General features: G+C 59.1%; 51 protein-coding genes, 4 tRNA genes and 1 pseudogene (1 of these 56 running past the window's edge). 25 read left to right on the plus strand and 31 right to left on the minus strand.

The annotated features are described in order from the left end of the window. The first annotated feature begins 489 nt into the window (after positions 1-489). The 4 genes and pseudogenes from ALQ04_RS14325 (at position 490) to ALQ04_RS14340 (ending at position 5,837) form a co-directional block, all read left to right on the plus strand. Positions 490-1,919: pseudogene (locus ALQ04_RS14325) on the plus strand (MBL fold metallo-hydrolase RNA specificity domain-containing protein). Positions 1,920-2,195: 276 nt separating this feature from the next. After that, positions 2,196-3,212 (plus strand): glycosyltransferase family 4 protein, encoded by a 1,017-nt coding sequence (locus ALQ04_RS14330; protein WP_122316414.1) that lies wholly within the window; start codon positions 2,196-2,198, stop codon positions 3,210-3,212. A 105-nt stretch (positions 3,213-3,317) separates the two neighbouring features. After that, complete coding sequence (locus ALQ04_RS14335; RefSeq protein ID WP_122316415.1) at positions 3,318-5,321, plus strand: nucleoside-diphosphate sugar epimerase/dehydratase; 2,004 nt, start codon at positions 3,318-3,320, stop codon at positions 5,319-5,321. A 177-nt stretch (positions 5,322-5,498) separates the two neighbouring features. Next, a complete protein-coding gene (locus ALQ04_RS14340) occupies positions 5,499-5,837 on the plus strand; it encodes a helix-hairpin-helix domain-containing protein (RefSeq protein ID WP_122316416.1) in 339 nt (112 codons plus the stop codon). Between the two features lie 96 nt (positions 5,838-5,933). Here the strand turns inward: ALQ04_RS14340 and ALQ04_RS14345 are convergent, their stop codons facing one another. Together ALQ04_RS14345 and ALQ04_RS14350 are read right to left on the minus strand one after the other, a co-directional pair. Continuing rightward, the gene (locus ALQ04_RS14345) at positions 5,934-6,500 is read right to left on the minus strand and encodes a TetR/AcrR family transcriptional regulator (RefSeq protein WP_122316417.1); all 567 of its coding nucleotides are present in this window, start codon (positions 6,498-6,500) and stop codon (positions 5,934-5,936) included. A 259-nt stretch (positions 6,501-6,759) separates the two neighbouring features. After that, complete coding sequence (locus ALQ04_RS14350) at positions 6,760-7,131, minus strand: sigma factor-like helix-turn-helix DNA-binding protein (RefSeq protein WP_122316418.1); 372 nt, start codon at positions 7,129-7,131, stop codon at positions 6,760-6,762. Positions 7,132-7,386: 255 nt separating this feature from the next. Between ALQ04_RS14350 and ALQ04_RS14355 the strand changes: the two genes are divergently transcribed. Together ALQ04_RS14355 and ALQ04_RS14360 are read left to right on the plus strand one after the other, a co-directional pair. Then, positions 7,387-8,877, plus strand: a complete 1,491-nt coding sequence (locus ALQ04_RS14355; protein ID WP_122316419.1) for a DASS family sodium-coupled anion symporter — start codon at positions 7,387-7,389, stop codon at positions 8,875-8,877. 244 nt (positions 8,878-9,121) lie between these two features. Next, on the plus strand, positions 9,122-10,399 hold the full coding sequence (locus ALQ04_RS14360; protein ID WP_122316420.1) for an aromatic amino acid transport family protein: 1,278 nt from the start codon (positions 9,122-9,124) through the stop codon (positions 10,397-10,399). 77 nt (positions 10,400-10,476) lie between these two features. Here ALQ04_RS14360 and ALQ04_RS14365 read toward each other — a convergent pair whose 3' ends face one another. The 4 genes from ALQ04_RS14365 to ALQ04_RS14380 form a co-directional block, all read right to left on the minus strand. Continuing rightward, on the minus strand, positions 10,477-11,022 hold the full coding sequence (locus ALQ04_RS14365; RefSeq protein WP_122316421.1) for a PaaI family thioesterase: 546 nt from the start codon (positions 11,020-11,022) through the stop codon (positions 10,477-10,479). A gap of 269 nt (positions 11,023-11,291) precedes the next feature. Further along, complete coding sequence (locus tag ALQ04_RS14370) at positions 11,292-11,498, minus strand: hypothetical protein (protein WP_122316422.1); 207 nt, start codon at positions 11,496-11,498, stop codon at positions 11,292-11,294. Between the two features lie 110 nt (positions 11,499-11,608). After that, a complete protein-coding gene (locus ALQ04_RS14375; protein WP_122316423.1) occupies positions 11,609-12,091 on the minus strand; it encodes a GreA/GreB family elongation factor in 483 nt (160 codons plus the stop codon). Between the two features lie 3 nt (positions 12,092-12,094). After that, positions 12,095-12,481, minus strand: coding sequence for a hypothetical protein (locus tag ALQ04_RS14380; protein ID WP_122316424.1), 387 nt, complete (start codon positions 12,479-12,481; stop codon positions 12,095-12,097). A gap of 115 nt (positions 12,482-12,596) precedes the next feature. Between ALQ04_RS14380 and earP the strand changes: the two genes are divergently transcribed. Continuing rightward, on the plus strand, positions 12,597-13,730 hold the full coding sequence (earP, locus tag ALQ04_RS14385) for an elongation factor P maturation arginine rhamnosyltransferase EarP (RefSeq protein WP_122316425.1): 1,134 nt from the start codon (positions 12,597-12,599) through the stop codon (positions 13,728-13,730). A 99-nt stretch (positions 13,731-13,829) separates the two neighbouring features. After that, complete coding sequence (locus tag ALQ04_RS14390) at positions 13,830-14,399, plus strand: elongation factor P (RefSeq protein ID WP_117164043.1); 570 nt, start codon at positions 13,830-13,832, stop codon at positions 14,397-14,399. Positions 14,400-14,460: 61 nt separating this feature from the next. Here the strand turns inward: ALQ04_RS14390 and ALQ04_RS14395 are convergent, their stop codons facing one another. The 3 genes from ALQ04_RS14395 to ALQ04_RS14405 form a co-directional block, all read right to left on the minus strand. After that, positions 14,461-15,480 carry an alpha/beta hydrolase gene (locus ALQ04_RS14395; RefSeq protein WP_122316426.1) on the minus strand — a complete coding sequence of 340 codons (1,020 nt, stop codon included), beginning with the start codon at positions 15,478-15,480 and terminating at the stop codon, positions 14,461-14,463. A 25-nt stretch (positions 15,481-15,505) separates the two neighbouring features. Next, positions 15,506-15,925 (minus strand): organic hydroperoxide resistance protein, encoded by a 420-nt coding sequence (locus ALQ04_RS14400; RefSeq protein ID WP_025261270.1) that lies wholly within the window; start codon positions 15,923-15,925, stop codon positions 15,506-15,508. Between the two features lie 245 nt (positions 15,926-16,170). Continuing rightward, on the minus strand, positions 16,171-16,644 hold the full coding sequence (locus ALQ04_RS14405) for a MarR family winged helix-turn-helix transcriptional regulator (protein WP_122316427.1): 474 nt from the start codon (positions 16,642-16,644) through the stop codon (positions 16,171-16,173). 201 nt (positions 16,645-16,845) lie between these two features. Here ALQ04_RS14405 and ALQ04_RS14410 point away from each other — a divergent pair, with 201 nt between their 5' ends. Together ALQ04_RS14410 and ALQ04_RS14415 are read left to right on the plus strand one after the other, a co-directional pair. After that, positions 16,846-17,592, plus strand: coding sequence for a sulfite exporter TauE/SafE family protein (locus tag ALQ04_RS14410; protein ID WP_183142176.1), 747 nt, complete (start codon positions 16,846-16,848; stop codon positions 17,590-17,592). A 64-nt stretch (positions 17,593-17,656) separates the two neighbouring features. Beyond that, positions 17,657-18,865, plus strand: coding sequence for a winged helix-turn-helix domain-containing protein (locus tag ALQ04_RS14415; RefSeq protein WP_122316429.1), 1,209 nt, complete (start codon positions 17,657-17,659; stop codon positions 18,863-18,865). Positions 18,866-18,912: 47 nt separating this feature from the next. Here the strand turns inward: ALQ04_RS14415 and ALQ04_RS14420 are convergent, their stop codons facing one another. After that, the gene (locus tag ALQ04_RS14420; protein ID WP_122316430.1) at positions 18,913-20,259 is read right to left on the minus strand and encodes a class II 3-deoxy-7-phosphoheptulonate synthase; all 1,347 of its coding nucleotides are present in this window, start codon (positions 20,257-20,259) and stop codon (positions 18,913-18,915) included. 172 nt (positions 20,260-20,431) lie between these two features. On the opposite strand from ALQ04_RS14420, the gene ALQ04_RS14425 reads away from it, so the two are divergent. Both ALQ04_RS14425 and ALQ04_RS14435 read left to right on the plus strand, forming a co-directional pair. Continuing rightward, positions 20,432-21,193: a spermidine synthase gene (locus ALQ04_RS14425; RefSeq protein ID WP_122316431.1), complete on the plus strand. Its 762-nt coding sequence runs from the start codon at positions 20,432-20,434 to the stop codon at positions 21,191-21,193. A 401-nt stretch (positions 21,194-21,594) separates the two neighbouring features. Beyond that, positions 21,595-23,298 (plus strand): DEAD/DEAH box helicase, encoded by a 1,704-nt coding sequence (locus ALQ04_RS14435; RefSeq protein WP_183142177.1) that lies wholly within the window; start codon positions 21,595-21,597, stop codon positions 23,296-23,298. A gap of 67 nt (positions 23,299-23,365) precedes the next feature. On the opposite strand, the gene ALQ04_RS14440 is transcribed toward ALQ04_RS14435, so the two are convergent. The 3 genes from ALQ04_RS14440 to ALQ04_RS14450 all read right to left on the minus strand — a co-directional run bounded on the left by ALQ04_RS14440 (position 23,366) and on the right by ALQ04_RS14450 (position 26,694). After that, on the minus strand, positions 23,366-24,133 hold the full coding sequence (locus ALQ04_RS14440) for a class III extradiol ring-cleavage dioxygenase (RefSeq protein ID WP_122316433.1): 768 nt from the start codon (positions 24,131-24,133) through the stop codon (positions 23,366-23,368). Between the two features lie 210 nt (positions 24,134-24,343). Beyond that, positions 24,344-25,231 (minus strand): protease HtpX, encoded by an 888-nt coding sequence (htpX, locus tag ALQ04_RS14445; protein ID WP_122316434.1) that lies wholly within the window; start codon positions 25,229-25,231, stop codon positions 24,344-24,346. Between the two features lie 251 nt (positions 25,232-25,482). Beyond that, positions 25,483-26,694, minus strand: a complete 1,212-nt coding sequence (locus ALQ04_RS14450; protein WP_122316435.1) for a pyridoxal phosphate-dependent aminotransferase — start codon at positions 26,692-26,694, stop codon at positions 25,483-25,485. Positions 26,695-26,886: 192 nt separating this feature from the next. Between ALQ04_RS14450 and msrB the strand changes: the two genes are divergently transcribed. Further along, on the plus strand, positions 26,887-27,282 hold the full coding sequence (msrB, locus tag ALQ04_RS14455; RefSeq protein ID WP_122316436.1) for a peptide-methionine (R)-S-oxide reductase MsrB: 396 nt from the start codon (positions 26,887-26,889) through the stop codon (positions 27,280-27,282). 108 nt (positions 27,283-27,390) lie between these two features. Continuing rightward, the gene (locus tag ALQ04_RS14460) at positions 27,391-27,876 is read left to right on the plus strand and encodes a glutathione peroxidase (protein WP_122316437.1); all 486 of its coding nucleotides are present in this window, start codon (positions 27,391-27,393) and stop codon (positions 27,874-27,876) included. Here the strand turns inward: ALQ04_RS14460 and ALQ04_RS14465 are convergent. Then, entirely contained in the window at positions 27,869-30,229 is a 2,361-nt protein-coding gene (locus tag ALQ04_RS14465; protein ID WP_122316438.1) for a response regulator, read from the minus strand. The two genes, ALQ04_RS14460 and ALQ04_RS14465, sit on opposite strands and share 8 nt — an antisense overlap. Positions 30,230-30,315: 86 nt before the next feature. Here ALQ04_RS14465 and ALQ04_RS14470 point away from each other — a divergent pair, with 86 nt between their 5' ends. Together ALQ04_RS14470 and ALQ04_RS14475 are read left to right on the plus strand one after the other, a co-directional pair. Further along, a complete protein-coding gene (locus ALQ04_RS14470; protein WP_122316439.1) occupies positions 30,316-31,206 on the plus strand; it encodes an ATP-binding protein in 891 nt (296 codons plus the stop codon). After that, a complete protein-coding gene (locus ALQ04_RS14475) occupies positions 31,203-31,685 on the plus strand; it encodes a GAF domain-containing protein (RefSeq protein WP_122316440.1) in 483 nt (160 codons plus the stop codon). Before ALQ04_RS14470 ends, ALQ04_RS14475 begins: the two co-directional genes overlap by 4 nt. A gap of 51 nt (positions 31,686-31,736) precedes the next feature. Here the strand turns inward: ALQ04_RS14475 and ALQ04_RS14480 are convergent, their stop codons facing one another. Then, entirely contained in the window at positions 31,737-32,495 is a 759-nt protein-coding gene (locus ALQ04_RS14480) for a hypothetical protein (RefSeq protein WP_122316441.1), read from the minus strand. A 283-nt stretch (positions 32,496-32,778) separates the two neighbouring features. Here ALQ04_RS14480 and ALQ04_RS14485 point away from each other — a divergent pair. The 4 genes from ALQ04_RS14485 (at position 32,779) to ALQ04_RS14500 (ending at position 33,192) form a co-directional block, all read left to right on the plus strand. Next, positions 32,779-32,854, plus strand: a tRNA-Glu gene (locus tag ALQ04_RS14485). A gap of 4 nt (positions 32,855-32,858) precedes the next feature. After that, positions 32,859-32,934 (plus strand) — tRNA-Gly (locus ALQ04_RS14490). A gap of 104 nt (positions 32,935-33,038) precedes the next feature. Continuing rightward, positions 33,039-33,114: transfer RNA gene (locus ALQ04_RS14495), tRNA-Glu, on the plus strand. A 2-nt stretch (positions 33,115-33,116) separates the two neighbouring features. Beyond that, positions 33,117-33,192: transfer RNA gene (locus tag ALQ04_RS14500), tRNA-Gly, on the plus strand. A 115-nt stretch (positions 33,193-33,307) separates the two neighbouring features. Here the strand turns inward: ALQ04_RS14500 and ALQ04_RS14505 are convergent. Both ALQ04_RS14505 and ALQ04_RS14510 read right to left on the minus strand, forming a co-directional pair. Beyond that, positions 33,308-34,081: an NAD(P)-binding domain-containing protein gene (locus ALQ04_RS14505; RefSeq protein ID WP_122316442.1), complete on the minus strand. Its 774-nt coding sequence runs from the start codon at positions 34,079-34,081 to the stop codon at positions 33,308-33,310. 128 nt (positions 34,082-34,209) lie between these two features. Further along, on the minus strand, positions 34,210-34,932 hold the full coding sequence (locus ALQ04_RS14510) for a pirin family protein (protein ID WP_122316443.1): 723 nt from the start codon (positions 34,930-34,932) through the stop codon (positions 34,210-34,212). 198 nt (positions 34,933-35,130) lie between these two features. Between ALQ04_RS14510 and ALQ04_RS14515 the strand changes: the two genes are divergently transcribed. Together ALQ04_RS14515 and ALQ04_RS14520 are read left to right on the plus strand one after the other, a co-directional pair. Beyond that, positions 35,131-36,081, plus strand: coding sequence for a GlxA family transcriptional regulator (locus ALQ04_RS14515; protein ID WP_122316444.1), 951 nt, complete (start codon positions 35,131-35,133; stop codon positions 36,079-36,081). A 146-nt stretch (positions 36,082-36,227) separates the two neighbouring features. Continuing rightward, positions 36,228-37,709 carry a winged helix-turn-helix domain-containing protein gene (locus tag ALQ04_RS14520; protein WP_122316445.1) on the plus strand — a complete coding sequence of 494 codons (1,482 nt, stop codon included), beginning with the start codon at positions 36,228-36,230 and terminating at the stop codon, positions 37,707-37,709. Here the strand turns inward: ALQ04_RS14520 and ALQ04_RS14525 are convergent. The 4 genes from ALQ04_RS14525 to ALQ04_RS14540 all read right to left on the minus strand — a co-directional run bounded on the left by ALQ04_RS14525 (position 37,689) and on the right by ALQ04_RS14540 (position 43,712). After that, positions 37,689-40,463 (minus strand): winged helix-turn-helix domain-containing protein, encoded by a 2,775-nt coding sequence (locus ALQ04_RS14525; protein ID WP_122316446.1) that lies wholly within the window; start codon positions 40,461-40,463, stop codon positions 37,689-37,691. The two genes, ALQ04_RS14520 and ALQ04_RS14525, sit on opposite strands and share 21 nt — an antisense overlap. A 97-nt stretch (positions 40,464-40,560) precedes the next feature. Then, entirely contained in the window at positions 40,561-41,007 is a 447-nt protein-coding gene (locus ALQ04_RS14530; RefSeq protein ID WP_122316468.1) for a helix-turn-helix domain-containing protein, read from the minus strand. A gap of 191 nt (positions 41,008-41,198) precedes the next feature. After that, entirely contained in the window at positions 41,199-42,626 is a 1,428-nt protein-coding gene (locus ALQ04_RS14535; protein ID WP_122316447.1) for a mechanosensitive ion channel family protein, read from the minus strand. 63 nt (positions 42,627-42,689) lie between these two features. Continuing rightward, a complete protein-coding gene (locus tag ALQ04_RS14540) occupies positions 42,690-43,712 on the minus strand; it encodes an alpha/beta hydrolase (RefSeq protein ID WP_122316448.1) in 1,023 nt (340 codons plus the stop codon). Positions 43,713-43,860: 148 nt separating this feature from the next. Between ALQ04_RS14540 and ALQ04_RS14545 the strand changes: the two genes are divergently transcribed. The 3 genes from ALQ04_RS14545 (at position 43,861) to ALQ04_RS14555 (ending at position 48,253) form a co-directional block, all read left to right on the plus strand. Further along, positions 43,861-44,754, plus strand: a complete 894-nt coding sequence (locus ALQ04_RS14545) for a LysR family transcriptional regulator (protein WP_122316449.1) — start codon at positions 43,861-43,863, stop codon at positions 44,752-44,754. A gap of 107 nt (positions 44,755-44,861) precedes the next feature. Further along, complete coding sequence (locus ALQ04_RS14550; RefSeq protein WP_122316450.1) at positions 44,862-45,833, plus strand: ABC transporter substrate-binding protein; 972 nt, start codon at positions 44,862-44,864, stop codon at positions 45,831-45,833. Positions 45,834-45,982: 149 nt separating this feature from the next. Next, complete coding sequence (locus ALQ04_RS14555) at positions 45,983-48,253, plus strand: molybdopterin guanine dinucleotide-containing S/N-oxide reductase (protein ID WP_122316451.1); 2,271 nt, start codon at positions 45,983-45,985, stop codon at positions 48,251-48,253. Positions 48,254-48,259: 6 nt separating this feature from the next. Here ALQ04_RS14555 and ALQ04_RS14560 read toward each other — a convergent pair whose 3' ends face one another. The 10 genes from ALQ04_RS14560 to ALQ04_RS14605 all read right to left on the minus strand — a co-directional run. Next, complete coding sequence (locus ALQ04_RS14560) at positions 48,260-48,922, minus strand: response regulator transcription factor (protein ID WP_122316452.1); 663 nt, start codon at positions 48,920-48,922, stop codon at positions 48,260-48,262. A 168-nt stretch (positions 48,923-49,090) separates the two neighbouring features. Then, positions 49,091-50,143 (minus strand): chemotaxis response regulator protein-glutamate methylesterase, encoded by a 1,053-nt coding sequence (locus ALQ04_RS14565; protein ID WP_122316453.1) that lies wholly within the window; start codon positions 50,141-50,143, stop codon positions 49,091-49,093. Further along, entirely contained in the window at positions 50,140-50,670 is a 531-nt protein-coding gene (locus ALQ04_RS14570; protein WP_122316454.1) for a chemotaxis protein CheD, read from the minus strand. Before ALQ04_RS14570 ends, ALQ04_RS14565 begins: the two co-directional genes overlap by 4 nt. Beyond that, positions 50,661-51,473 (minus strand): protein-glutamate O-methyltransferase CheR, encoded by an 813-nt coding sequence (locus tag ALQ04_RS14575; protein WP_122316455.1) that lies wholly within the window; start codon positions 51,471-51,473, stop codon positions 50,661-50,663. Before ALQ04_RS14575 ends, ALQ04_RS14570 begins: the two co-directional genes overlap by 10 nt. 1 nt (position 51,474) lies before the next feature. Beyond that, on the minus strand, positions 51,475-51,993 hold the full coding sequence (locus tag ALQ04_RS14580; RefSeq protein ID WP_122316456.1) for a chemotaxis protein CheW: 519 nt from the start codon (positions 51,991-51,993) through the stop codon (positions 51,475-51,477). A 12-nt stretch (positions 51,994-52,005) separates the two neighbouring features. Then, positions 52,006-53,634 carry a methyl-accepting chemotaxis protein gene (locus tag ALQ04_RS14585; RefSeq protein ID WP_122316457.1) on the minus strand — a complete coding sequence of 543 codons (1,629 nt, stop codon included), beginning with the start codon at positions 53,632-53,634 and terminating at the stop codon, positions 52,006-52,008. 27 nt (positions 53,635-53,661) lie between these two features. Then, positions 53,662-55,734, minus strand: coding sequence for a chemotaxis protein CheA (locus tag ALQ04_RS14590; RefSeq protein ID WP_122316458.1), 2,073 nt, complete (start codon positions 55,732-55,734; stop codon positions 53,662-53,664). Between the two features lie 3 nt (positions 55,735-55,737). Next, complete coding sequence (locus ALQ04_RS14595; protein WP_122316459.1) at positions 55,738-56,055, minus strand: STAS domain-containing protein; 318 nt, start codon at positions 56,053-56,055, stop codon at positions 55,738-55,740. Between the two features lie 4 nt (positions 56,056-56,059). After that, entirely contained in the window at positions 56,060-56,425 is a 366-nt protein-coding gene (locus tag ALQ04_RS14600) for a response regulator (protein WP_122316460.1), read from the minus strand. Positions 56,426-56,457: 32 nt separating this feature from the next. Continuing rightward, positions 56,458-56,786, minus strand: partial view of a methyl-accepting chemotaxis protein gene (locus ALQ04_RS14605; protein ID WP_409077259.1) — the end only. It continues 775 nt past the right edge of the window; only the last 329 of its 1,104 coding nucleotides appear in the window; the start codon falls outside the window, past its right edge — the gene reads right to left on this strand; it ends in the stop codon at positions 56,458-56,460.

Raw genomic sequence — 56,786 nt, forward strand, 5'->3', positions numbered from 1 at the left:
GACCGTTCCTCGCCTGTTTTTGCCTTGCCTGACCTTCGCTCGCCGATTTTTCGTACAAAGCCTAAGGCAGATACCTTCGTCATCGGGTAAAGCAGAACGGGCCTGACTTTCCGTTCGGGGCTCGTTGGCGCGTGAGGGCTTTTCCGGGCTCTCTGCCGGGCTTCATCTAACTACTCTGATAAAACAGCTTCTTGCTTATAAGTTCTGTGTTGAATTTGTTTGTAGGAGTTTTCTTCTTATTTGTGTGGAAAGTTAGTTCCTGCTTATAGTCCTGTTGCGCTGTTTTTGAGCAGCGCCCGATATTCAGGCATGTTTATCATGTGATGTTGCATTTTATTGTTTTGTTCTTGATTTTTGGCGCATCTGTCAAGGCTTGAAGATAAGCCTTTCGACGCTGAATATGCCACCTCTTCAATCATTCGATGCCAGGCTCCGGCGCTCTTTAAGTGTGCTCGCCAGTCAGGCCTTGCTCGTAGAAAAGGTGGCTGTATGTTTTTCCCTGAAATCATTCATCACGGTGCAACGCAATATGTAACCGGCTCTTGTCATCAGTTATGTATGGATGCTGCCAATAGTCTGTTGATTGATTGTGGGGCGTTGCAAGCGAGTGAGCCTGGAGCGAAGGACGGAACGTTCGATTTCTCGCCGGCCGATATCAAGGCCCTGATCGTTACTCACGTACACTTTGACCATGTTGGACGAATTCCCCAATTGCTGGCTTCCGGCTATCGGGGGCCAATATTGTGCAGTGAGCCTTCTGCTCATCTGTTGCCGCTGGTCATGGAGGATCTTCTCAAGTTCGAGTTTCACCATGACCGCAAGCAGATTGAGCGCTATCTGGCGGCGATCGAAAAGCGCGTGATTGCCTTGCCCTTCGACCACTGGTTTGATCTGGTCAACACTGACACGCTGGTCTGCAAGGTTCGCCTGCAGCGCGCCGGACATATCCTGGGCTCTGCCTATGTCGAATGCGATCTTCGCTATCCGCTGGACGGGCGTACCCAGCGTGTGGTGTTTTCCGGCGATCTGGGTGCTGATCATGCACCGATGCTTCCCGCACCGAAATCGCCTGAGCGGGCAGACATCTGGTGCTTGAAAGCACCTATGGCGACCGTCTTCATGAGGACCGTGCCACGCGGCAGTCACGCCTTGAGCAGGTTATCGATCAGGCGCTGGAGGATCATGGCACGGTCTTGCTGCCCGCGTTCAGCATCGGGCGCACTCAGGAGTTGCTGTACGAACTGGAGGATATCCTGCGCCGCAAAAGCCTGTCGGGCAGGACTGTCGATACTGCCGATCAGTCTGCGTTAGCGATGGATTGGCCGCAGTTACCGATCATTCTCGATTCTCCTCTGGCCAGCCGCTTCACCAGGGTTTATCAGGAGTTCGAGGATTATTGGGATGAGGATGCGCAACAGCGCCTGAACAGCGGCAGACGACCGCTGGGGTTCTCTCAACTGATTACCATCGACAGTCATGCCCAGCATCTGCAGACGGTCAATTATCTGGCCAGTACTGCCCGGCCAGCCATCGTCATCGCTGGCAATGGCATGTGTGCGGGCGGACGAATCGTCAATTATCTGAAAGCCATGCTGGGTGATAAACGGCATAACGTGGTTTTCGTGGGTTATCAGGCCAAGGGCACGCCAGGTGCTGCGATCCAGAAGCATGGTCCGGTTGGCGGGTATGTCGAGCTTGATCGTGAGCGATTCGATATTCGTGCCGGTGTCTCTACCGTGGCCGGCTATTCCGCTCATGCGGATCAGCAAGGGCTGGTCGGATTTGTCACAGGCATGGCCGAGTGGCCGGGGCAGGTAAGGCTGGTGCACGGTGAGTCGAGTGCCAGGAAGGCGTTGGGTAATGTTTTAAATCGTAAGTATTCGCTGGCAAATCGACGTCTGGAGTTACTTGTGCCCTGAACCAGTTGCCCACTGCAGGAGGTGGGCAACTGGTCGCATATTTCGGTTGATAAGTGGACCGCTATACGTAATATTCGCGCGCCTTATCGGGTGGTCACATGCATGACATGACCGTTCGTATGGCTGTAATGGTCGGTAAAAGGGTTTTTCCCAAGGACTTCGTGATTCTTTGCAGGTCGATATTTTCAAAACCTGTACGATGCTCAAGTGGCCGCCATCGCTGAGGGTGGATGACACGATGAAATAAACAGGGCTGTATTTTCTGGAACGCAAAAAATGGTTGAGTGGTTGTCGGTAATCGCTGTAGCGCTTTTATCCCTGGTATTGACCGCAGTGCTTCGCAGGTATGCCCTGTCCCGAAGCCTGATGGATGTTCCCAATGCGCGTAGTTCCCACACTATTCCAACACCGCGTGGTGGTGGAGTTGCCATAGTCGTGGCGTTTCTGCTTTCCATACTGCTGTTGGCATGGGATGACCGGGTTCCGTCTGCAGCCCTGATTGCCATCGGTGGGGCGGGTGGTCTGGTGGCCTTGATTGGCTTCATGGACGATCACGGGCACATTGCTGCCCGCTGGCGTTTGCTCGGCCATTTCGCTGCGGCGGCCTGGGCGCTTGTGTGGCTGGGAGGATTGGCACCGCTCAATTTCTTTGGTTTCAGCGTCGATCTGGGAATCATCGGCCAGGTGCTTGCCGCTTTTTACCTGGTCTGGATGCTGAACCTCTATAACTTCATGGACGGCATCGATGGCATCGCCAGTGTCGAGGCCGTAACGGTCTGCGGCGGCATCAGCCTCATTTATGTGCTGGGTGGTTTCGGCGATCTGCTCTGGGGGCCTGCGCTGCTGGCCGCTGCGGTCATTGGCTTTCTCTACTGGAATTTCCCGCCAGCACGGATATTCATGGGCGATGCGGGCAGCGGGTTTCTGGGAATCGCGCTGGGTATGCTTTCTGTTCAGGCTGCATGGGCTTCATCTCAGCTATTCTGGGCATGGTTGATCCTGCTGGGGGTTTTCATCGTCGATGCCACCGTGACGCTTGCTCGCCGTTTGCTGCGTGGAGACAAGGTGTACGAGGCTCATCGCAGCCATGCCTATCAGTTTGCATCGCGCCGCTATGGCAAGCACCTTCCGGTGACCCTGGCCGTGGGTATTATCAATATCTGCTGGTTGCTGCCTGTGGCCTTGTGGGTGTCGGTATTGGGTGGCGATGGTGTGACGGGCGTGCTGATTGCCTATGTGCCGCTGGTCATCTTGGCTCTCAGGTTCGATGCGGGCCGCCTGGAATCCAATTAAGTTAAGTTTTCGCGGTTTTTCATATAAATTGATTCTTTGTATGTCTGCATTGGCTTCGGGTATTGAGTGTAACGCTCCATAGAGAACGAGGAGAGTGATGAGGGCATGAACAGATTGCGAATTTTTCTGCTGGCCTTGCCGCGGCGGAAAAAGCGAATGGTTCAAGTCGCTGCTGACCTCGTTCTGGTCTGGTTTGCACTGTGGATGGCATTTGTCGTTCGCCTTGGGATCGAAGATCTGGTCAACCCGCTGGAAAAGCACACCTGGCTTTTCGTCAGTGCTCCGCTCGTAGCCATCCCGCTGTTTATCCGCTTCGGCATGTACCGCGCCGTGATGCGTTACTTCGGCAATGATGCGCTGATCGCCATCATCAAGGCCGTCACGCTGTCTGCGATCATTCTGGGCGGCGTGGTCTATCTCTACAGCAATCACAAGCAGGTTGTGCCCCGTTCGATCATGTTCAACTACTGGTGGTTGAGCATGGTCATGATCGGTGGCCTGCGTCTGGCTATGCGGCAGTACTTTCTCGGCGACTGGTTTGTCGCTGCCCAGCACGTGCCTTTCGCCAATCGCGATGATGGTCTGCCAAAGGTCGCCATCTATGGCGCGGGTGCCGCCGGCAATCAGCTTGTGGCAGCCTTGCGAATGGGCAGGCATATGCGTCCGGTTGCCTTTATCGATGACGACGAATCAATTTCCAATCGAGTAATTTCCGGACTACAGGTCTACAAGCCCAAGCATATTCAACGCATGATCGAAGTCACCGGAGCCCAGGAAATCCTGTTGGCTATTCCGTCTTCGTCGCGCGGCCGTCGCCGGGAAATCCTCGGCTTTCTGGAAGGTTTCCCCCTGCACGTGCGCAGTGTTCCAGGTTTCATGGACCTGGCTTCGGGGCGGGTCAAGGTCGATGATCTGCAAGAGGTCGACATTGCCGACCTGCTGGGGCGCGACTCGGTTCCTGCCAGGGCCAATCTGCTTGAGCGCTGTATCAAGGGGCAAACGGTACTGGTAACGGGGGCCGGTGGCTCGATCGGCTCGGAGTTGTGCCGGCAGATCCTCGAGCTGGAACCGACCAAGCTGTTGCTGCTCGACCACAGCGAATTCAATCTTTACTCCATATTGTCCGAGCTTGAGCAGCGGGTCATGCGTGAATCCCTGCGGGTCAGGCTGCTGCCAATCCTGGGGTCTGTGCGTGACCATCCCAAGCTGCTGGATATCATGAAGACCTGGAAGGTCGATACGGTCTATCACGCCGCCGCCTACAAACATGTGCCGATGGTCGAGCACAATATTGCAGAAGGGGTTGCCAATAACGTCATCGGCACCCTCAACACTGCACAGGCTGCGTTGCAGGCCGGGGTTTCCAACTTCGTCCTGATCTCTACCGACAAGGCGGTCAGGCCGACCAACGTCATGGGCAGCACCAAGCGGCTGGCCGAGTTGATTCTGCAGGCGCTGAGCCAGGAAACCGCGCCGGTGATCTTTGGTGACGGGGCCAATGTCCATCAGGTCAACAAGACCCGTTTCGTCATGGTTCGCTTCGGCAATGTACTGGGCTCTTCAGGGTCGGTGATTCCGCTGTTCCACAAGCAGATCCAGTCCGGCGGGCCGCTGACGGTGACTCATCCGAAGATCACCCGCTACTTCATGACCATTCCCGAGGCGGCGCAACTGGTCATCCAGGCCGGCTCGATGGGGCAGGGCGGCGATGTCTTTGTCCTGGACATGGGCGAGCCCGTGAGGATTGTCGAGCTGGCCGAAAAGATGATTCATCTGTCAGGCCTGAGCATTCGTTCGCAGAAGAACCCTCAAGGCGATATTTCCATCGAGTTCACGGGTTTGCGCCCGGGTGAAAAGCTTTACGAAGAATTACTCATCGGTGAAAACGTCGTGGCTACCGAACACCCGATGATCATGAGCGCCAACGAAGATCATCTGCAGTGGGAAGTGCTCAAGGGGCGGTTGAAAACCTTGCTCGATGCCGTCGATAAAGATGACTACAACCGGGTTCGCCAGTTATTGCGTGAAACGGTCAGTGGTTATGCGCCCGAAGGGGAGATTGTTGACTGGATATATCAGGAGCGCCGCCGCGAGCCCGATTGCAAGTAAGGGAAGTTTCGCTAATATTTGGAATATATATTGGCTGAATTAAAGTGTTGCATGATTTTTAATCTTTGGCGGGACACAAGTCGATACTTTCTACTTCATTGACACTGATAACGATTGGTCTAGATTGCGAAGGCGACATTTGGAATGTTGCCTTTTAATCACTATGGAGCGTTATCTATGCGAACCGATCTTTTTTCCTCGTTACTCTTTGCCCTGCTGACCAGTGTCTCGGTTGCCGTCACTGCAGCACCTGCACCCGCTGGGCAAACGATGACTGAAACAATGGCCCCGCATGCTGTTGCGCCGGAGCAGAAAGTCGACACCGTCAATATCAACAAGGCCGATGCAGACACACTTCAGAAGGCTCTTGCAGGGATCGGCAAGAACAAGGCCAATGCGATAGTTGCTTATCGCGAGGCCAATGGCGAGTTTGCATCGGTCTACGAACTGATTGAGGTCAAAGGGATCGGCAAGGCCATTCTCGACAAGAATCGCGACAAGTTGTCGGTTGAATAACATTGCCATGAAAGTCTGACCCGCAGTCGGGCTTTCATTCAATGTTCAGTAACGCAACAGATGCTCTTGCAGGTCCAGCATTCCGGGCCTGCATGCTCAACTGACCTGTTTTATTTCCAGCTGGAGTCTTTGGCGCGCAGTACTGAGAATCTGCTCCGACAGCTCGGCGCTATGAGTGCTGCGCGACAGTACCAGCGCTCCAACCAGTGTCGAAAGCATGGAAAGGCTTCTTTCCTGGGTATTTTCTCCAGGTAGCGCTTTTGCAATCAACGCATGCAAATGCAGGATGATTTCATCGGTCGTCATGCTGGGCTGACCACGCTGGCCCAGTTCGGCGCACATGTTTGGCAATGGGCAGCCGGACTCGGGTGAGTCGCGATGGTCGGTTGAGAGATACGAGTCGATGAGGCCCGGCATCGATTCTTCCATGGAGAATATCTTGCCGGTGAGCTCTTTGACTTCGTCCAGAGTGCTCAGCAGGGCCTGCTCTACAAGGTCATCCTTGGATTTGAAGTGGGCGTAGAAACCGCCATGTGTCAGGCCCAGCGCTTTCATTAGCGGCTGCAGACCGGTTGCACCAATGCCATCACGACGAAAGCGCGCAGACGCTTCCTTGATGATGCGCTGATGGGTTTGGGCTTTATGATCCAGGGCATATCGCATGTGATGAGCCTCCCGACTATGGCCCGCAAAGTGTTACGGAGTATTTTCACATGAATAGATTAATCGATGCAGCGACGATTTCTTAAATCGCATTTGCAGCATACTGGCATTCGACACATCTAGTAATGCTATTTTCGTGATGGATCCATGCTACTTGATTTCGGTGGGCGGCTGACACTGCCAGTCGGCATATGCCAAGCGGCATATAAAGGAAGGGGCTTACAGCACAAGGCGGGTGGTCCTGCGCAGGAGGGGGAGATTACAGCGTGTGGCGCGAGACTTTACGGCAGTGGACCAACGCATCGCGAATCATGAAATTGACCACACTCGGCGATACACCAAGGTTACAGGCGATTTCTTTTTGTGACACGCCATGCAGGCGGTACATCTCGAAGGCATATCGAGTCTGGCTGGGCAATTGCGCCAGGGCTTCGCTGAGGTGCTCACGTGTTGCGAGGTTTACGGGTGAGGAATCGGTTGAGGAATCGGGTGATGCGTCCTGCACGACATCTTCTGCGCGAGGAGTACAACCGGCCAGACGGGCGCCAACCCTGGCGCGGATCGGCCGGTTTATGGCGAAGGCCTGCAGCAGAGAAGTGCCACAGCTTCGTAGGGTTAGTCGTTGCGGCATGCAAATCACCTGACAGTAGAGGTTTTCAGGGAGGCCCCGACATATCGCGCAACAAATTAAGTTGGATGATAATCATTGTCAATTGTAGGCGGTAACTAATTTCATGCATCAGTGGCTCGTTCTTTCTAGGCGGGCCATGTGATCCGTGCTTGACCGATATCAAGGGCCTGATATCGGCGCAGGTCCAGAATGGCCGGGACTGTAGCGCTAGCCTCTGCGAGCGTGGATTTCGATGGAATGGATACAGGAACCCGCATGAACGTGTCTGTAAATACGCCTGAAGTACCGCCGGGCAAGGTCAGGATTCCCGTTGGTCTGGTGATTGGTGTGCTGGTGATGGTCGGGGTGCTGTGCTTGCCCATGCCCGCCGACTTGCCGGTTGCGGGCCATCGAATGCTGGCGATCCTGGCCTTTGCCGTGGTGGTATGGATTACCGAGGCCGTTTCCTACGAAGCCAGCGCCATCATGATCACCTCGCTGATTGCGTTTCTGGTCGGCCTGGCTCCCACCTTGCAGGATCCATCGGTGCTTTACGGGTCGTCCGCAGCGATCACCATGGCACTGACTGGCTTTTCCAATCCGGCACTGGCGCTGGTCACCGGGGCGCTGTTCCTGGCGGCGGCCATGACCCATACCGGGCTGGATCGGCGCATTGCTCTGGTGACCCTGTCACGGGTCGGCACCAGTACTCGCAGAATCATGATCGGTGCCATTGTCGTAACCATCCTGCTCAGCCTGGTGGTGCCCAGTGCGACGGCGCGCAGTGCCTGTGTGGTACCGATCATGATGGGCGTGATTGCGGCATTCGGAGTCGACAAGCGCTCGAATATCGCCGTGGCGATCATGATCATCGTGGCCCAGGGCACCAGCGTCTGGAACATCGGCATCCAGACCGCAGCCGCGCAGAACCTGCTGACAGCAGGTTTCATGGACAAGATGCTCGGGCAGCGGGTTTCCTGGATCGACTGGCTGATCGCCGGAGCTCCCTGGGCTCTGATCATGTCGGGTGTGCTGATTCTGCTGGTCCTCAAGCTTCTGCCACCGGAAAGCGACAGTATTCCCGGCGGCAAGGAAGCGGTTGCGAAATCGTTGGCCGAGATCGGTCCGATGACCGGGGCCCAGAAGCGCCTGCTGAGCGTTTCGGTGCTGCTGCTGATGTTCTGGTCGACCGAGGGCAAGCTGCACAGTTTCGATACCACCTCCACCACCTATGCAGGTTTGGTGATCCTGCTTCTGCCGCGCTGGGGCGTGATGACCTGGAAGGATGTGCAGTCACGCATTCCCTGGGGAACCGTGATTGTGTTCGGCGTCGGCATCAGCCTGGGGACAGCTTTGCTGACGACCCAGGCCGGTCAATGGCTGGGCGGCCAGGTAGTGGCGAGAACCGGGCTCGATCAGTTGGGTTCGTTGGGGATCTTCGCTGTTCTGGGGGCATTCCTGATTCTGATTCACTTGGGTTTTGCCAGCGCAACAGCCTTGACCTCGGCGTTATTGCCGATCCTGATTGCCGTGCTGCAAACCCTGCCGGGAGATTTCAATCGGCTAGGCATGACCATGCTGCTCGGCTTTGTGGTCAGCTACGGTTTTATCCTGCCGATCAACGCGCCGCAGAATATGGTCTGCCTGGGAACGGAAACCTTCAATGCCCGCCAGTTCGCCAGTGTCGGCATTCCCATGACCCTCATTGGTTATGTGTTAATGCTGGTGTTCGGCATGACCTACTGGAAGTGGCGGGGCTGGATGTAGTCCGGCATCGCCGGGTAAGGACGTGCTGTTCTTGCCCGGCCTGTAGCAGATATCCGGGACAACGTTGGCCTGTTTCGCACATCTTTGTGCATTTGCTCGCCACTATCCGACGTTCGGTCCGATAACTCTTTGATTTCCCTCCGTGATCCCTGACAATCGCGCCCCCCTGTTTCGGGTGGGATCTTGACTGCCAAGTTCGTATCCCCCACCCGATTTGAATAACCGGCCACGGAGACCAGACCGGATGAATGATCAGGCCAATGGCGTCGTAGAACGCCTGGATGCAGAACCCGCGAACATAGCTGCGTGGAATCGTCACGATACAACCTGGATGCTCGGTCTGTTCGGTACCGCTATCGGTGCCGGCACTCTGTTCCTGCCGATCAACGCTGGCATAGGTGGTTTCTGGCCACTGCTGGCGTTGGCGTTGCTGGCTTTTCCCATGACGTTTTATGCACACCGTGGTCTGACTCGTTTCGTGCTTTCCGGGCGCGACGGGGCCGACATCACTGAAGTGGTCGAAGAGCATTTCGGCAAGAGCGCCGGGGCCATGATCACGCTGCTGTATTTCTTCGCGATCTTCCCGATCCTGCTGATCTACAGCGTGGCGTTGACCAACACCGTGACCAGCTTTCTTGAGCATCAACTGCATGTGCAGGCCCCGCCGCGAGCGCTGCTGGCCTTTGTGCTGATCCTTGGCTTGCTGGCCGTGGTGCGTTGTGGCGAGCGATTGATCGTCAAGGCCATGAGTCTGATGGTCTATCCGTTCATCGTCGCGCTGGTGTTCCTGTCGGTGTACCTGATCCCGCACTGGACCGGCGGCATCCTGAGCACCGCGACCACTCTGCCTGAGCCCTCGGCATTCCTGCCTGCGCTGTGGCTGGCGATTCCGGTAATGGTGTTCTCCTTCAACCATACGCCGATCATTTCTGCCTTCGCCGTGGATCAGAAGCGCCTGTACGGCAAGAATGCCGATGTGCGCAGCTCGCAGATTCTGGCCCGTGCCCACGGTTTGATGGTGGTGATGGTGCTGTTCTTCGTGTTCAGTTGCGTGCTGACCCTGTCGCCTGCCCAACTGGCTGAAGCCAAGGCGCAGAACATCTCGATCCTTTCGTATCTGGCCAACCATTTCAGCAATCCGACCATCGCCTTCGTCGCACCGCTGATTGCTTTCGTGGCCATCGCCAAATCCTTCCTGGGTCACTACATCGGTGCCAGCGAAGGCTTGAAAGGCCTGATCGTGAAAACCGGCCGCCGTCCTGCACCGCGTACTCTGGACCGGGTAACTGCCGGGTTCATGCTGGTGGTGTGCTGGCTGGTTGCAACCCTCAACCCAAGCATCCTGGGCATGATCGAAACCCTCGGTGGTCCGGTGATCTCGGCATTGCTGTTCCTGATGCCGATGTACGCGATCCACAAGGTTCCTGCCATGCGCCAATACGCTGGCAAGCTGTCCAACATCTTCGTGGTCACCGCGGGTATCGTGGCGATTACCGCGCTGGTCTACTCGTTGCTGCAATAAGCCATTGTGCTTCCACAGAGTTCGTTCGGGCTCTGTGGAAGGCTCAGGCAGATCCCGTCTCCGCCAATTCTTCTCAGTTATTCCCGGCGCTGCATGTCCAGAATCATGCAGGTCGTGCTGGCCGTCGCGTACAAACGATCATCCACGTCATATAGGCGGCCTTCGGCCAGCGCTGTCGAGCGTCCCAGATGAATGACCTTGCCCTCGGCCCTCACTGGCCCGACCTTGTCGCTCAACGCCCGTACATAACTGACCCGCAAATCGAGGGTGGTATAGCCCTGGCCTTTCTTGAGTTCGGTGTGGATCGCGCAGCCCATGCATGAGTCCAGCAATGTCGCGGCATACCCGCCATGCACACTGCCCAGCGGGTTGTAGTGACGACTGTCGGGTGTGCCCTGAAAGATGAACAGTCCGGGTTGCCATTGCAGCGGGATAAAGTCCATCAGATCGCCAATCGGCGGGCAGGGGAGTTCGCCTCGTCCAATGCCTTCCAGAAAATCGAAAGGCTCCAGTGCCGCCACTTCTGCAAGACTGGTGGTACCTGGCGGGGCCAGACGAGTGCGCATGTACCTCTCTTCCTCGATCCATAAAGCCAGTTTTTCATCACGCGAGAGGTTTTGCATGGCGCTGTACTCCTGGACGACATAGGGATCATAAAAATTATGGTCATAATATTTATGTGATTGTCGATGCAAAGTAAAGCGCGAAAAAAGCGCAGGCATGCCGCTGCTGGAAGCAGCAGGAGAGAGGTGCAAGTGCTGGGAAGAGGGTGGTTTTTATAAAGTACGGGTGCACAGGGTCAGCATTGGGGCTTCACAGGATATGAATGCCCCAAGTGGCGGCTTGCGTGGCGGCCTGTTCAGTCAGGCTGCGTTATGAATGAACAGATGGTTTAGTCCACCGGCTCCGGGTACAGAGGTTTTGACAGCTGCATGATGCTCGCATAGTCATAAACATACTGGCGTCCTGCATGGCTGGTCGAGCGCAATTGATCGATCAGCAGCCGCTCTTTCTTGTTCAAGTATCTCAACGCCGGTTCTTCGCTGGACTTCAGGCGATCACGTTCATGGGCGTCAGGAAAGGCGATGACGTTCGTCATGAAAAATCTCCTTGATTTAGTCCTTGCTTGCTGCGGTGTAGTCCCTGTTTAACAAGGGTTTACATTACCCACAAAAAGTCTGTGCGGGAACCCTGAAAATGAAAGACGTGTCACACGGCATGAGTAACTTCAAAGGATTGACGGTGGCCATTGATGGTTATTTCAACCCTATCGCCTTCAAATTTGCCCAGTAGATTCTGGCCCAGCGGTGCGCGAGCGGTGATGACAGTAATGGGTTGATTGTCTGAATTGACCTTCAAACCGGCCGCATCCGGGCCAATGAACAGGTATTGCGATTGCTCGCCCTGATCTTCAAGGGCAACCAGATCGCCGGTCTGGATGCCGCGCGAGTCATCGAACGGCTTGAGACTCCAACCCTGGTAAAGCGCCAGTGCCTGGCGGATCTCTTCTACCCTGCGAGCCTGACCGGCTGCCAGGTATGAAGCTTCCAGCCCCAGGGTGTCGTACTTGTTCTCGGCGACGTTTTCTTCGTGGGTGGCAGTCTCATACGCGGTCTGCGCGGCACGCACAGCGATATCCAGATCGATTTTCAACCTGTCGACAATCTGTAGCAGGACGTCTGCCTTGTTCATGGGTTATCCGCAGTATTCATTGATGCCCGCACGGCTTCTGTCGCTGGGGGCCGTGCGGTCCTGCTGCATCCAGAAGTCGCATTTTGGCCGGTTGAAGTTCTTCTGTTGTTGCTCCTGGGCCTGCTCGCGGGCCTGACGGGCTTCGCTTTCACGCAGGTTCTGCTCGTACTTCTGGAACATGGCGTTCTGCGGTTCTTCCTGAGGCGCAGCAGGTGCGCGCAACTGGGCGGCAGCCCTTTCCAGCGCCTGAGTCTGGGCGGGCGGCAGGTTCTTGTAGAACAGCATGCCCGTCAGCACCACCGCCATCGCACCCAGCCAGATACCCAGTGCTATACAGACGATCAGCTTCAGGGAAACATACAGTTCGCGGCGGTTCGAGTAGGACGGCATGGCGGAACTCCTGATGTGGGCAACAGTGGCAATTGTGCCATGCCTGACGCTGGTGGAAAGCTGTTGTTCTGGAGGACAATCAGCGTTTTTCTCAATCCAGCCTCAAGGAGCCCGGATGAAAGCCTCTTGGGACATTTTTTGCAGCGTCGTCGATAACTATGGCGATGTCGGCGTTACCTGGCGCCTGGCTCGCCAACTGGTGGCCGAGCATGAGCTGGACGTACGCTTGTGGATCGATGATCTGGCGGCGTTCGTTCGTCTGTATCCCCAGGCGAGCGCCGAGGCCGCGCAGCAGTGGCAGGAAGGCGTGAGCGTTTGCCACTGGCCCGAGACCTGGGTGGCTACGGACATCCCTGATGTAGTGGTCGAAGCCTTTGCCTGCCGCCTGCCGCCGGCCTACACCGAGGCGATGCTGCAACGTTCGCCAAGACCCGTGTGGCTCAATCTGGACTATCTGAGTGCCGAAGAGTGGGTTACCGGATGCCATGGCCTGCCTTCGCTGCAGTCGAGTGGCCTGAAAAAGTTCTTTTTCTTTCCAGGCTTCCGCGAGACGACCGGCGGGCTGTTACGCGAGAAGTCGCTCATCGAGCAGCGCCAGGCTTTTCAGCGCGACAAGGCAGCCCGGCAAGGCTTCCTGCAACAGCTGGGGATCGAGCCTTGCGGCGACGCTCGTCTGATTTCGCTGTTTGCCTACGAAAACCCCGGTATCGGCAGTTGGCTCGAACTGCTGGCCAATGCTCGGCGCCCGACTCATTTGCTGGTGCCCGAAGGTCGGGTGCTGGGCGATGTCCAGCGCTGGCTGGGAGTTGAGAGCCTGCCGGTCGGTGCCTTGCAGAAGCGTGGAGCCCTTGTGGTTCAGGTCTTGCCGTTCGTCCGGCAGCAGGATTATGACCGGCTGCTGTGGTGCTGTGATTTCAATGTCGTGCGCGGCGAAGACTCTTTTGTGCGGGCCCAGTGGGCCGGGCGGCCGATGCTGTGGCATATCTATCAGCAGGAGGGCGATGCCCATCTGCCCAAGCTCGATGCCTTTCTGGAGCTCTATCTGGCCGGGCTTTCGCCTGCGGCGGGGCAGGCGTTGAATGAGCTGTGGCAGGCCTGGAGTGCCGGTCTGGATCTGGCGGCAAGCTGGCAGGCACTTGACGCTTGTTGGCCCGAGATCGAAAAGCATGCCGAGCGCTGGTGTCTGCAACAGGCCTCGCAAACCGATCTTGCTGCGGCGCTGGTACAGTTTTACCGAAGTTCGCTATGATACGCGGCCTTGATATGAGGCTCTGTACGAGAAATGCCTGTGCAGGCTATTTCTCGTACAGAGCCTTTGGCTATTTCAATCCAAATTCGGATATATGCAATGAAAACTGGTAAAGAGCTGAAACCCGGTACCGTGATTCGTATCGACAACGATCCTTGGCTGGTCCAGAAGGCCGAGTTCACCAAGTCCGGTCGTAACAGCGCAATCATGAAGACCAAGCTGAAGAACCTGCTGACCGGTTACAAGACTGAAACCGTATACAGTGCAGACGACAAGCTGGACGACGTGATCCTGGATCGCAAGGAAGCTACCCTGTCTTTCATCAGCGGCGACTCCTACACGTTCATGGACACCACTGACTACACCATGTACGAACTGAACGCCGAAGACATCGAAGCCGTTCTGCCATTCGTTGAAGAAGGCATGACCGACGTCTGCGAAGCCGTGTTCTTTGAAGAGCGCCTGGTTTCCGTAGAGCTGCCGACCACTATCGTGCGTCAGGTCGACTACACCGAAGGTTCCGCTCGCGGCGACACTTCGGGCAAGGTCATGAAGCCTGCCAAACTGAAAAACGGCACCGAGCTGAGCGTTGCAGACTTCATCGAGATCGGCGACATGATCGAGATCGATACCCGTGACGGCGGTTCCTACAAAGGCCGTGCTAAATAAGCACAGTCTGCGTAATACAAAAAAACCCGCATTCATGCGGGTTTTTTTATGGCTAGCAGATTTACTTCAGATGCGTCTTGAGCTCCTGGGAAGCCTGCAGCATCGCTGAGCGTACCGCAGGCACCTGGCTGACCACGTTGAGCAAGCCGTAATCGTGGATCATGCCGTTGTAACGCACGGCGGTGACCGCCACGCCAGCCTGGTCCAGCTTGCGGGCATAGGCTTCACCTTCGTCGCGCAGCACATCGGCACTGGCGGTCTGCACCAGGGCAGGTGGCAAGCCCTGCAACTGCTCGATGGACGCACGCAGCGGCGAGGCATAGATCTCGTTGCGTTGTGCGGCATCCGTGGTGTAGTTGTCCCAGAACCACTTCATCATGTTGCGGGTCAGGAAATGCCCTTCGGCGTACTGCTCATAGGAAGCGGTATTGAAGTTGGCGTCCGTCACAGGCCACAGCAGCACCTGATACCGCAAGGCCGGAGTGCCCTTGTCCTTGGCCATCAGGGCGACTACTGCCGCCATGTTGCCGCCGACACTGTTGCCCGCCACGGCCAGCCGCTTGCCATCGACGTTGATTTCCTTGCCGTGCTCGGCAACCCATTTGGTCGCGGCATAGGCCTGGTTGATCGCTGTCGGGTAATGCGCTTCCGGTGATGGCGTGTAGTTGACGAACACTGCCACAGCCCCCGAGCCCTCTACCAGATCACGAACCAGACGTTCGTGAGTCGGGAAGTCCCCCAATACCCAGCCGCCACCGTGGAAGAACATGAATACCGGCAAGGCCCCCTTCACACCGGCAGGGCGCACGATGTTCAGGCTGATGGATTGACCGTCCACCTTGATGGTCTTCTCGCTGACCTCGGCCTTGGGCAGCGTCAACTTGACCCCGGCCTGGGCACCGACCAATACCGCGCGGGCATCCTTGGCCGACAACTGCTCGATGGGCTTTCCGGTGCCTGAGTTCAGTGCATCCAGAAAGGCCTGGGTGTTGTGTTCGATGTCCGCAGTGCCCGCGGCAAAGGCGCTGCCAACGGACAGGGCCAGAAGAGTACCGGTCAAGACTTTGCTGAAGGTTTTCATGTTCGATTCCTGTGCCTGGGCGGGTTTAGACGGTTACGTGCAGGCGTACATCGACATTGCCGCGGGTAGCGTTGGAGTACGGGCAAACCTGGTGAGCGGCATCGACCAGTTGTTGCGCGTCCGCCTGTTCAAGACCCGGCAGGCTGATGTGCAGGTCGATGTCCAGACCGAAACCGCCGGGAATCTGACCGATACCGACATGGGCAGTGATCGAGGCATCTGCCGGAATGCTGCGCTTGCTCTGGCCAGCGACGAATTTCAGGGCGCCGATGAAGCAGGCCGAGTAACCGGCAGCGAACAATTGCTCAGGGTTGGTGGCTTCGCCGCCGGCACCGCCGAGTTCTTTAGGGGTCGCCAGTTTGACGTCGAGGATCTTGTCGCTGGAAACAGCGCGACCATCACGGCCACCGGTAGCAGTTGCAACAGCGGTATAGAGAGTGTTCATGGCATTGCCTCGCAGGTTGGTTTGATTGTTCGCAATAATTTTGCGTGCTAACTAATTGGCTGTAAATTTATAGTGCTGATATTTAGTGCGCAAGTTAATTTTGCGAATCCAGGTTTCATTCCAGCGCCAGAAAGGCGATTTCTCTATCGGACTACAGATTTAAATCAATAAAAAACAAAGACTTGAATAGATTTTTACCGTTCGTCGGTACAGGGCTTGAGGGGGTGGAAAGGCTTGCGATCAGCTCAGAGGCTTTCATGCAGGTGGGTGCGCAGATCCAGTAACGCACTCTGCAGCACGCGCAATTTATCCAGCGTCAGGCCGCTGGAGGAGAGGATACAGCCGGGAACGTCTCTGGCTTTTTGCTGCAGGGCACGGCCTTGTTCCGTCAGATGCAGCAGGACTACGCGCTCGTCTTCCTTGCTGCGGTTGCGATTGATGAACCCTTCGGCTTCCAGGCGCTTGAGCAGCGGCGTCAGGGAACCGGGATCGGTCAGCAGACGGGTGCTGACCTCGCCGACAGTCAAGCCGTCCTTTTCCCATAGCACCATCATCGCCAGGTATTGCGGATAGGTCAGACCCAGCGCCTGGAGCAATGGCTTGTAGACCTTGGTCATCATCAGCGAGGTGGAATACAGGGCAAAGCACAGTTGGTTATCGAGCAGCAGCGAGTCGCAATCGGCAGAAGCATCGGAATCAAGACGGTCTTCGGCATTCATGGGCGGTCCTCGTAAGCTGTAAAAGGGTCTAATTTAGTGCTGTGACCTTTAATGTGCCAGATAAATCCGGTCGATCATGGGGCACAAACGAACTGCCAGCGGCACATGCACGCAATGATGAGCGATTATCCAGCGTTGAGCGTATGCCTGTGCCTCAAGACTGCGTAGCATTCACCGCCATGGGCTGACTGGGAGCGCAGTGTGATTGACGTTGTGATGTTCGTGTTGCTGGGTGGCGTAATGGGCACCCTTGGGGGATTGTTCGGAATCGGTGGCGGGCTGGTGGCGATTCCGGTGTTGGGCGTGCTGTTCGGCCTCGATCAGCAATTGGCGCAGGGCACTGCATTACTGATGGTGCTGCCCAATGTATTGCTGGCCTTGTGGCGCTATAACCAGCGCAACCGTGTGCTGTTGCGTAATGCGTTGATGCTCATCATTCCCGGTTTCTGTCTGGCCTGGCTGACTTCATTGCTGGCAGTCAGGGCCGATGCCGAACACATACGTATCGGATTTGTGGTTTTCCTGATTCTGATGACGGTCTTCAACCTCGCACAGATGTTCTGGCGCAAGCGACAGGCCAGTGCGCAGTTGAATCACGTCAACTGGCTGTGGCTGCTGGGCGTGGGTTCCGGTGTGACCGGAGGATTGTTCGGCGTGGGCGGCGGAATAGTCGCTACGCCGATTCTGACCAGCGTATTCGGCGCCACGCAGGTTGTTGCGCAGGGACTTGCCTTGACACTGGCGGTGCCGAGCACGGCGATTACCCTGTTCACCTATGCGCTGCATGATCACGTCAACTGGTCCATGGGTATTCCCCTGGCGATTGGTGGTCTGGCCAGCGTCAGTTGGGGAGTGAGGCTGGCGCATTCGATGCCAGAGCGGCTGTTGCGCTATCTGTTCTGCCTCTTCCTGTTGCTCTGCGCCGTGATCCTGATGTTCAAGGTCTGAGCCTTTAGGCACTGACAGACCCTGCATAATCGGCTAGCGTTGCGGGTCTGGCCGGGAGTCTCGAATGTCTGCAGAACTGTCCCTCAAACAAGCTCGTCGTCTGGCACTGGCTGCCCAGGGGTTCACTGGGCGCCAGCCGCCAGGCATCATCAAGGCCAGCCATGTCACGCAATTGATCCGTCGCCTGGGCGTGCTGCAGATCGATTCGGTCAACGCGCTGGTGCGTTCCCACTACCTGCCGCTGTATTCACGGCTCGGCAATTATTCGCCGACGTTGCTGGAACAGGCTGCCTGGAGCCAGGGGCGGCATCGCACGCTGTTTGAATACTGGGGGCACGAGGCTTCTCTGTTACCCCTCGAGCTTTATCCGCTGCTGCGCTGGCGGATGCGCCGGGCGGCTCAAGGCGAAGGAATCTATAAGCAACTGGCCCGCTTTGGCCTGGAACAGCAACCGGTGATCCAGAGAGTTCTGCAGGCGGTGCATGAGCGGGGCGCGTTGGGTGCTGGCAGTCTCGGCAGTCGGCAGGAGCGCGCAGGTCCCTGGTGGGACTGGAGTGCGGAGAAGCTTGCGCTGGAATGGTTGTTCGCGGCTGGCGAAGTCACGGTGGCGGGGCGTCGTGGTTTCGAGCGCTTGTATGATTTGCCGGAGCGCGTGCTGCCGGGGGCGGTGCTCGATCAGCCTGAAATCCATGAGGCCGAGGCGCAGCGTGGTCTGTTGTTGCATGCGGCCAGGGCGCTGGGCGTCGCTACCGAAAAGGACCTGCGCGATTATTTCCGGCAGGACCCGCTGCCCAGCCGTCTGGCCCTGGCCGAACTGGTCGAGGCCGGCGAATTGCAAACGCTTCGGGTCGCAGGCTGGAAACAGGCGGCGTTCTGCCCGGCGGACCTGCCGGCGCCACGCAAGGTGTCGGCCAGTGCCTTGTTGTCGCCGTTCGACTCCCTGATCTGGGAGCGGGCGCGCACCGAGCTTCTGTTCGATTTCCGCTATCGGCTGGAAATCTACACACCACAGCACAAGCGCGTATATGGCTATTACGTCTTGCCGTTCCTGCATAACGAACGCATTGCAGCGCGCGTCGACCTGCGCGCCGAGCGGGCGGCAGGTTGTCTGGCGGTGCATGCCGTGCATGAGGAGGCGCCCGGGCTGGACGAGGAGGGCATGCAGGCACTGGCCCGCAACCTGCGCCAGCTGGCTGACTGGCTGGGGTTGGCCGAGGTCAGGATTGATTGCCGGCGAGACAGTGCTGCACGCTTGCTGGCGCACAAACCGTAGGAGGCCCCGCAGTGTCAGGAACACTGCGGGGCCTCCTGCAGCGTGTTTCAGCGTTTCACTTGCTTCAAGGTTTCGGCAATCAGAAAGGCCAGTTCCAGCGACTGATCGGCATTCATTCGCGGGTCGCAATGGGTGTGGTAGCGGTCCGACAGGCCATCTTCGGTGATCGGGCGTGCGCCGCCGATGCATTCGGTGACGTTCTGGCCTGTCATTTCGATATGGATGCCGCCCGCATAAGTGCCTTCGGCCTGGTGAACCTGGAAGAACTGTTTCACTTCCCCAAGGATCTGCGCGAAGTCGCGGGTCTTGTAGCCGCTGCTGGCCTTGATGGTATTGCCATGCATCGGGTCGGAACTCCACAGCACCTTTCGGCCTTCGCGTTCCACGGTACGGATCAATTGCGGCAAGTGATCGCCTACCTTGCTGGCGCCCATCCGGGCGATCAGGTTCAGGCGACCCGGGTCATTGTCCGGGTTGAGCACGTCGATCAGACGAATCAGGTCGTCGGGATCCATGCACGGGCCGACCTTGACCCCGATCGGGTTGTGCACCCCGCGCAGGAATTCGACATGGGCGCCATCCAGTTGCCGGGTGCGGTCGCCGATCCACAGCATGTGCGCCGAGCAATCGTAGAAGTCGTTGGTCAGGCTGTCGCGGCGAACAAAGGCTTCTTCGTAGTTCAGCAGCAGGGCTTCGTGAGCCGTGAAGAAACTGGTTTCGCGCAATTGTGGCGAGCTGTCCATGCCGCAGGCGCGCATGAACGCGAGGGTTTCGTCGATGCGATCGGCCAGTTGGCTGTACTTCTGCGCCAGTGCCGAGTTGGCAATGAAGTCCAGATTCCATTGATGGACCTGATGCAGATCGGCAAAGCCGCCCTGGGCGAAAGCGCGCAGCAGGTTCAGGGTCGCGGTGGACTGGTGATACGCCTGCAGCAGGCGCTCGGGATCCGGTACCCGGCTCTTCTCGTCGAAGCCGATGGCGTTGACGATATCGCCACGATAGGCCGGCAGCGTCACGCCATCGATGGTTTCGTCGTTGGCCGAGCGAGGCTTGGCGAATTGTCCGGCCATGCGACCGACCTTGACCACCGGGCAGCCAGCGGCAAAGGTCATAACGACCGCCATCTGCAACAGCACTTTGAAGGTGTCGCGAATCTTTGCGGCGGAAAACTCCATGAAGCTCTCGGCGCAGTCTCCGCCTTGTAGCAGGAACGCACGGCCCTGGGAAACTTCGGCAAACTGGCGACGCAGGTCACGGGCTTCTCCGGCGAACACCAGCGGCGGGTAGCTGGCCAGGCGTTGTTCGACCTCGCAGAGGTGCGCAGCATCAGGGTATCGGGGTTGTTGCTGGATAGGTAATGCCCGCCAGCTGTCGGGGCTCCAGGGTTGGCTCATTATTGGCTCTTGTGAGGATGCAATCGAAGCGGCATGTTAACAGCTCGCTGTCGGGCTGCCAGCGCGTGCAGGATGACCGGAAGCCGCTGTGGGCTCGATAGTTGTGACAAATGCCTTCGCTTGGCTGACAATTCGCCCTTTGCGCGCGGCGCGACTGCCACCGGGAGAGGTGATGACTGAAGAGCGTGAACGCCAGGAACGGATTCTTGCCGAAGTCCATGATGACTTCGGAATGATTCGCGTGCTGGAGGTGGATGACTACCGCTTCCTCGAATTTGGCGATGCCATCGAACAGAGTTGCACCTTCACCGCCGACCCCAGTTGGCTGGAGTATGACTATACCCGCGCGATGCTGATCGGCGCCTTGTGTCATGAAGCTCCCGAGAGCGCACTGTTCCTCGGCCTGGGAGCAGGAACCCTCACTCAGGCATGCATGAAGTTCCTGCCGCTGGACGACGTGGAAGTCATCGAACTACGCCCGGATGTGCCGCGCCTGGCAATCGAGTACATGGGGCTGGATGACGATCCGCGGCTCTATATACGTATCGGCGATGCGCTCGAACTGCTCGACAGCGCCGAGCCGGCCGATCTGATCTTTGTCGACCTCTATACCGATGTCGGCCCGGGCGCCGGGCATCTGGCCTGGAAGTTTCTTCACAACTGCCAGCAACGCCTCAATCCGGGTGGCTGGCTGATCATCAATCAGTGGGCCACCGATGATGGCAAGCCATTGGGTGCGGCGTTGCTGCGCGGGCTTTATCACCGCCATTACTGGGAGCTGCCGGTGAAGGAGGGCAATGTCATCCTCATCGTGCCAGCCGACCTGGAGCAGACCCTGGATTCGGAAGCCCTGATCCGGCGCGCCGAGGCCCTGGCGCCACAGTTGGGTTATTCGTTGCTGCCGCTGATCAAGGACATTCGTTCCGCGACCTGAGGTGTGCGATGGCCAGTCGAAGTGAGACATTTCGCCGCACTTTGCGCGGCAAAATCGCATTCATATGAATGAATGAGTGAAACGTTTAACCGGCCGCGCCCGCAATCGCGGGCCTTCAAGGCATGCAGGCCGGTTTGGCGAATTGCGAGATGGCTGCAGAATACGTTCCAACCGCCAATATTTTGTAAAAAAAGCCTCACTTTCAGCCGCAATTCCGGTATAGTGCGCGCCGGCCTTAAGAGGCCCTCGTCAAGTTGCAGTTTCCCGAAGTCCGCTTCGATAGCTTGTCCGCTTTGCGGACTATCCTTGACGATCCATTCATCAAACGTTTTCGCAAATCCCCGCCGACAAAGCAGCCAGGGTGACCTCAAGGTCGTACACGGCACGCGCAGCTTTGAAGCATGGGTCTTTGCGGATGCACCAGAGGCAGACCCATGACCCAGGAAATCGGCGGCTTCGCCGCTCTCGACCTTCATCCAAGTATTGTTGCAGCCGTCATCGCGACTGGCTACGAAGAGCCGTCGGCCATTCAGCAGCAGTCCATCCCTATTATCCTTGCCGGCCACGACATGATCGGCCAGGCGCAGACCGGTACCGGTAAAACCGCCGCGTTCGCCCTGCCTATCCTGAGCCGTATCGACCCGAGCAAGCGTGAGCCCCAGGCCCTGATCCTGGCGCCCACCCGCGAGCTGGCCCTGCAAGTGGCCACCGCTTTTGAAACCTACGCCAAGCAGATGCCGGGCGTGAACGTCGTTGCCGTCTACGGCGGCGCGCCGATGGGCCCGCAGCTCAAGGCCATCCGCAACGGCGCACAGATCGTTGTCGCCACGCCTGGTCGTCTGTGCGACCACCTGCGTCGTGACGAAAAAGTCCTGACTACCGTGAACCACCTGGTTCTCGACGAAGCGGACGAAATGCTCAAGCTGGGCTTCATGGACGACCTGGAAGTCATCTTCAAGGCCATGCCTGAAAGCCGTCAGACCGTACTGTTCTCGGCGACCCTGCCACAGTCGATCCGTGCCATCGCCGAACGCCACCTGCGCGATCCGAAGCACGTCAAGATCCAGACCAAGACCCAGACCGTTACCGCGATCGAGCAGGCTCACCTGCTGGTTCACGCCGACCAGAAGACCTCTGCTGTATTGAGCCTGCTGGAAGTCGAGGATTTCGACGCCCTGATCATGTTCGTACGCACCAAGCAAGCGACCCTGGATCTGGCCAGCGCCCTGGAAGCCAAAGGCTACAAGGCTGCTGCACTGAACGGCGATATCGCCCAGAACCAGCGTGAGCGCGTCATCGACTCCCTCAAGGATGGCCGTCTGGACATCGTTGTAGCGACCGACGTTGCTGCCCGTGGTCTCGACGTTCCGCGTATCACTCACGTGTTCAACGTCGACATGCCTTACGATCCGGAGTCCTACGTTCACCGTATCGGCCGTACCGGTCGTGCCGGTCGCGAAGGCCGTGCCCTGCTGCTGGTAACTCCACGTGAGCGCCGCATGCTGCAAGTGATCGAGCGTGTGACTGGCCAGAAGGTCGTGGAAGTTCGCCTGCCGGATTCCCAGGCTGTCCTGGATGCCCGCATCAAGAAACTGACCAACAGCCTGGCGCCGCTGGTAGCTGATGCGGAAGCGAGCCATGGTGATCTGCTGGATCGTCTGACTGCCGACATCGGTTGCACGCCGCGTGCCCTGGCCGCAGCCCTGCTGCGCAAGGCCACCAACGGTCAGGCGCTGACTCTGTCTGCCATCGAGCGTGAGCGTCCACTGGTTCCAAACAACGCACCGCGTGATCGTGGCGAGCGCAGTGAACGTAGTGGTGATCGTCCAGAGCGCGAGCGTCGTGCTCCGCTGCCACTGGCCGAAGGCCGTGCTCGCTGCCGTACCGCGCTGGGTGCGCGTGATGGCATCGCTGCCAAGAACCTGCTGGGTGCCATCCTCAACGAAGGCGGCCTGGCCCGCGAAGCAATCGGCCGTATCCAGGTTCGTGACAGCTTCAGCCTGGTCGAGCTGCCGGAAGATGGTCTTGAGCGTCTGCTGACCAAGCTCAAGGACACCCGCGTTGCTGGCAAGCAGTTGAAGCTGCGTCGCTATCGCGAAGACTGATCAGCTCTTGAGTTGATCGTCTGATGAAAAAATCCCCGACTGGTTCGGGGATTTTTTTGTTCCGGATTCAGCCAAACCGGTAAATGTCCATGCCCAGCGCGCCCATGGTGAAGCCCTGATAGGCAATGCTGAACTGCCCGCCAGCCCCTCGGGAGAAGTAAAGCGGTAGCAAGTGCTCATCGCTCGGATGGCTGCGTACCGCGTGGGGTGCGAGTGTGCGGTAGTCATGAAGAGCGGGCTCGTCGTTGTCCGCCAGCTTTTCAATCATCCAGTCACGAAACTCCCTGGCCCAGGGCTCGATGCTTTCAGGCCCGGCCTGCCAGTCCAGTTCGCGCAGGTTATGGGTGATGCTACCGGAACCGATAAGCAGCACGCCTTGTTCGCGCAGGCTCGCCAGTGCCTTGCCGACACGGGTCTGCAAGGCCGGGCCGTGGCGGCTGGGCAGCGAAACCTGTACCACCGGGATATCGGCCTGCGGATACATCAACGACAGCGGCACCCAGACGCCATGGTCAAAGGGGCGTCTGCTGTCCATCCGCGCCGGCAGGTCGCTTGCAGCCAGCATTGCGACCACTTCCTCGCTCAGTGTCGGCAAGCCCTTGGCGGGGTATTGCACGGCGAACAGCGCGGGTGGAAAGCCGCCGAAGTCATGCCAGGTTTCCGGTTGCGGGTTGCCATTGACGATCAGTTCGTTGCTTTCCCAGTGTGCTGAAACAATCACGATTGCCCTCGGCTTGGGCATCCCGGCCGCCAGGCGTGCCAGTGCCGGGCCGCTTTCGCCGGGCTCAAGGGCCAGCATGGGGGAACCATGGGAGATAAACAGGCTGGGAAACATGGGAGAGTCCTGAGTGGGTGGGATGTGCCTATCTTCAGGGAGATCATTGATCTGAATCTAATATAAGTTCTTAGGTGTTCTGATCGAAATTATTGGAGGATCAATGCCGGAGTGTCAAAGCGGCGCAGCCCCGGTGAACAGGTCTGCCTTTTGTTACGGACATGAAAAAGGGCGACTTTCGTCGCCCTTTCTGTTTTGCCGTTCGCAGGATCAACCGCGACGACGCAGCGCCTCGATACGTTCTTCCAGCGGCGGGTGGCTCATGAACAGGCCTGCCAGACCGTGCTTGAGACCACCATTGATGCCGAATGCGCTTATGGTGCTCGGCATGTTGACCGGTACGCCCTGTTCGGAGCGCAGGCGTTGCAGCGCGCCAATCATGGCGGTGGTGCCTGCCAGTCGTGCACCGGCTTCGTCAGCCCGGTATTCGCGTTTGCGCGAGAACCACATGACGATGGCGCTGGCCAGGAAGCCCAGTACCAGTTCGGCAAAGATCGTGGTGATGTAGTAGGCGATACCCTGGCCGTTTTCCGTCTTGAAGATCACCTTGTCGACGAAGTTGCCGATGATTCTCGCAAAGAACATCACAAAGGTGTTCACCACACCCTGGACCAGCGCCAGCGTCACCATGTCGCCATTGGCTACGTGGCCGATCTCGTGGGCCAGCACGGCCTTGACTTCATCGGGCGAAAAGCGCTCCAGCAAACCCTGGCTGACTGCAACCAGCGCGTCGTTCTTGTTCCAGCCGGTGGCGAAGGCGTTAGCCTCGTAGGCCGGGAAAATACCGACTTCCGGCATTTTGATACCGGCTTCTCTGGACAGTTGCTCTACGGTTTGCAGCAACCATTGCTCATGGCGAGTGCGCGGCTGGGTAATGATCTGTGTGCCTGTGCTCATTTTCGCCGACCATTTGGAGATGAGCAGCGAGAACAGCGAGCCGGCGAAACCGAACACAGCGCAGAAAACCAGCAGCTGATTGAGGTTGAGATCAACCCCATTGGCCGCCATGAACCCATTGAAGCCAAAAAGGCTCAAGGTAATGCTGGCAATCAGCACGACCGCAAGGTTAGTGGCCAAAAACAGCAAAATGCGCATCATGGTCGAAACGTTCTCCTCGGGAATAAATTGCAACGTGATGCCGGGTATATAAGGTGATGCCCGCTGCTATTCAACAGAGGGACTATTTCAAACTGTGTCGTTTTGTCGTATTCGATGTTAATCCTGCCAACCTGAACGGCACCTGAGCCAAGGCAGCGGGCGTTTCGCGGATAAATCGAAGGGCGGAAGAGGCGGGAAGGTCTTGCAACAACTGCCCCGAGTCGGGCCCGGGGCAGGCAGGTCAATCAGGCTTACTGCTTGTAACCTTTGACGAAGTTGCCGATGCGGCCGATGGCCTGTTCCAGGTCGTCGACTCGTGGCAGCGTCACCACGCGGAAGTGGTCAGGCCATGGCCAGTTGAAGGCGGTGCCTTGCACGACCAGCAGTTTTTCCGAGAGCAGCAGGTCCAGGACGAATTTCTCGTCGTTGTGGATCGGGCAGATCTTCGGGTCGATGCGCGGGAAGGCATACAGCGCGCCCATGGGTTTGACGCAGCTTACGCCGGGAATGTCGTTGAGCAGCTCCCAGGTGCGGTTACGCTGCTCCAGCAGGCGTCCCTGCGGCAGAACCAGGTCATTGATGCTCTGGTAGCCGCCCAGCGCCGTCTGGATGGCGTGCTGGCTCGGTACGTTGGCACACAGGCGCATGTTGGCCAGGATGTCGATGCCTTCGATGTAGCTCTGGGCATTGTGCTTGGGCCCGGAAATTGCCACCCAGCCAGAACGGAAGCCAGCGACGCGATAAGACTTGGACAGGCCGTTGAAGGTCAGGCACAGCAGGTCGGGGGCCAGCGAGGCGGTGCTGATGTGCACGGCTTCGTCGTAGAGGATCTTGTCGTAGATCTCGTCCGAGAACACCACCAGGTTGTGCTGGCGAGCCAGTTCCAGCATGCCCAGCAACACTTCCTTCGAGTACACGGCGCCGGTCGGGTTGTTCGGGTTGATGATCACCATGGCCTTGGTGTTGGGGGTGATCTTGGCCTTGATGTCCTGCAGGTCGGGCCACCAGTTGGCCTGCTCGTCGCACAGGTAATGCACCGGATTGCCACCCGCCAGACTGACGGCGGCGGTCCACAGTGGATAATCCGGAGCTGGAATCAGTACTTCGTCGCCATTGTTGAGCAATGCCTGCATCGACATCACGATCAGCTCGGAAACGCCGTTGCCCAGGTAGATGTCCTCGATGCCGATGCCTTCGACCTGCTTCTGCTGGTAGTACTGCATCACGGCCTTGCGGGCACTGAACAGGCCCTTGGAGTCGCTGTAGCCCTGAGCGGTCGGCAGATTGCGGATCACGTCCTGGAGGATTTCGTCCGGCGCCTCGAAACCAAACGGTGCCGGGTTGCCGATATTCAGCTTGAGGATGCGATGGCCTTCCTCTTCCAGACGTTTGGCGTGCTTGAGCACGGGCCCGCGAATGTCATAGCAGACGTTTGCGAGCTTGTTCGATTTGCTGAACTGCATGGTGATTGATCCCGAAAATGGACGAGCTGTTGCTGGCTTGCAACGAAGGTCGCAGGACATGACCCGATGAAAATGGGTTTGTATGCGACAAACGCGGGTGACAGACTGACATCTGATGAGGCGCAATCATACGTGCCACCCGATCCGTGGAAAAGACACAGATCGGGCTTTTTCGGATTGGGAGGTGTACCTGTGGACAAGTTGCACAAGACGCTCGAAGAGTGGAAGCAAATGCTCGATCCAGAGCAGTACAACGTCTGTCGCCTGAAAGCGACCGAACGGCCCTTTACGGGCAGGTACAACAGTACCAGGACCGAAGGGGTCTACCATTGTGTGTGCTGTAACGAAGCGCTGTTCGATTCGACGACCAAGTTCGATTCCGGCTGCGGCTGGCCCAGCTTTTATGCGCCGATAGAAGGCAGTGCAGTGGTCGAAGTGCGCGACATCAGCCACGGGATGATTCGCACCGAGGTGGTGTGTGCCCGATGCGATGCCCACCTCGGGCATGTGTTTCCCGATGGTCCGCCACCGACCGGACTGCGCTATTGCATCAACTCGGTGTGCCTGGACCTGGTGCCACGGGCGTGATTGCGGCTCGTTGCCTGGCTTATCGGCGTGTATCAACAGAAGAAATTGAATGCGCGTGCCATTCGATTGCAGGCTAACTTCAATATTCATTTTTTGTGAGGCATCGTCATGAGCGAAAACCTGTTGAGCATTCCTTGCACCACGATCAAGGGTGAGCAGAAGACCCTGGCCGATTTCGCTGGCAAAGCGGTGCTGGTGGTCAATACGGCGAGCAAGTGCGGCTTCACTCCGCAGTACAAGGGGCTTGAGACGCTGTGGCAGCAGTACAAGGATCGCGGGCTGGTGATACTGGGCTTTCCCTGCAACCAGTTCGGCAAGCAGGAACCCGGTAATGAAGGTGCCATCTCCGAGTTCTGCGAGCTGAATTACGGGGTCAGCTTCCCGTTGTTCAAGAAAATCGACGTCAATGGCAGCCATGCCCATCCGCTGTTCGTGCAGTTGAAGAAGCGGGCACCGGGGCTGCTGGGCTCGGAGCGCATCAAGTGGAACTTCACCAAGTTCCTGGTCGACGGCGAAGGCCGGCTGGTCAAGCGCTTTGCTCCGCTGACCAAGCCCGAGGAGTTGACCGGCGAGATTGAAGCGCTGCTCAAGTAGAGCGGCTGTCCTGTTCGAGCGCAATCCACTGGTCCAGCATGCTGACCAGCTCCGCTCGGCGAAACGGCTTGGCCAGATAGTCGTTCATGCCCGCAGCCCGGCAGCGTTCACGCTCCTCGGGCATGGCATTGGCGGTCAGGGCCACGATCGGCAGGTCTGGCCAGCGCCCGCTGCTGCGGATCTGGCGACTGGCTTCGTAGCCGTCCATGACCGGCATGTTGCAGTCCATCAGAATCAGATCGAAATCGCTGTGCTCCAGTTGCTCGATGGCCTCGGCGCCATGGCCGCTGACTGTGACTTCGCAGCCCAGTTTGCTGAGCATGCCCTTGGCGACCAGCTGATTGACCGGGTTGTCCTCCACCAGCAGGATGCGCGCCGGTCGCAACGTTGCCAGTTCGTCGGGAGAGCTTGTGTGAACGCCTGACTCCTCCATATGCAACGCGCGTCGCAACGTGTTGTAGAGCGCATTGCGGGCCAGCGGGCGTGCCTGCTGCTGCAAGGGGGCCAGGGCGCTGACCTGTTCGACAGGCATGAAGTTGCCATAGGCAGTGACCAGCAGAATGGGAACCTGGGTCGACGGACGTATCGCGAACAGGCATTCCGGGCAGTCGGTAATCACAAGATCGGTATGCGGGTCGAGCGTCATGTCGCAGGTTTGATCATCGGTGCCGCGGCGCTTGAAGTCGACTCCCCAGGCGGGCAGAAGAGTGCCCAGCAGTTCCACCAGTCCACTGCCGGCCATGCTGATCACGGTCACACGGCCCTTGAGAGCCGGTGGTGCGACGGCTTCCAGATGAATCGGCAATGGCAGTTCGACGCAAAACAGGCTGCCGAAGCCCACCTGGGACTGGATGCTCAACTGGCCGCTCATGGCTTCACACAGGCTGCGAGTCAGCGACAGTCCCAGGCCGGTGCCACCAAATTGTCGGGTAATGGCCGTCTCGGCCTGGGCGAAGGGCTGGAAGATGCGTTCCTGGGCTTCCTTGGCAATACCGATGCCGGTGTCGCGCACTTCGATCCGAACCCGGTTCTCCCGCGTCTCGGCGTCCAGGGCGCAGGACAGGCGGACATCCACCCGGCCGAAACGGGTGAACTTGAGCGCGTTGGAAAGCAGGTTGCTGACGATCTGCCTGACCCGTGTCGGGTCGCCCATCACCAGAGGCGGGAAGTCCGGGGCGATCAGGCAGGTCAGCTCTACGCTGGGGGCGGCGTTCTGCGAGAGCAGGTTGGCGGTATCTTCGATCAGCATGCCCAGATCGAAAGGAATGCGCTCGATCTCCAGATGCCCGGCATTGAACTTGGACATGTCGAGAATATCGTTGAGCAGTTCTACCAGCACCTTGCCAGAATCGTGGGCAATCATCAGTTGCTGGCGTTGTTCGGCGCTCAGCGGGCCGTCCAGTGAGAGGGCGAGCATTCCCAGCAAGCCATTGAGGGGCGTGCGGATTTCATGACTCATGTGCGCCAGGAAGGCCGAGCGGGCGTGTGCCATGTCCAGCGCGGTGCTGCGGGCAATCTGCAGTTCTTCGTTGGACTGGCTGAGGCGAATGTTGCTGGCCTTGAGTTCGTTGGTGCGCGCCGAAACGATATTTTCCAGTTCGTTGAGGTGATTGGTCAGCCGGTCCTCGGCCTCGCGGCGCCGGGCGAACTCGGTGCTCATGGTTTCGATATGCCGGTTGAAGGTCTTGACCAGCACGCCGATTTCATCGTTCTCATGGCCGGGAGGGCAGGCCATCTTTTTCTGGATCGGGCTGCGCGGATCATGTCGGCTCAGGTCGCGAATCAGGTTGACCAGCGGTTTGGTCAGCGTCGCGTAAAACAGCATGGTCAGAATGCCGGCCAGCACCAGGCTACGCACGAAACCGTTGAGCAGGGTGATTTCGGCCCGCTGCAGGAAGTGACTGCCGAAGGCGAAGGTGTCGACGGTCAGGCTGAGGGTGCCGATTACCTCGCTCGGCATATGGTCCAGGTGCAGGACTTCCTCGAAATGCCGGCTTTCGCCGAACAGCCAGTCACTGAGCACCCGATAGCGCCCGGTCGCCATGGGCCGTTCGACGCTGGAAAGCACCATATTGTTGTTATCGGTCAGTCTGGCACTGACCACGGCAGGCGAATGCAGCAGGCCCAGGGTCAATTCCTGGGCCAGTTCGGCATCGATGTTGTAAGCCATGCGTGATGCCGGGTTGTGGCTGATTTCCATCAATGAGCCAATTTCACGATCGATGGAGGCATCTTCGCTGGCATAATCGAGGGCAATCTGCAGCAGGCTGAGCAGGGTTCCCAGAATGAAACCGATCAATACGGCCATCCGGGCCTGCTTGAACGACAGCCTGTTGGTGAACGATATATCCATGGAGTTCCGTCGCTTCTGGTACTCGGTGCGGGGCAAGCATAGCCGATCATGCATTGTCATTAATCAGTTAAATATAAGGAGGTTCTTTGGATATTCGGTTGATGGCTTTTCTGGAGCGCGCCGATGCCGTGCTGGCGCGCCTGGAACCCTTGTTGCCTGCCGTGCGTGAGCCGGTCGACTGGTCCGCGAGCCTGGCGGCGCGCTGGGTGCGCGAAGGGCGCAACGGTTATCTGCTGCCTCTTGAAGTCAGTCTCGACATGCGTCTGTCCGACCTGATCGGCGTCGATCTGCAGCGTGACCAGTTGGGTCGCAACACCCGCCAGTTCATCGATGGCCTGCCGGCCAACCATGCGTTGCTGTGGGGCTCACGCGGGACTGGCAAGTCTTCGTTGATCCGTGCCCTGCTGGCCGAATACGCCTGCAACGGTCTGCGCCTGATCGAGATCGAACGCGATCATCTGGGCGACCTGCCGCGTCTGGTCGAGCAACTGCAGAAACTGCCACAGCGCTTCGTGCTGTTTTGCGATGACCTGTCTTTCGAGTCGGGCGAGGGTGACTATCGGGTACTCAAGAGCGTGCTCGATGGCTCGCTGGAGCAGGCGCCGGACAACGTGCTTCTCTACGCGACCTCCAACCGCCGCCATCTGGTGCCGGAGAAAGAGAGTGACAATGCCAACTGGCAGCATGTCGATGGTGAACTGCATCCCAGCGAGGCCGTCGAGGACAAGATCGCGTTGTCGGATCGCTTCGGCCTGTGGCTGTCTTTCTATCCCTTCACCCAGGAGCACTTCCTGAATGTGGTGGAGCACTGGATTACCCAGTTGGCACAGAAGGCCGGTCTGGCCTGGCAGCGTGACGAAGAGCTGGACAAGGCTGCCGTGCGTTGGGCGACCGGACGGGGTAATCGTAATGGGCGTTGCGCCTACCAGTTTGCCCGTTATTGGGTAGGCCTGAAATTGTTGGAGCAAGAGGCATGATCGATTTGCAGAATATTGGCGCGGGCCAGGAAGGTTATGACCTGCTCGCCGCACAGTTACAGGCGTTGCTGGCCGATGAACGTGATTTCATCGCCAATGTCGCGCAGTTTTCCGCGTTTCTATACACCCAGATTAGCGATTTGAACTGGGCGGGCTTCTATCTCAATCGCAATGAAGAGCTGGTGCTTGGGCCATTCCAGGGCCAGGTCGCCTGTGTGCGTATTCCGTTCGGGCGTGGTGTTTGTGGTGCGGCAGCGCAAAGCCGGCAGACCCAGCGGGTGGAAGACGTCCATACATTCGCCGGGCACATTGCCTGCGACAGCGCCTCGAACAGCGAGCTGGTCATACCGTTGATCAAGGAGGGCGTGTTGATTGGCGTGCTGGACCTGGACAGTCCGCTGGTAGGGCGCTTCAAGGAAGGGGATCAGGCGGGGATCGAGCGTCTGGCGGCTATCTTTCTGGCATCCACCGACTGTTGAGTGGCTGGCCAGTCCGCCGTTGCGCAGAGCAGCGCAACGGCGATGCGGTTATCAGTCGTAGATAACCTTCTTCTTCCATTCCGATTCGACTTCGTCAGCCTTGAGGCCTTCGGTCAGGGCGTTGTCGTCATCAGCGCTTGGCGCAGTGTTGGTCAACACCATCGAGTTGGCGCGGGCCAGTTGTTTTTCCATGGCCTGCAACTGCTGTTGATAGGTCACAGGATCCGGCTGGTTACGCAGGTACTGTACGCCGCGCTCGAAGGCCAGGCGTGCCTGACCTGGCTGCTCCTGGGACAGCGCAAGCTGGCCGAGGTTGTTGAAGAACTCGATATGCAGGTTCACCAGGATCACGCGGATTTCGCGAATCCAGTGCTTGGCTTCGCTGGTCGGCAGGAAACCGTCATGGGCTGCACGGGTAACCTGGCCGTGGAGTGCTTCCAATAGAAAGCGGATGTCCTTGGCCTTGGCCTCGGTCTGGATCGGGCTGACCGGGTTGCTGACCGGGATGCGGTCGCCCTGTGCGATCAGTTCTTCCAGTTCGGTCTGACGGGTCTTGAGCTGGGCGTTGCCCTTTTCCAGCGCCAGCATGCGCTGCACCACATTAAGCTCAAGGCGGGTCAGCAACAGCTTGAGGGCCGGCGACATCAGTTGGCCCGGGAAGGTTTCGGTGATTTCCCCGCAGCGCCGCATGCGGTCGCTGAGTTCTACCTTCGCACGAGCCTTGTCCAGTTTGCTGTTTTCAGCGACATGGTTCAGGTAGCCAATCGCTATAAGCAGCGCGATACCAGCTACTACCATCAGCGTGATCATGAGTGGTGTCACTGCGCAAACCTCATTTTTCCGGTAAATATTGTGCGAGTGTAGTGGCTAAGCACTATTGCGCATAGATGCCCCTGTCGGACATTGCAACTTAATGTTCTATCAAGGCAACAGGTTTCCGGCCAACGGTCTTCTCCTTAAAGAGGGCGAAGTCGTTGATTTAAATAAATTTTCAGAAGGGGGTTGACGACCTGTCAAACCATCCATAGAATGCGCGCCACTTACAGCGTAAAGCACACAGCGAAGCGCAATAAGTAGTGAATGTTGTACGTGTGTCCCCTTCGTCTAGTGGCCTAGGACACCGCCCTTTCACGGCGGTAACAGGGGTTCGAGTCCCCTAGGGGACGCCATATTGCGGGAATAGCTCAGTTGGTAGAGCACGACCTTGCCAAGGTCGGGGTCGCGAGTTCGAGTCTCGTTTCCCGCTCCAGTTTTATACAATTCTGCTTTCGAGCGGGGTTGAGTGAAACCAGAACCAAGTCTTCGGATGCGGCTCTGGACACTGGAACACACACCATGTGTTCCGGGTAGCGTGTCCCCTTCGTCTAGTGGCCTAGGACACCGCCCTTTCACGGCGGTAACAGGGGTTCGAGTCCCCTAGGGGACGCCATTGCGGGAATAGCTCAGTTGGTAGAGCACGACCTTGCCAAGGTCGGGGTCGCGAGTTCGAGTCTCGTTTCCCGCTCCATATTCACGAAAACGCCGCTCATTGAGCGGCGTTTTTGTTTGTGCGTTTTTTCCCTTCGCGTGCCCCCGTGACTTGTCCGGGTGCATGCTTTTTCCTGTCCTTCATTTGTTCGGGCTTAGCGAGGCTTGTTGCTCAGCAGCGCGTCCAGCACAACCTGGCTGGCTGCGCTCCATGCTTCGCTGGAGTGCTGGTGGTTGAGTACGTCGAGTCCGCTGGCGGTGAAGGTTCCGGGGGTTGCGATCTGCTGGCCCAGTTCATTCAGTTTCTGTTCTGGCTGATTCCGGGCGCTGGCCAGGCAATCCTGCAGGTTGCCCAACACCAGTTCGCGAGCCTTGTCGGCAGGCAGGCCCTTGTCGGTCAGCCACTGTTGCAGATCGTGCAGCAGGAAATAGAACCAGCCGTTCATGCAGGCCGCGACGGTAGCCAGCTCGAAATCCGCTTCCTGTTCCAGCACCACCAGATTGCCCAGTGGCCCGAGGAGACGTTCGGAATTCGCGTGCGGCGGACAGACCACCACCGTGGACTGATTGATCTGCGAGGCGTAGGACAGCATGGCCCGTGTGCAATGTGCCTGCGGAAAATAATCGGCGAGAGCTGCCAGATCGACACCGGCGGCCAGCGAAACCAGTTGCTGGCCGGGTTTCAGGGTGACCTCGCGTGCCAGACTCGGCAGGACCTCGGGTCGCACGCCCAATAACAGCCATTCGGCGCTGTCGACCACTGCCTGATTACTCGTGGCGAACCTGCACTGGCATTCGTCCACCAGGCGAGTCGCGCGTTCCTCGTTGCGAGGGGAAAGATAAATGGCTCCCTCGAAACCACTGCGACGCAGGCCTCGAACGACTTTTTCAGTCAGTTCGCCCACGCCCAGAATGCCCACACTCTGCATGATTTGTCCTTTTGCCTGTCAGTCTCCGGGTTGTATAGGACCACGTTGTTGCCGGGTTGTCCCGCCAGGCCCTGCGCATGCCTTCTGATTCCCCGGAAGGCATGCTTTTTTCCTTCTCTATATAAGCCTCAAGGCATCTGTGGTCGTTCGTTCGGGCGCATGTCGAAGACCAGCACTTCGGCATCCACGCCTTCACTGAATTGAATCAGTTGTTCGTCGCGCAGCCGCACACCATCGCCTTCTCCCAGCTTCTCGCCATTGAGTACGACGCTGCCACGGGCGACATGCACGTAGGCATGACGATTGGCTGGCAGTTCCAGGCTGGCGGTTTCATTGCCGTTGAACAGACCGGCGTAGACCCGCACATCCTGGCGGACTTTCAGCGAGCCATCGTTTCCTTCGGCGGAAATGATCAACTGCAGGCGTCCACGTTTCTGTGCCGCACTGAAGTGTTCCTGCTGGTAGTTCGGTGTCGCGCCAGCCACATTCGGTACGATCCAGATTTGCAGAAAATGCACCAGTTCGCTGTGCGAGTGGTTGAACTCGCTGTGCGCCACGCCGCTGCCGGCGCTCATCAGTTGCACGTCGCCAGGACGGATCACCGAGCCGGTGCCCAGAGTGTCCTTGTGTTCCAGTGCGCCTTCGAGCACATAGGAAAAGATTTCCATGTCGCGGTGCGGATGCTGGCCAAAGCCTTTGCCCGGCGCAACGCGGTCATCGTTGATCACCAGCAGGTCGGAGAAACCCTGTTCCTGCGGGTTGTAGTAATTGGCGAACGAGAAAGTATGAAAGGATTTCAGCCAGCCATGATTGGCTGCGCCACGGTCGGAAGCTTTGCGAAGAGTCAGCATGGTTGTTTCTCCATTTCGGTGTCGATGGTTATCGACCTGTTGAGATGAAGGTTACTGGTTATCGTTGGTCGCAATAAGTAGCTGAAAAACGAATGACTGTCCTTCTCAGGTTGACAGTCGGCTGGGGGCGGCATAGAGGCTTCATCTTCGTCATAATGCTCTGTCTGTCTTTCACCTCATTCAAGTGATGCACACCTCATGAAAAGCGTGGCGATGGTGCTGTTCCCGGACTTTCTTTTGCTCGATATGGCAGGACCTATCGAGGTGTTTTCGATTGCCAATCGTTATTTGCAGCCTGACAGGCACTATCAGGTTTCAACCATCGGTACCGAGCAGGGCGCATTGCGTGCGTCCTGTGGGGTCAACATTCTGGCCGACCGGCATATCAGCCAGGTTACGGAGAGTTGCGACCTGTTGCTGGTGCCGGGAGGGCCGGGTGCCTACAACGAAAGACACCAGCCTTTATTGAACTGGCTACATGACGCCGCGCCCCGTGCCTCCTGCTATGGCTCCATCTGTACCGGGGCTTTTATCCTGGGTGACGCCGGATTGCTCGACGGGCATCGGGTGACCACGCACTGGCATTACACGGACCGGCTCATCAAGCGCTTCCCCAAGGCGCAGGTGGAAACCGACCAGATCTATATCCAGGATCGCAACCTCCTGACCTCCGGTGGCGTGACTGCCGGCATCGACCTGTCGCTTGCCGTTGTGGCTCAGGACCATGGCAAGAAGGTCGCCCAGGATGTGGCCAAAGTGCTGCTGGTGCTGATGAAACGCCAGGGTGGCCAGGCGCAGTTCAGCCCCCTGATGACCGCCGTTGCACTTCAGGAAACCCCCGTCACCCGTGTGCAGAATCATGTGCTGGAGCATCTGGATGAAGCGTTCAGCATCGAGCGCATGGCAGGGCTGGCCAATATGAGCCCGCGCCATTTCGCCCGCACCTTTGCCCGCGAGGTGCAGATGACGCCCATGGACTTCCTGCAAAGCGCCCGTATCGACCGCGCCCGTAACCTGCTGGAAACCACCGATCTGCCGCTCAAGACCGTGGCCTATAAAAGCGGTTTTGGCAGCGTGCGGCACATGCGTTTCCTGTTCAGCGGCAAGATTGGTCTGACGCCAGCCCAGTATCGCGAGCAATTCAGTTGAGGTTGTCCGTATTGCGCACCGTAATGACCGTATCGCGCCTCCCGTAGCGGTTGTTCCGCTGTCCCTGCCTGCCAAGATGAACACGAATCTTTTACAAGGGTCGTGCGGTGGCCAGGAGAGCCGGGTTTATCGGCGTATAAATCGATATGGACAGCCTCAACAATATTCACAACGATTCGATACTGCGCTTCGGTCCTTATGTCTTCCATGTCGCTCAGCGGCTGGTGATGCAGGATGATGTCGCCTTGCGCGTGGGCGGACGGGCGCTGGATATTCTTCAGGTGCTGGTCGAACAGGCAGGCAGCGTGGTTGGCAAGGACGCGCTGATTGCCCGGGTCTGGCATAACTCGGTGGTCGAAGACATCAATCTGCGGGTGCAGGTCGCGGCCCTTCGTCGTGCTCTGGGTGATGGGCGCAACGGGCAGCGCTATATCGAAACGGTTCCTCAGCGGGGCTACTGCTTCGTGGCCAGGGTCGAGCATGTCGAAGCCGACAATCAGATGAGCATTGAGCCGCCTGCACCACGTCACAATCTGCCGGTACGGCTGACCCCGGTGATCGGGCGTGATGAGGTGGTGGGCAGAATCGTGCGTCAGTTGCCCGGACGGCGCTTCATGACGCTGGTCGGGCCGGGAGGCATCGGCAAGAGCGCAGTGGCCGGTCGGGTCAGCGAAGCACTTCTCAGGCATTATCCGGACGGTGTCTGGAACATCGACTTTTCTACCCCCGACGGTGCGCAACAGGTGGCTGCCCAGTTAGTGGCCGCGCTGGGTTTTGCCCGGCAGTTGCCTCTGAATGGACTGGTCGCGGCCCTGGCCGGACGTCGGGCGCTGCTGATCTTCGATGGCTGTGAGCATCAGCCTGAAAGTGCCCGGCGCTGGGCCCAATCCCTGTTGCCGGATTGTCAGCATCTATCGATTCTGGCGACCAGCCGGCAACCGCTGCTGGCCGCCGGGGAATCCGTGTTGCGCCTGTCTGGGCTGGCCATTGCACCGAATGACGCGCAGGACGCCATGGCGTATGCGGCCATGCAGTTGTTTGTCCGTCGGGCCAGGGCGTGCCAGCAAGACTTCGTCCTGCGTGAGCAGGATGTGCCCGTTGTGGGTGATATCTGTCGACGGCTCGACGGGATTCCGCTGGCCATCGAGTTGGCCGCAGCGCGAATCAACGTCTTTGGATTAACCGGTCTGCAGGCCCGACTGGACAGTTGTTTTCAGTCGCCGAGCCTTGGCCGGCGCACCGCCGTCGCGCGTCATCAGTCCTTCAAGGCCTCGCTGGACTGGAGCTATGAGCGCCTGGATTTCCCTGAACAGACCGTATTGCAGCGGCTTGCAGTCTTTACTTCGGCATTCACCCCGGAGGCTGCAATTGAGGTTGTGGCCTGTGCCTTGTTGAGCGCCGACTGCGTGGGCAAGACCTTGCAGCAACTGGCGGACAAATCGCTGCTGTCACTGATTCAAGGTTCCACCACGTTGCGCTATGGCTTGCTGCACACCACCCGCGTGTATGCGCGGGAGAAGCTGCAGCACAGCGGCGATGCGCAGCTATATGAAGCACGCCTGGCGCGATATCTCGCCGCGGGGCGTTTCTCGCGGATACAGGCGCCGTCATTGCAACTGGTCGAGTAGTTGCCGGGCTGCGAGCAGATCCGGTGTTGCGAAGCCTTCGGTAAAACGTGCATGGACGGGCTCCAGCACCAGCCACGCCTGCCGTTTGTGCCCCTGACGCTGCATGAGACGCGCCAGTGAGGTTGCACTGCGCAGTTCCCAGGCCAGCGCCCCCTGGTTTTGCGCCACGCTCAACGCTTGATGCAGTATCGCCCTGGCTGCGTCTGCCTGCTGATCAGGCAGGCTGTCGGCGCGAACCCGCAGAATTTCTGCGCTGCACCAGCCAGCAGCTCCGCTTTGCGCCCGCTCGAACAAGGCATCATCGACCTTGCCCGGGCGCAGAGTGAGCATGATGTCTTCGATAAGCTTGCCGCTATTCGTTGTGTGGCTGGCCGTTTCGCTGCCTGTAATGACCTGCGCATAGTGCTGTGCCCAGTCATAGAACAGCAGCGCCGAGTGCCTTTGCGACTGCTCGCGCAGCAGCTTCAATAATTCGCTGGCCGTTTCGGTGTGACCGTTGTAGAGCGCGATGGCGCAACCCGCCATGGAAAGGGTGTAGCAGATAGACGTGCCATGGTTGATCTGCTGAGCGATTTCCAGTGCCTGACGGGCGGTATGCCACGCCAGTTCGGGACGGCCCTGCAACCAGAGGATGCGCGCCAGGATGGTCAGGGCGGCAACGCTCTGGTCGTATTGCACGCCGAAACCGTAAGTGAAGCGGTTGGGATGGCCGTTCTGTGCCAGGCGTTGAATGACCTGCTCGGCATTTTGCCGGGCTAGGGTCTGGTCGCCTGAAAAATGCAGCGCCAATACCCGTAACCGATGGGTGCTCAGGCAGGTGATGACATCTGTGTTCATGCCCAGCCGATTGAACTGCCGGTTTTGCTCAAGGGCTTGCTGATACTGCCCGCGACACAGGTTGACGACCATATGCCCGGATATGGCCTGCAACTGGCCGGCCAGATCGTTGCTCTGCTCGGCCAGCATCTGGGCAGTGGCGAAGGCTTGTACGGCTTCGTCGGTGCCGCTCAGGGTGTGATAGGAAACGCTGCCCAGGGCCAGCTTGAGGGCGATCAACAGTTTTGCCGACGGAAACGGATCTGCTTCCAGCAGCTTCAAGGCCTTGCGTACATAAAAGCCCTGTTCCTTGAGCAGCGACAGCTCCTGCCAGAGCGGTGCGCAGTGTGCGACCAGCTCAATGACCAGCTTGTGGGCATGCCAGCTGTCGAACCCCCAATCCAGCGCTGCGCGTATGTCTTCCAGGCTGTGGATATAGCGCTCGATCCATCGGTAAGTGGGGATCTGCTCCCAGTCCTGTTGTGCTTGCTGCATGATGGCCAGGCAGCGTTGCGCATGGCGTTCGCGGGTCGCGGGCAGTTGCTCGCTGTGGCGCAGTTTTTCCAGAGCGTAGTTGCGGGTGGTATCGAGCAGGTAATAAAAGACCTCCTGGTCGCCCACCTCGACATTCAGCAATGACTTGGTGACCAGTTGCGCGAGTGTGGCGAAGACTTCAGGCGCCGTAACAGCGGAATCGACTGCCACTGCCATCGCGGAGTCCAGGGTGAAACGGCCCTTGAAAATGCTCAGGCGTTGCAGGCAGGTCTGCTCGCAGGCGTTGAGCATCTGGAAGCTCCAGTCCAGCGTGGCGCGCAAGGTCTGATGGCGCGCCAATGCGCCAGAATGACTCTGGCTGTGCAGGCGGAAACTGGCTTGCAGGTGTTCAAGCAGATTGCTGAACCCCAGGTTGCCCACCTGGGCGGCGGCCAGCTCGATGGCCAACGGAATGCCGTCGAGGCGCTGGCATATTTCAATCGCCAGCGGCAGGTTGGCCTCGGTCAGTTCAAAGTGTTCCTGATTGGCCGTGGCCCGTTCGACGAACAATTGCAGGGCTGCAAAACTCATGGCTTCGGCCCGGTTTACCCCTTCCACGGGCGGGCAGTCCAGAGGCTCAAGGCGCTCGACGCATTCGCCCTCGACCTGCAGGCTTTCACGGCTGGTGATCAGGATATGTACATCGGGCGCACTGCGCAGAATACCTTCGCTGAGCAAGGCAATGGCATCGACCATGTGCTCGCAATTGTCGATCACCAGCAGCATTTTTCGATCCCGCAGGAACGCGCCCATCCGGCTGATCGGCTCGTCCTCGTGCACCGCGATATCGAGCAGCATGGCCAGATGCGGGGTGATCATGGCCGGGTCGGACAGGGGCGCCAGGTCCAGCAGGCGAATGCCGTCCCGGTAATAACCGATCAATTGCTCGGCCACCTGCAGTGCAACCGTGGTCTTGCCGATTCCGCCGGGGCCGGTCAGTGAAATGAAGCGATGCTGTTGCAGTTGGCTTACCAGCCTGTTGACCAACGCATCTCGTCCCAGAATGCGCGATTGGCGGACGGGCAGATTATGGCCGGTCGAGTTCTTCATATTGGCGTTTTGCCTGTGTTCAACCCGTTGCAGGGTGATGGGAGCGACAAAGCTGTAACCACGTTGCGCAACTGTAACGATATACCGCTGGCCTGCCTGGCCGTCGCCCAGCGCCTTGCGCAAGGCCGTCATGTGCACGCGCAGGTTGCTGTCCTCGACCACACTGCGAGGCCAGACATGAGCCATGATCTGTTGTTTGCTGACCATCTTCCCGGCGTGCTCGATCAGCACCAGCAGAATATCCATGGCACGACTGCCCAGCCGCACGGGGCGCTCGGCGTCCAGGACCAGACGTTGTTCCGGGTAGATCCGATAAGGGCCGAAATGCACGGCCAGTTCGGTGAGAAGGGTCAAGGGGTCATTCCTGTTCTGTCGCCTCCGAGGCCCGTTTTCGGGCGGATGAATAGCGTCCGAGCGTGCTCGCGATGCGCCGTTCAATCTAGCCCTTATTTCAGAACTCGGCAGCGACAAACTGTTCGATGCGATGTGTTTTCTTTAGCGCATGGCCACGCCAAGTAAAGGGATTTATACCTTCGGCACGGGAAAATATGTGCGAGAAGTGCGACTGATCACAGAATCCGCACTCCTGGCTGATCTGCGTCAAAGTCATTTCAGTGTGCTGGATCAGGCATTTGGCGCGGGCGATGCGCTGGCTGCGAATCCATTCCTGAGGCGACAGGCCGGTGCTGCATTTGAACGCTCGGGAAAAGTAGCTTCGGGACAAGGCGCAGGCACGCGCCAGCTCGGAAACCTCGATGTTTTCGCCCAGCTTCTCCAGGATCAACTGCTTGGCCAGACGCTCGCGCCAGGGCGTCAGGCCGCCATTTACGGTTGTCTGCTTCTCGATGTGTTCAAGGCGTTTGCAGGTCTGACACGGGTATTGCGGAGCGTGGGTCATGGCAATGTCCTTTCGCGCTAAGGTGCGGATGTCGCTCGTCAGCACCTTTGGCCAGGCAAAAGTCTGCGCAGAGAGCGCCATTCTTGAGTGCAGGAGCGGGGCTGACGAGTTAATCGTTGTTAATTTGCAGGGCGGGTCAGATAGCAGATTGCCTTGGTGCAGCGCTCTGGCCCGGGCTTCACGTGATTCGCTCAGCGATTCTGCAACCAGCCGAGAAAGCCGCCTTTCTTGACCTGTGCCGGCCTGGCCAGCAGCGCCGAGTGGCTGTTCTTCTGCCGTACTGCCTGGAGTTTGTGCAGCGCGTTGTTGACCTGTCCGGACTGTTCCATGCAGGCGCGGGCGACGTTCTTGTCGATCCGGTAAATGATGCTGGAGGTCATGGCGGTGAAGCAGGCTTCGGACGGGATGTCATCGAGAATGCTTTGCTCGCCCATCACTTCACTCGGTCCCATGCGTCCGGCTTCGATCCGCTCGTTGCCGTCCGGCACCGAGGCACTGACCACGCCGGTGGCGATGACGAACAGGCAGTCGGCAACCTCGTCGAGATCCAGCACCACCTGGCCTGCAGAGTACTGCTGCGCGGTCATGTGCTGGGCCAGACGGTCGCGTTCCTGAGCGTTCAGCGAGCGGAATACTTTCACGTCTTCCAGCAAGGTCCGGGCACGGGAAGTCGGTTCGCCGCTGGCATCCAGCTGGCGGACGATGCCTGCCGCTTCAAGGTGGCGATGCGCAAGATCGAACAGTTGATTGCGCACTTCGCCTTTCTTGCCCAGGTCCGCGATAAAACCGCTGGCCACGTATTCGGACATGCTTTCCCCGGCTTCCTTGAGCACCGCTTTGGGGGCCGGTGACAGCAACAGGCTGCTGCTGCCCTGCAAGGTGCGATCCAGCGCATCGAGCACGCGGCGGGGGCGGATATGGTTGGGCACCTGAATGCTGATCGATACGCCATGCATGTGGGTCGGTCGGCTCAGGTTGACGATCTTGGCCTTGGCCGCCACCGAGTTGGGCACCACGGCCGTGCTGCCAGCGCTGGTCAGCAGATGCGTGGCGCGCCAGTCGATGTCGGTCACCTTGCCTTCGATGCCATCGATCGCCACCCAGTCATCGACCTGATAGGGCTTGGTGGTGTTGAGCACGATCCCGGAGAACACATCGCTCAAGGTGCTTTGCAGGGCCAGGCCGACAATGATCGCCACGGCGCCGGAAGTTGCCAGCAGACCCTTGACCGGCAACTCCAGCACATAACCGGCCGCCGCGACGACGGCGATCAGGAACACCAGCGCGCCGATCACATCCTGCAGCAGGCGTCCGCTGTGGCCGACCCGACGCAGCAGAGCCAGACCGATCAGCACGGTCAGCACCCGCGCGGCATACACCCACCAGAGAATCGCCAGGGCCGTGGCGCCCAGTTGCAGCACGCTGTCGTCAGGCCAGGCCGGTGCCAGCAACGGGCTGATACCGGCATTGATGATCAGGGTGCTGAAACTCAGGAACAGGCCCAGGCGAATGCCGATCCGCACGACCCGATGCTGGGCGGGCGACAGGTGCCAGATCAATACATCGGCCAGTAGCAGCAGGGCACTCCACAACAGCGGATGGCTCAGGACAAAGGACATGGCAAGACTCCGGGCAGGACAGACAGGAGCCTGCTCTGGCGCAGGCTCCGGGTGGGCGAGGGATCAGTTGCTGAGGTGAGCCTTCAGTTCGCCCGCCGCCTGACGCATCGCGGCGCGGACTTCAGGAACCTGGTTCAGCGGGTTGAGCAGGCCGAAGTCATGGATCATCCCGTTGTAGCGCACGGCCGTGACCGGTACGCCTGCCGCATCCAGCTTGCGGGCATAGGCTTCGCCTTCGTCGCGCAGCACATCGAACTCGGCGGTCTGTACCAGCGCCGCAGGCAGGCCACGCAATTGTTCGCTGCTGGCCTGCAGCGGCGAGGCATGGATCTGTGCGCGCTGGCCGGCGTCGGTGGTGTAGTTGTCCCAGAACCACTTCATCATGCCTTTGGTCAGGAAATGGCCTTCGGCAAACTGCTGGTAGGAGCCGTTATCGAAGTTCGCGTCGGTGACCGGCCACAGCAGCAACTGGAAGCGCAGCGCCGGAGCCTTCTGCTCCTTGGCCATCAGGGCCACGACCGCGGCCATGTTGCCGCCGACGCTGTTGCCGGCAACCGCCAGCCGACTGCCATCGACGCCGATCTGCTTGCCGTGCTCGGCCACCCAGCGGGTCGCGGCATAGGCCTGATTGATTGCGGTCGGGTATTGGGCTTCTGGCGAGGGCGTGTAATCGACATACACGGCTACCGCGCCGGAGCCGACCACCAGATCGCGGATCAGTCGCTGGTGAGTCGGGAAGTCCCCCAGGACCCAGCCGCCGCCGTGGAAGAACATGAACACTGGCAGCTCTCCCTTGAGCATGGCAGGGCGAACGATCTTGAGAGTGATCTTCTGATCGTTGGCATCAATGACGCGCTCACTGACCTCTACACCAGACAGGTCGACCTTGACCGAGGCCTGTGCACCGGTCAGCACTGCGCGGGCATCCTTGGGGCTCAACTGTTCAAGCGGCTTGCCACCGCCAGCGGCCAGGGCTTCGAGAAAGGCCTGGGTGTTGTGCTCCACGCCCGGGCTGCCAGCGGCAAAGGCGCTGTTCACGGAAAGGGCGAGCAGGGTAGTGGTCAGGGCTTTTTGCACAGTGTTCATGGGGCAATCCTTTGAAAAAACTGAAGTGGTTGGTTGGCAAGGGCAGTCCGGGCTTCAGGCCTCGTCTGCACCATGGACACAGATTAATAGGGTGCTCAAAGGCGAAAAAGCGGCTATAAAGCGTTTAACTGTCAACCAGGTTGTGACAATGAACCCCTTTGAAGACATGCGTATCTTTTGTCAGGTCATGGAGTCGGGCAGCTTTACGGCGGCCTCCGACAAGCTGGGCCTGTCCAAGCAGTTCGTCAGCCGCCGCCTGATGCAACTGGAAGAGCGGCTGGGCGTGCGCTTGCTCAATCGCTCGACCCGGCGACTGGATGTAACCCCGCTGGGGCAGAGCTATTACGAATCTGCCTTGCGCCTGCTGGGCGAGGTCGAGCAGGTCGAACAGGGGATTGCAGGGCAGAACAGCGAGCCGCGTGGCACCCTGCGCCTGAGTGCGCCACTGTCGTTTGCGGTGGCGCACCTGGGTTGCCTGCTGCCGCTGTTCCTGCAGCGCTATCGGGATGTGGCGGTGGAAGTGGACCTGAGCGATCGTCCGGTGGACTTGCTCAGCGAAGGCTACGACCTGGTATTGCGCATCGGGGTGCTGGAAGACTCCAGCCTGATTGCCCGGCGGATCGCCACGATCGACCGGGTGTATTGCGCAAGCCCGGTATACCTGGCCGAGCGCGGTCGTCCGGAAAAACCGGAAGACCTGCATGCCCATGACTGCTTGCCTTACGGCCATAACCGTCAGGTGCAATGGCGCTTTCAGGGCAGTGGCAAGCCCGTGAGCCTGAGTGTCAGCGGGCGGATGCGCACCAACAACGGTGAACTGCTCAGGGACGCAGCGATTGCCGGGCTGGGCATCACCTATCTGCCGACCTTTATTGTCGGTGCGGCATTGAGCAGCGGAAGTTTGGTGCGGGTGCTCGATGATCTGCGTCCCGAGCCCCTGACCTTGTCGGCGGTCTATCCGCAGCATCGTCAGGCATCCAGGCCGGTGCAGGCCTTGATCGAGTTTCTGCGCGAACGGCTGGAGGTCGATGAGACGGTGTGATGACTGAGCTATTTGCATATTAATCTAGATCTAAAATGAATTTAGATAATGTTTTTCCGGGTGATAAGGTTCCTGGCATTCGTTTCACTATCCCCTGGAGATAGCTTGTGCCCGCCACCTTTGCCCGATGGAAAAACCGCATCCTGCCAGGCCTGTTGCTGACGCTGGCAGCTTCGCTGAATGCCCAGGCCGCCGATCTGGTGGTCGGCGACCAGAGCCACAGTGCCCGGACCGTGATGGAAGCCGCAGGCGTACTCGATGACTTGCCTTACGAGCTGGAGTGGAAGCAGTTCACCGCCGGTTCGCCAGTGGCCGAAGCCTTGAACGTCGGCAGCCTGGATGTCGGTTTACTGGGCGATTCTCCGGCGTTGTTCATGGGCGCCCTCGGCGCGCCGATCAAGGTCATCGGTGTCTCGCGGCAGAATCTGGATGGCGTGGCCATCGTGGTACGCAAGGACTCGCCGATCCACAGCGTTGCCGATCTGGCAGGCAGGAAAGTTGCGATCTGGAAGGGCTCGTTCAGCCAGCAGTTGATGCTCACTGCGCTGGACAAGGCGGGCGTGGCCCGTGATGCGGTGGAGTATCGTTACCTCAGTGCGCTGGATTCTTCCCATGCACTGGATGGTGGTTCGGTGGACGCCATTGCGACCTGGGAGCCCTACGTCACCCAGCAGGAACGCCAGGGCGCACGGGTGATCGTCACCGCCAAGGGGCTGATTCCTGCCCAGAGCTTCATCGTGGCCAACGATCGGGCGATCCAGAACAAGCGTGCCCAGATCAACGATTTCCTGCAACGCCTGCAAGCGGCTCGCGACTGGTCGGTGCGCGAGCCAAAAAATAATGAAATCTACGCCAACGCCTGGTCGAGCGTGACCAGAGCCGATGCCGAAGTCGCCCGCCGCTGGTTCTCCCGTTCACAGATCGTCGTGGTCCCCATCACAGCGGATGTCGTGGCGGGCGCGCAGCAGACCATCGACTTTTTCAACAAGGCCGGGTTGACCAGACACTATCCTGCAGCCAGTGTCTTCGATGAGTCGTTCAACTCGGCGCTCAAACCCCAGGCGCAGGCCTCTCGCTGATATCTACTATCGCGCAGGAGTCCCCGCAATGTTCCTGACACTGCGCTGTCGTTCGGCAAACGGGATCCACGGAGCGTTCCAATCATGAATTCGCGTTTTGTTTGATGAGAGAGCCAATTCGTTCGCGAATAAAATAGGAGCCTGTACCCATGACTTTCACTTCATTGCACTGGGGTGCCTATCGTCCTCAGGTCGTGGACGGCAAATTACAGGCGCTGTTGCCGGTGGAATGGGACAAGGATCCGTCGCCCATCGGCGAGTCGGTTGCCGCCGCCATCACCTCGCCAACCCGCATCCGACGCCCCGCCGTGCGCCGCAGCTTTCTGCAGCAAGCCGGAGGGCGGCCCGATCTGCGTGGCCAGGAGCCTTTTGTCGAGGTGTCCTGGGACGTGGCCCTAGAGCTGGTCGCCAAACAGCTCCAGGGCATCAGGCAGCAACATGGCAATCAGGCGATTTTCGGCGGCAGTTATGGCTGGGGCAGCGCCGGGCGCTTTCATCATGCCCAGAGCCAGTTGCATCGCTTCCTAAACTGCCTGGGCGGCTATGTGTTCAGCACCGACAGTTACAGCCTTGGTGCCGGGCGGGTGTTGATGCCGCACATCGTCGGCCCGATGGACTGGCTGCTGGCGGGACACACCTCCTGGAAAAATCTGGCCGAGAATTGTGAGCTGTTCGTGGCCTTTGGTGGCTTGCCGGCCAAGAACGCCCAGACCAGCCCCGGCGGCGCCAGCGATCATCTTTTGACCAGTGCCTTGCAGAGTATGTCCGAGGCCGGTGTGCAGTTCGTCAATGTCAGCCCGTTGCGCGACGATCTGCGTGGCCCTGAGCACAACGAATGGCTGGCGGTGCGTCCGGGCAGTGACACGGCGTTGATGATGGCCTTGTCCTGGGTGCTGATCACCCAGGGCCTGCATGACGAAGCATTCGTGCAGCGCTACACCGTCGGCTATGAACGTTTTCGCGATTACCTGCTGGGCCATGCCGACGGGCAACCCAAAGACCCGGACTGGGCCGAACCGTTGACCGGGATTGCCGCTGCGCAGATCACCGAACTGGCGCAACGCATGGCCAGCAAACGCACCATGATCAACGTCGCCTATTCCCTGCAGCGTTCGATTCATGGTGAGCAACCGTTCTGGATGACCGTGACCCTGGCCGCATTGCTGGGCCAGATCGGTTTGCCGGGTGGTGGTTTCGGGCTTGGCTATGGCTGCATGAACAATACGGGCAGCGGCCGCAAGCCGTTCTCGGGGCCGCGTTTCGAGCAGGGCAGTAACCCGGTGAAGGATTTCATCCCGGTGGCCCGCGTCGCCGACATGTTGCTCAATCCCGGCGCCACCTTCGATTACAACGGCCAGCAGCGCCGCTACCCGGACATTCGGCTGGTGTACTGGGTGGGCGGCAATATCTTCCATCACCATCAGGACCTCAACCGCCTGCTGGATGCCTGGCAACGCCCGGAAACCATCATCGTCCACGAGCAATACTGGACCGCCCAGGCCCGCTACGCCGATATTGTCCTGCCTGCGACTACCGCGCTGGAGCGCAATGACATTGGCAGCTCGGCTTCCGACCGTTTCATGATCGCCATGCAGCAAGCCATCGAACCGGTGGGCGAAGCCCGCGATGACTATTCGATCTTTGCCGACCTGGCGCAGCGTCTGGGCGTGGCCGAAAGCTTCACAGAAGGACGCGATGCGGCTGCCTGGCTGCGTTTCATCTACGAGCAGTCACGTGACAGGGCCGAGGCGTTCGACATTCGCTTGCCGGGCTACGAACAGTTCTGGCGCGACGGGCTGTTCGAGGTGCAATACCCGCAAACCGATACGGTGCTGCTCAAGGCCTTTCGTGACGATCCGCAGGCCAACCCGCTACCCACACCTTCCGGGCGCATCGAAATATTTTCCGAGCGCATCGCCGGCTTCGGCTATGCAGACTGTCCGGGGCATCCGGTATGGCTGGCCAGGCCTGCTCCGGCGTTTCCCTTGCACTTGCTGTCCAATCAGCCGCGAACCCGGCTGCACAGCCAGTACGATCATGGTGCCTACAGCCGCTCATCAAAGATCCGCCAGCGCGAACCCTTGACCCTCAATCGCCTGGACGCCGCAGCTCGCGGGATTGTCGATGGCGATGTCATCAAGGTATTCAACGAGCGCGGGGCCTTTCTGGCCGGGGCGATTGTCTCGGACGACATTCGTCCCGGCGTGGTGCAAATCGCAACCGGGGCCTGGTTCGATCCCTTGCTGCCGGGCGAGAAAGGCAGCCTGGAGAAGCATGGCAATCCCAACGTGATTACTCTCGATGTCGGGGCTTCACGGCTTTCTCAGGGCTGTGCGGCGCAGACCGCCTCGGTGCAGATCGTCAAATGGGATCGGGAGCTACCGGAAGTGACCGCTTTCGAGCCACCGCTGCTGATCTGATTCGCGTCAGTCATTGACCTGGATGATCCCTTCGCGCACAGCGAACAGCACCAGGCTGGCGATATCGTGAATGCCCAGGCGATGCATGACCTGAGAGCGATGGGCTTCCACGGTCTTGACGCTCAGGCCAAGGCCCATGGCGATGGAGCGGGTCGACTCGCCACGGGCGATCAGGCGCAGGATTTCCAGTTGCCGTTCGGTCAGCGAGAAGTTGCCGGATCTGTTGCCGGCAGGCTGCGGCAGGCTTTTCTTGACTGCCTGACTGACTACCAGCGGCACGACTTCCGAAGACAGGTACTGATCGCCATGCTGCAACGCCTGCAAGGCCAGCTCCAGTTCCAGAAAGCTGGCGCTCTTGAGCAGGTAACCCTGGGCGCCCAGTTGCAGGCACTTCATGACAAAGCCCGAGTCGGTATGTGTCGACAGCATGAGCACCTTGCAGCAGGGCGCATGCACCGACAACTCTTCCAGTGCCTGAAGGCTGCATGATCGTCCCATGGACATGTCGAGCAGAACGATGTCCGGCATCAGCAGGCACGCGAGCTGAATGGTGCTGTCTCCATCGCCGGCTTCCCCGACGATTTCGTATTCGTGTTGTTTTTCCAGTAGTGCTCGTATACCAGCCCGAAACAACGGGAAGTCATCGGCGAGCAGAATTCGGCAAGGCATATTGACGGCCTGTGTCGCATGGGAAGTGGATAGCGGCCAACGAGTGATAGCTACGATTACTGTTCTCCCGTGAGAATGGATGATAGCCCGCTAATTGCTGGCTGCATCCGTGCATGAAGCGCCCACGGAAAGGACATCCCTATCCCGGATATCGGCGATGGCACTCCGTTAGCCATGCCGTGCGCTGTCACCAAACTGTTGGATCAGTATCGGTACTCTGGACAGCGGTTCTATCGCTTGTGCTGCGCCCATGCGAATGGCTTCCTTGGGCATGCCGAACACCACGCAACTGGCTTCATCCTGAGCCACGGTATGAGCCCCGCTTTCGCGCATGGCCAGCAGGCCGCGCGCGCCATCGTCGCCCATGCCGGTCATGATCACGCCCAGCGTATTGGCGCCTGCATGGCGGGCCATGGAGCGAAACAGCACATCCACCGAGGGCTTGTGGCGGTTGACCGGTGGGCCATCGAGGACTTCGACCTGATAGTGCGCCCCGTTGCGCTTGAGCTGCATGTGCAGACCGCCGGGAGCAATCAGGGCCAGGCCGCTGTGAACGCGATCCAGATGTCTGGCTTCACGCACTTCGATCTGGCAGAGGCCATCGAGACGCCTGGCAAAATCGGCCGTGAATTTCTCCGGCATGTGTTGAACGATCACAATGCCCGGGCAGTCACGTGGCAGTTGGCGAAGAATGAATTCCAGTGCCTGGGTGCCGCCCGTGGAGCAGCCCAGTGCGACCACCCGGTCGGTGGTCCTGAGCAGCGGACTGACCGGCGCTGGCGCTTCCTGAACCTGTGCCCGGACAGGCGGGCGGAATGCGCCGGGACGAGTCCGGGCGGCTTCTTCGATCTTGCGGATCAGATCCCCGGAAATCTGCTCCAGGCTCTGCTTCAGGCCCAGCCGCGCCTTGGTGAATACACCCACGGCGCCAGCCGCCAGGGCTTCGACCGACACGCTGGCGCCCGACTCGGTGAGGGTCGAGCAGATCAGCGTCGGGGTCGGGCGTTCGCTCATGATCTGGCGCAGAAAGGTCAGGCCATCCATGCGCGGCATTTCAATGTCCAGAATCACCACGTCGGGCCAGTCGCGGCGCATCTTGTCGATGGCGTACAGCGGATCGCTGGCCTGGCCGATCACTTCGATGCCGGGATGGCTGGCCAGGCAATTGGTCAGTACCTGGCGCACCAGCGCCGAGTCGTCAACGATGAATACGCGGATCACAGAATATGCCCACCTGTCCTTGAGTGCTGCATGACGGGCAGCGTGACTTCATTGCGCTGGCAGTCGATCCTGCCGCTCAGGCCGTCGATCTGCAGACGGCGATAGTGCTCGCCATTGAGGTCGCACAAATCCACCGCCCAGTGGCGCAGGCTGAACTGCTTGCGGGCGAAATCGCTGTTGGTGTGGCCGATCCTGCGCAGCGAATTGCCCTCGAAGCGCGATAGGCTGCCACCGCCGAAAATGCCTTTGCGGTACTCGCTCGGGTTGGTGCCGTGACGCACCATATCGGCGTGCATGCGCTTGAACACGGCATCGCCGTAGCGGGTGTCGTGATCGTTGGCAGGTGCCTGGTTATAACTGCCGGTCGGATCGCGGGGCAGGACGTAATGCGACACGCCGAGCAGGCGCCAGCGTGGATGCCAGAGAATGATCGACACGCAACTGCCCAGCAGCGTCGTGACCGGTCCGTCGTGACGGCCGAAGAAGTAGTCGCCGGGGCGCAGGAAAATGGGTTGATTTACAGACATTCGTACACCGAGGGCCGTACCAGTCGTACGGGTAGCTCAAAACCATGAATGCTTTCGGCGTGGCCTATGAACAGCAGCCCGCCGGGACGCAACTGACAGACGAGGCGCTGCACGATACGTTTCTTTTCTTCGTTGTCGAAGTAGATCAGTACGTTGCGCAGAAAGATCACATCAAACTGGCCCACGTCCTCGGCCAGCGGCTGGACGATATTTACCTCGCGCAGCGTGACCCGGTCGCGCAGGCCCGCCTGGACCCGGAAGCGGCCGCTCATGTCGCCGACGCCGCTCAGGCAGTAGCGCTGCATCCAGCCAGCGGGAAAGTACTTGGCCTGGGCAATGTCATAAATGCCTTCGTGGGCCTTGTGCAGCATGCTCAGGCTCAGGTCGCTGGCCAGGATTGACCAGTCCTGGGTAGTGGCGTGCTCGCTGAGTACCATCGCCAGGCTGTATGGTTCTTCGCCCGACGAGCAGGCGGCACTCCAGACCCGCACCGAACCACGACGCCGGGCCAGCCATTGGCCGAGAAACTCGAAGTGCGGATGCTCGCGGAAAAAGTAGGTTTCGTTGGTGGTCAACAGGTCCACTACCAGCCGACGCTCCTGCTTGTACTGCGGCTGTTCGAGCATCTGCAGGTATTCGGTGTAACTGTCGAGCCGGTAATAGCGCAGTCGTTTCATCAGGCGCCCGGCAACCAGCGGGCGCTTGTTGGGCGCCAGCTGGATGCCTGACGCATCGGCCATGAGTTTTTGCAGATGGAGGAACTCGGTGTCGCCGAGTGCCGGCATCTTCAGTGCTTCCGACATCTCAGGTTCCCTTGAGCACAGCGAGACTGAGCTGGCGAATGTCATCCAGGGACAACACTTGTGCAATGTTCAGAATGATGGTGAAAGTCTGTTCGCGACGAGCCATGCCGGCGATGAAGTCGGTGCGGATACCGGCACCGAACGGTGGTGCGGGCACTACCTGTTGCGGGTCGATATCGAGCACGGCGTCCACCGCATCCACCACCAGACCAATGCGCTGGTAAAGGTCTTCCAGGGTCAGTTCGATGATCACGATGCAGGTGCGCTTGCCGGGGTGCGTCAGCTCGAAGCCGAAGCGCGCCGCCAGATCGAGCACCGGCACCACATTGCCACGCAGGTTGATCACGCCGTGGATAAAGGCCGGCATCATCGGTACCGAGGTGACTTCGTCGTACTCGATGATCTCGCGTACCAGATCGATGGGCAGGGCATAGGCCGCGTCACGCACCCGAAACGACAGATGCTGGATACTCATCATGTCGGCATCGGATAACCGCTCGACAGTTTGCGGAAGAGTCATGGTCGCCGCCCCTTAGTTGAAACTGACAAACTGGCCTTCATCGACCTGCGACTTGCCCCGCGACCATGGCGGCGGTGTGCCGCTGTAGTTGTCGTTGGCGCGTGGCTGAGGCCTCGATGGCGACTGGGCTTCAAAGCGGAAGAAGCCGATCAGTTCCTGCAGTTGTCCGGCCTGGGCATTCATCTCTTCTGCGGTGGCCGCCAGTTCTTCGGAGGCCGAAGCGTTCTGCTGGGTGATCTGGTTCATCTGGCCCATGGCGATATTGATCTGCCCGGCAGCACCGCTTTGTTCCTGGGACGCGGCAGTGATTTCCTGAACCAGGTCGGAAGTCTTCTGGATGTTGGGCACGATCTCGTTGAGCAGGCGTCCGGCCTGTTCGGCCAGTTGCACGCTGCTGGAGGCGACCTGGCCGATTTCCTGAGCGGCAACCTGGCTGCGCTCTGCCAGCTTGCGCACTTCGGCAGCGACTACCGCGAAGCCCTTGCCATGATCACCGGCCCGTGCGGCTTCGATCGCGGCGTTCAGGGCCAGCAGGTTGGTCTGGTAGGCGATGTCGTCGATGATGCTGATCTTGTCGGCGATCTGCTTCATGGCCAGGACCGTATCGACCACCGCACCGCCACCTTGCACGGCGTCATTGGCGGCCTTGCCGGCAATCCCGTCGGTGATCTTGGCGCTTTCGGTGTTCTGGGCAATCGAGGCCGACATCTGTTCGACCGAGGCGCTGGTCTGCTCGACGCTGGCTGCCTGTTCGTTGGCCGCCTGACTCAGGGATTGCGAGGTCGAGCTGACCTGTTCCGAAGCCGAGGACAGCGAATCGGCGGCACTGCGTACATCGCCGAGAATGCTGCGCAGACGCAGGGCCATGTTCTGCATGGCGGACAGCAACTGACCGGTTTCGTCCTTGCTGTTGACCTCAAGATCCTTGCTCAGATCGCCAGCAGCCATGCGATTGGCGGCTTCCACTGCGCCATTGAGCGGCTTGGTGATGCTGCGGGTGACCAGCACGCCGATCAGCATGCCCAGCAGAGTCGCAACGGCCACCAGCACAATCATCTGTACCCGCGATTTTTCCGAGATCGTGGTGATTTCCTGATTGGATTGCCCGGCGCGGTCTTTCTTGTAATCGACCACTTCGCCCAGCATGCGATCGACGACATCGCCAGTCGAGATGGCCCTTGGCAGCAGGTTGGTAGCTTCGCTGGCCTCCTGAAGCTGGCCGCTCTGCTGATGGGCGAGCAGCAACTGTTTGGCAAGGGTTTCGTACTCGCCCAGCGGCGCCAGCAAGGCATCGACCCTGGCCTGGCCTTCCTTGGTAAGGAAGCTCTCGCGGGATTTGACGATCAGGGCGCGGGTTGTTTCCAGCGTGCTGTTGGTGAGGTTGGCCGCCTTTTCACGGTCTTCCTGAGTGGTCGAAAGCAGGCTCTGGCGCATGGAGCGACCGGCCGAGATCAGCTGGATGTTGGCTTCCTGCAACTGGCTCATACCTTCGACGTCGACATCGTACATTTTGTCGGAGAGCTTGTTGACCTCATCCAGATTACGGATGCCCAGCAGGCCGATGGTCGCAGTCAAGGCCACCACTATCAGAAAGCCGAGTGTCAGCCTGACGCCTATCTTCATATTGCGGATGAACTGCATGTTTACATCTCCTGAAGGCTGAAAAAGTTAGTTGGCGCTGGCGACACTGGTCTGGTGGGCGCTTTCCATCTGCGCTTGTAAATGACGAAACAGGCTCGGGATATCCAGAATCAGGGCGACCTGCCCGGAACCCAGAATGGTTGAGCCACTGATACCGCGAAGGTGCTGGAACATCTTGCCCAAGGGCTTGATGACGGTTTGCAGCTCGCCGTGCAATTGATCGACGATCAGCCCGGCCTGCTGGCGGCCCTGGCTGACCACCACAATGTTGCGGCGGCGTGAAGGCTCGGCTTTCAGGCCGAAATGGCTGTCCAGCGCGATGCAGGGCAGGGGGCGGCCACGCAGGTTCAGATAGCCATAGCCGTTTTCCAGCGGCGGCGCGCTGGCCTCCATGCATTCGGTGACCATATCCAGCGGAATGACAAAGCTGTCGTGGCCCACGCTGACCAGAAAGCCGTCGATGATTGCCAGGGTCAGTGGCAGACGAATGCGGAACGTGCAGCCTTCACCAGCCACCGAATCGATTTCGATCAGGCCGCGCAGTTGATCGATGGCGCTGCGCACTACATCCATTCCAACGCCGCGTCCGGAAAGGTTGGACACCTGCTCGGCCGTCGAGAACCCGGCCTCGAAAATCAGCAGGTGGATATCGCTGTCGCTCAGTTGTGCATCGGCGTCGACCATGCCCTTGGCGATGGCCTTTTCCAGGATGCGCGCCGTGTTCAGGCCGCGCCCGTCATCGCTGATTTCCAGCACGATCATTCCGGAGTCGTGATAGGCATTCAGGCTCAGGTTGCCCTCGGCAGGCTTGCCGACCGCCAGGCGTTCGGCAGCCGATTCGATGCCGTGGTCGATGGCGTTGCGCACCAGGTGCGTCAGCGGATCGGCAACCTTGTCGATCACCGATTTATCCAGTTCGGTCTCGCCGCCACGAATGGTCAGCTGGATCTTCTTGTCCAGTTCCTGACTGACATCGCGTACCACGCGGTGGAAACGGTTGAAGGTTTCGCCGACTTCGACCATGCGCAGCTTGAGGGCGATTTCACGAATCTGCTCCACGTGCTGGAGAACCGCCTGGGTACTTTCGATGCAGGCATTGTGGCCGCTGAGTCGGGCCTGCATCTGCGCACCGGCAGTACTGATGACCAGTTCGCCGACCAGATTGATCAGCTCATCGAGCTTGTTTGCCGCGACCTTGACCAGTGTGTTTTCCACCGGTCGACGGTCACGGTTGGGAGCCGCTGCCGGTCTTTCGGATGCGGCAGCGGCCACGGCAATTACCGCCTGCGCTGGCACAACGGAAGTCTGTTCGAGCACCGGGTAATGTTCGACCGGTGTTTCGCTGGCTGCCGGTTCATCCTGCTGCGCCAGTTGCTCGATCTGCAGCGTGCAGAAGTCCTGAATGAACTCGAAAACATCCTCGATCTCGCTGGCCCGGGCACTGCTGCGCAGGGTCAGGTTCAGCTCCATGTGGCACTCTTCGGGGTCGAGTTGCGCCAGTGCGGGCAATCCGGACGTCAGGGTCTGCATCCGGGTGATGGTGCCGAGCTTCTTGAGGTAACGCACGAACGCTGCCGGATCGAAACCGTTCTGGAACAGTTCCCTGGCAAACGCGATGGAAATCTGCCAATCGTGTTCATCGGCCTCTGCAACTGCTTCGCTGCTGATCGATGCGTTATTTTCAGCGTCGGCTACATCATGTCCCTGAGCCTTGGCCAGGGCTGCGAGCAAAGGTGCCTGACGGCTTTCGTCGGCTTCCATCAGGCCGTTGTCGGGATCCACGCTTTCCAGCAACGTGCTTAGCTCATCCATGCACTTGAGCATCAGCGAGGTCAGTTCCGAGGTCAGCACCCGCTGCCCGTCGCGCACTGACATCAGCAGGCTTTCCAGATGATGGGTGAGGGTTACCAGCGGGGTCAGCGAAAAGATGCCGGCCGAGCCCTTGAGTGTGTGGACGGCCCGAAAAAGACCATTTACCGCGTCGTGATCGTCCGGTGTGGTTTCCAGGCGTAGCAGGCTGTCTTCAGCATCCTTGAGCAGGTCGCGGCCTTCGTCCAGAAAGCCTTGCAGTAACTGATTCCACTGTTCGCCACTGAGCATCGGTCAATCCTCGGCCTGAGCCACAGGTTGGAGCACATCCAGAGCCAACAGCCCGGCCATTTCAATCACGCTGGGCGAAGCTGCGCGTACTGTCGCTGGTGTTCCGGCCAGTGACAGCTCGCGCTGCAAGGCCAGCAACAGTTGCGCACCCGCGCTGTCGAGTTCATCAATGCCGCTCAGGTCCAGCTGCCAACTCTGTGTCTGGGTGGTCAGCAAGGGCATGAGCAGCTCGCGCGCCTGTCTGACTTCGTAGATGGTCAGGTCGCCCGTTACATGCATCAGCGCCGGGCTGTCTGGCGTAGCGTCGGTTATCGAGAACATGGGCTTACCCCAACAGTTTCTCGACCGCAGCGAGTAATTGCTGGGGCTGAAAAGGTTTGACGATCCAGGCCTTGGCACCGGCAGCTTGGCCTTCGGCTTTCTTGGATTGTTCGCTTTCGGTGGTGAGCATGATGATGGGCGTGAAACGGTATTCGGGACGCGCCTTGACCTCCTTGACCAGGCCTATGCCGTCGAGGTTGGGCATGTTCACGTCACTGATGATCAGATTGACTTTCTGCCCGGTCAGCTTGTTGAGCGCATCGCGCCCGTCTACAGCCTCGATAACCTGATGTCCTGCGCTGGTCAGGCTCATTTTCACCAGTTGGCGCATCGATGAAGAGTCATCGACGATCATTACGGTCTTGGCCATGTCTAGAACTCTCGTATAGGGAAAAGCTGGAATCAGAAAAAAGTGATTTCGCTGGCTGCGGCCTGTGGTCGCCCGTGGCGCTCTTCTTCTGTGGTGAAGCGCTGGCGCAGCCGTTCCAGCCAGGCGTGCGGGTCTTCGAGGCTTTCGTCCTGGCTGTGCAGGGCGCTGAGCAGTTGCTGCTGATCGGCCTGGACGTGATCGAGCATCTGGTCGGCGCGGTCCTGGAATTGCAGGTTGACCATGATCGCGTGGATGTCGGTCTGGGTATCGCGGGCATCACGCTGCAGCGCATGGGACGAGTCGGAGAGTTCGTTGAGGTTGTCCCCCAGGCGCGCCATGACCTGAGTGACCGAGTCGTTGA

Origin of the sequence: Pseudomonas cichorii (assembly GCF_003700275.1) — a bacterium.
GTDB lineage: Bacteria > Pseudomonadota > Gammaproteobacteria > Pseudomonadales > Pseudomonadaceae > Aquipseudomonas > Aquipseudomonas cichorii_B.

Coding starts and splice junctions, on each gene's coding strand:
- ALQ04_RS14330 (WP_122316414.1), top strand. CDS start 2,196: ATGGTTGAGTGGTTGTCGGTAATCGCTGTAGCGCTTTTATCCCTGGTA.
- ALQ04_RS14335 (WP_122316415.1), top strand. CDS start 3,318: ATGAACAGATTGCGAATTTTTCTGCTGGCCTTGCCGCGGCGGAAAAAG.
- ALQ04_RS14340 (WP_122316416.1), top strand. CDS start 5,499: ATGCGAACCGATCTTTTTTCCTCGTTACTCTTTGCCCTGCTGACCAGT.
- ALQ04_RS14345 (WP_122316417.1), bottom strand. CDS start 6,500: ATGCGATATGCCCTGGATCATAAAGCCCAAACCCATCAGCGCATCATC.
- ALQ04_RS14350 (WP_122316418.1), bottom strand. CDS start 7,131: ATGCCGCAACGACTAACCCTACGAAGCTGTGGCACTTCTCTGCTGCAG.
- ALQ04_RS14355 (WP_122316419.1), top strand. CDS start 7,387: ATGAACGTGTCTGTAAATACGCCTGAAGTACCGCCGGGCAAGGTCAGG.
- ALQ04_RS14360 (WP_122316420.1), top strand. CDS start 9,122: ATGAATGATCAGGCCAATGGCGTCGTAGAACGCCTGGATGCAGAACCC.
- ALQ04_RS14365 (WP_122316421.1), bottom strand. CDS start 11,022: ATGCAAAACCTCTCGCGTGATGAAAAACTGGCTTTATGGATCGAGGAA.
- ALQ04_RS14370 (WP_122316422.1), bottom strand. CDS start 11,498: ATGACGAACGTCATCGCCTTTCCTGACGCCCATGAACGTGATCGCCTG.
- ALQ04_RS14375 (WP_122316423.1), bottom strand. CDS start 12,091: ATGAACAAGGCAGACGTCCTGCTACAGATTGTCGACAGGTTGAAAATC.
- ALQ04_RS14380 (WP_122316424.1), bottom strand. CDS start 12,481: ATGCCGTCCTACTCGAACCGCCGCGAACTGTATGTTTCCCTGAAGCTG.
- earP (WP_122316425.1), top strand. CDS start 12,597: ATGAAAGCCTCTTGGGACATTTTTTGCAGCGTCGTCGATAACTATGGC.
- ALQ04_RS14390 (WP_117164043.1), top strand. CDS start 13,830: ATGAAAACTGGTAAAGAGCTGAAACCCGGTACCGTGATTCGTATCGAC.
- ALQ04_RS14395 (WP_122316426.1), bottom strand. CDS start 15,480: ATGAAAACCTTCAGCAAAGTCTTGACCGGTACTCTTCTGGCCCTGTCC.
- ALQ04_RS14400 (WP_025261270.1), bottom strand. CDS start 15,925: ATGAACACTCTCTATACCGCTGTTGCAACTGCTACCGGTGGCCGTGAT.
- ALQ04_RS14405 (WP_122316427.1), bottom strand. CDS start 16,644: ATGAATGCCGAAGACCGTCTTGATTCCGATGCTTCTGCCGATTGCGAC.
- ALQ04_RS14415 (WP_122316429.1), top strand. CDS start 17,657: ATGTCTGCAGAACTGTCCCTCAAACAAGCTCGTCGTCTGGCACTGGCT.
- ALQ04_RS14420 (WP_122316430.1), bottom strand. CDS start 20,259: ATGAGCCAACCCTGGAGCCCCGACAGCTGGCGGGCATTACCTATCCAG.
- ALQ04_RS14425 (WP_122316431.1), top strand. CDS start 20,432: ATGACTGAAGAGCGTGAACGCCAGGAACGGATTCTTGCCGAAGTCCAT.
- ALQ04_RS14435 (WP_183142177.1), top strand. CDS start 21,595: ATGGGTCTTTGCGGATGCACCAGAGGCAGACCCATGACCCAGGAAATC.
- ALQ04_RS14440 (WP_122316433.1), bottom strand. CDS start 24,133: ATGTTTCCCAGCCTGTTTATCTCCCATGGTTCCCCCATGCTGGCCCTT.
- htpX (WP_122316434.1), bottom strand. CDS start 25,231: ATGATGCGCATTTTGCTGTTTTTGGCCACTAACCTTGCGGTCGTGCTG.
- ALQ04_RS14450 (WP_122316435.1), bottom strand. CDS start 26,694: ATGCAGTTCAGCAAATCGAACAAGCTCGCAAACGTCTGCTATGACATT.
- ALQ04_RS14460 (WP_122316437.1), top strand. CDS start 27,391: ATGAGCGAAAACCTGTTGAGCATTCCTTGCACCACGATCAAGGGTGAG.
- ALQ04_RS14465 (WP_122316438.1), bottom strand. CDS start 30,229: ATGGATATATCGTTCACCAACAGGCTGTCGTTCAAGCAGGCCCGGATG.
- ALQ04_RS14475 (WP_122316440.1), top strand. CDS start 31,203: ATGATCGATTTGCAGAATATTGGCGCGGGCCAGGAAGGTTATGACCTG.
- ALQ04_RS14480 (WP_122316441.1), bottom strand. CDS start 32,495: ATGATCACGCTGATGGTAGTAGCTGGTATCGCGCTGCTTATAGCGATT.
- ALQ04_RS14505 (WP_122316442.1), bottom strand. CDS start 34,081: ATGCAGAGTGTGGGCATTCTGGGCGTGGGCGAACTGACTGAAAAAGTC.
- ALQ04_RS14510 (WP_122316443.1), bottom strand. CDS start 34,932: ATGCTGACTCTTCGCAAAGCTTCCGACCGTGGCGCAGCCAATCATGGC.
- ALQ04_RS14515 (WP_122316444.1), top strand. CDS start 35,131: ATGAAAAGCGTGGCGATGGTGCTGTTCCCGGACTTTCTTTTGCTCGAT.
- ALQ04_RS14520 (WP_122316445.1), top strand. CDS start 36,228: ATGGACAGCCTCAACAATATTCACAACGATTCGATACTGCGCTTCGGT.
- ALQ04_RS14530 (WP_122316468.1), bottom strand. CDS start 41,007: ATGACCCACGCTCCGCAATACCCGTGTCAGACCTGCAAACGCCTTGAA.
- ALQ04_RS14535 (WP_122316447.1), bottom strand. CDS start 42,626: ATGTCCTTTGTCCTGAGCCATCCGCTGTTGTGGAGTGCCCTGCTGCTA.
- ALQ04_RS14540 (WP_122316448.1), bottom strand. CDS start 43,712: ATGAACACTGTGCAAAAAGCCCTGACCACTACCCTGCTCGCCCTTTCC.
- ALQ04_RS14545 (WP_122316449.1), top strand. CDS start 43,861: ATGAACCCCTTTGAAGACATGCGTATCTTTTGTCAGGTCATGGAGTCG.
- ALQ04_RS14555 (WP_122316451.1), top strand. CDS start 45,983: ATGACTTTCACTTCATTGCACTGGGGTGCCTATCGTCCTCAGGTCGTG.
- ALQ04_RS14560 (WP_122316452.1), bottom strand. CDS start 48,922: ATGCCTTGCCGAATTCTGCTCGCCGATGACTTCCCGTTGTTTCGGGCT.
- ALQ04_RS14570 (WP_122316454.1), bottom strand. CDS start 50,670: ATGTCTGTAAATCAACCCATTTTCCTGCGCCCCGGCGACTACTTCTTC.
- ALQ04_RS14575 (WP_122316455.1), bottom strand. CDS start 51,473: ATGTCGGAAGCACTGAAGATGCCGGCACTCGGCGACACCGAGTTCCTC.
- ALQ04_RS14580 (WP_122316456.1), bottom strand. CDS start 51,993: ATGACTCTTCCGCAAACTGTCGAGCGGTTATCCGATGCCGACATGATG.
- ALQ04_RS14585 (WP_122316457.1), bottom strand. CDS start 53,634: ATGCAGTTCATCCGCAATATGAAGATAGGCGTCAGGCTGACACTCGGC.
- ALQ04_RS14590 (WP_122316458.1), bottom strand. CDS start 55,734: ATGCTCAGTGGCGAACAGTGGAATCAGTTACTGCAAGGCTTTCTGGAC.
- ALQ04_RS14595 (WP_122316459.1), bottom strand. CDS start 56,055: ATGTTCTCGATAACCGACGCTACGCCAGACAGCCCGGCGCTGATGCAT.
- ALQ04_RS14600 (WP_122316460.1), bottom strand. CDS start 56,425: ATGGCCAAGACCGTAATGATCGTCGATGACTCTTCATCGATGCGCCAA.